We start from the raw sequence: 45,477 nt of genomic DNA on the forward strand, positions 1-45,477 counted from the left end.
ACCCCGTGGTCGCCTCCCGCGCCGCCGAGCGGCTGGCCCACCGGCCGGCGACCGCCGGCCTGGTGCTCGCCGAGGGCTGCGCCGGCGACGTCGAGGCCGCCGCCGCCGTCCCCGGGGCCATCCCCCTGCGGCTCGGCTCCACCGAGGAGATCGGCGGCGTGCTCCGCGCCGCCCACGACAGCGACGAGGCGCTGAGCGCGCCGGTGCTGCTCGAGAACCTGGTCAACAAGGCGACGGCGACGCTCGCGCTCCTCGACCTGCTGCATCGCACCGGCATCGACCCGGGGTCCATCGACTACGTGATCTCCTGCTCGGAGGAGGCGGTGGGCGACCGCTACCAGCGCGGCGGCGGCAACATGGGCAAGGCCGTCGCCGGTGCGGCCGGCCTCCAGCAGGCGTCGGGCGTCGACGTCAAGAACTTCTGCGCCGGCCCGCTCTCGGCGCTGGTCATCGCCGGCAGCCTGGTGTCGGCGGGGGTGTTCCGCCGGGTCGCCGTGGTCGGCGGCGGCTCGCTCCCCAAGCTCGGCATGAAGTTCCAGGGCCACCTGCGCCACGGGCTCCCGGTGCTCGAGGACGTCCTCGGCGCCTGCGCGCTGCTGGTCGAGGCGGATGCCGCCGGCCTGCCGCGGCTGCGCCTCGACGCGGTGGGACGCCACCGGGTCGGCGCCGGCGCCTCCGGGCCGCAGATCATGGAGGCGCTCGCGTTCGAGCCCCTCGACCGGGTCGGGCTGCGCTCGATGGACGTCGACGACTACGCCACCGAGCTCCACGATCCCGACGTCACCGAGCCGCAGGGCTCGGGCAACGTCGCCGACCGCAACTACCGCACCCTCGCCGCGCTCGCGGTGCGCCGCGGCGAGATCGGGCGCGACGGCATCGACGCCTTCGTCACCGGGCGCGGCATGCCCGGCTTCGCGCCCACCCAGGGACACATCGCCTCGGCGCTCTGCTACCTGCCCCACGCGCTCCGGCGCCTGGGTCCGGAGGGATCGGCCGAACGGGTCATGCTGCTGGCCAAGGGCAGCCTCTTCCTTGGCAGGATGTCGCAGCTGTCGGACGGGATGAGCGTGCTGCTCACCCGCGGTGGCTGACAGGAGGGATGCATGTTCGAAGGCAGACAGGTCGTGGTCCTCGGTGAGCGCGACGGCGTCGCCGGGCCCGCCATCATGGCCTGCGTCGAGGCGGCCGGCGGCTCGGTCGTCTTCGCCGCCAGCGAGTGCTTCGTCTGAACCGCGTCGGGAGCCATGGACCTGCACAACCAGGCGACCATCAAGGAGCTGGCCGAGAAGCACGGCCGTGACTCGCTGATGGTCATCCTGGGCTCGCCCGACCCGGAGTCGGCAGGCCTCTCGGCCGCCACCGTGGTCACCGGCGATCCCACCTACGCAGGTCCGCTCTCGGAGGTCCAGTTGGGCCTCGACGTGTATCACATCCTCGAGGACGAGGTGCGCAGCGCTGTTCCCGCCCAGGTCTGGGAGGAGCAGATCGGCGTCATGGCCGAGGTGCTCGACGGCCCCGGGCTCACCGAGATGGTGAGCGGGATCCGCGGGTCGCGAACCGGCGCCTGAGCGCCTCCCGCCGCAGCGCCGCCCGGCGGCGCTGCGGCGCGGCCGTCAGTGCCGGCCGCCGGCGCGTGCGAGCAGGAGGGCGCCGGCGGTCGCCGGGATCAGGGTCAGGCAGCCGCCCGCGACCAGCGCCGCGGCGTCGGCCGGGGCGAGCAGGTGGCTGGAGAGCCCGAGGGTCGCGGCGGCCGCCGGCATCCCCAGCTGCGCCGAGGCGGCCAGCCCGGTGGCGATGCGGTCGCGACCGGCGGCGGCGAGGGCGCCGAGGACGTGGGTGACCACCGCGGCCAGCGCCAGGGCGGCGGCGAGGGCGAGCCGCGACGGCGAGGTGAGCAGCGCCCGGAGGTCGAGCTCGGCTCCCAGGAGCACGAAGAACATCGGCACGAAGAAGCCGTTGCCCAGGCCGGCGAGCTGGAGGCTGAGCCGGTCCGGCTCGCGAAGCCGGACCAGGACCATCCCGGCCACGAATCCCGCGACCAGGAGGCTCGCCCCGGTGCGCTCGGCGATCGCCGAGAGCCCGAGCAGGAGCACCATCGACAGGCGCAGCTGCAGCGCCCAGTTGCGGGTCCGCGATTGCTCGAAGAGCCGGTGGGAGATGTCGCCGCGGAGGCGGGGGAGGAGCGCCATGAGGGCGGCGCCGGCGACGACGATGGCGGCGTCGCCGGCGAGCGCCTCGCCGAGTCCCGCCGATCCCGAGAGGGTCAGGGGCATGAGCACCACGGTGACCGAGTCGGCGATCGCCACCCAGGCGATGAGGACGGCGACCGCGTCGCCCCCGATCCCGCGCTCCTCGATGATCGGGAATGCCACCGCCGCCGAGCTGCCGGCGATGAGGACGGCGAGGAGCGTGGCGTGACCGAGGCCGACGCCGCGGTCGACGAGGAGGCCCGCCGGCACCGCGGTGGCGGCGACCACCGCGAAGGCGGCGAGGCCGCGGACGAACCCGCGGCGGATCGCCGGCGAGCCGATGTCGACGTGGGCCCCGGCGTTGAGCATCAGCATCGCGAAGCCGAGGGCGCGGAAGACCGGCAGCGGCGCCGCGCCGGGGTCGACGAGGCGCAGGCCGGTGTGCCCGAGGAATGCGCCGGCGGCGAGCTCGCCGACCACGACGGGGATGAGCCCGCTCCGGCCCGCGGCGAGCAGGGGGCCGGCCAGCCCGGCGATGACGAGGATGGCGAGCTGGACGAACATGGGTCGGGATCATGGCGCCCCCACCATTCGCGATGCACGTGTGGATCGTGCCCGCGGCGCGCCGGCCGGCCCGCCATGGCTGCGGCGGTGCGGTGCCGCCGCCGACAATGGGCGCTGTCATGGGAGACGAGACCGCGGAGGGCCTCGACCCGATCCAGCGCCGGGTGGGCGCGGCGATCGCGTCGGCGCGTGCGTCGGCCCGGCTGAGCCAGGAGCGGCTGGCGGCGGAGGCGGGACTCGGACAGCCGGTGATCTCCCGCATCGAGTCGGGGCGTCGCCGGGTCGGCGTCGACGAGCTGCTGCGGATCGCCACCGCGCTCGGGATCGACGCCGGCGAGCTGCTCGCCACCGGGGGGGCCGCCGACGGTGACGAGACCGTGCTCGAGCAGCTGCGCGACCCCGCGGTGGCGGTGCCGCTGGGCTGGGTGCCCGGCTTCCTCGACGACCTCGAGCGGCTGGAGCGGCTGGGCTCCGGAACATGACCGACCGGCGGCCGATCCGCGAGGGTGTGGAGCGGGCCGCCGCGCTGCGCATCGAGCAGCGCCTGGGTGCGGCTCCGATCCGCGACGTCTTCGCGGTGATCGAGGACCTGCGTCCGGATGCGATGGTGATCCGCCGCCCCATGACCGGCGGCCCCGGCGGAGCCCTGGTCGGGATCCGCGACCGCTGGCTGGTGATCGTCAACACCCACGAGCGCGTCCTGCGTGAGCAGCGCGACATGGCCGCGCACCTGCTCGGCCATCTGCTGCTCGACCCCGGGTCGCGGCGCCTCCACGTCGAGGTCGACATGCTCGACGGCAGCACCCCCGCGAGGGTGCGGGCGAGCGCGTTCGCGACCAACTGGCTGGTCCCGGTCTCGGCGATCGCCGGATGCGCCGCCGCCTGGGGGCTGGAGAGCTGGGGCGCCGAGCACCTCACCGCGGTGTCGATGGAGTACGGGATCAGCGTCCGGGCGCTGGTCTGGCAGCTGCTCACCACCTCGACCCTCGGGGAGGCCGACCGCCGCCGGGTGGTGGGCGCCGGCGAGGCGTCGCCGGAGGACACCCTCCGCCTCGCCAGCAGGATGGGGATGTCGGAGTACGTACGCAGCGGCCTCGCCGCCCGGGGGGCGGTGGCCTGGCCGCGGCGGTACGTCGCGCTGGTGGCCCGGGCGTACGACCGCGGTGACCTGGCGCGCGCCGAGGTCGAGAGGCTGCTCGAGGACGACGCGCTGGTGCGCCAGGTCACCGACCTCAGGGGTCGGGACCGGGACGCCGCCGGCTCCTGAACCGCTGGGGCCCGGCCACCGCGCTGCTGCGTGCGGATGACCGGGCCCGTGCGTGTGTGAGATCCCCGCCAGCGTAGGCGGCACCGCGCCTCCAGGTCACCGGACGCCGCGCCCGAGCCGGCGCGGCCACGCCCGTCCACGCGATCGCATCGGAGCGGGCCCGTGGCGTTGCGATCTCATGCGGCGAGCGCATCGTCGTGGCGCCCTGCCAACCGTGTCCGGTACGCATCCGCCGGTGATATTCGGATATCGCATGACCCACCGCCGCATCGTGCGCACGCTCATTCACCTGCGGGCGCCGGCGCGGGGCGGCCGGGTTGGGCGAACTGCAACGGGGATCGCCGGGGCTGGTGGGTCTGTGGGACATCGGCGCCGCCGGGTTCACCGCTCTGTCCGGTGACACCGTGCCGGCGGCGCCATACCTTCAGCGCATGTGCCACGCACGAGCAGTGCAGCCCTCTCGCGTGGTTCCACGTCTCGGCTTCCTCGTCGGGTGGCGGCGGAATTCGGGGATCCGCAAGGAGGGAAATGTGATCTCAGCCTAGACCAGGCACTCGGTTGCACGTCACTCGACAACACCGGTCACATGACATGTGCCTGCACATGCGCGAGGTAGTACGTCCCATGGTTGCAACACGATTCAGACGGGCACGGAGAGCGCGGCGCGTGCTCCCCCTGCTGTTGGTTCCGGCGCTGCTCGGAGCCGTCGCCCTCGGTGGGACCCGCATCTCGTCGAGCAAGCCCGTCTCCGCGGCGGGTGAGCTCCCGATGGTCCCGCCGATCTTCCACCTCAACGACGGGCCGACGTGGTTCGACACCGGCGTGGACGTCTCCGGCACCCACTCCCTGGCGGTGGCGACGCCGGGCACCACGGTGAAGTTCATCGTGGGACCGCCCGACACCCTCAGCGACCACGATCCCGACAGCGTGATCTGGCCGACCGGCGCACCCGGCATGCCCTTCCACAATGACGGCGGCTTCATCGGGGAGAAGTCGGTCACGCTGACCACCCCCGGTCTGTATGCGTTCCAATGCACCATTCATCCCTACATGCTCGGCGCGGTGCTGATCGTCGACCCCGCCGCGGCGGCCGGCGGCACCCTGGTGCCCGACTTCGGGAAGATGCTGAGCGTCCGCGGCGTCGACAAGCCGCTGCCCTCGGCGTCCGACTACATCTACCGGCTGGTCCGGGTGTTCTTCGTCATCACCAACTCCGAGAACTGGAGGCGGTACTACCCGGACAAGGCGGGGTCGTGGATGCCGCGATACGCGCCGTCCCCGATCATCGTCCACGACGCCAGCGGGACGCCGAACCTGATTCCCAACCTCGAGACCTTCTTCCATCAGTACTTCCATGAGCCGGTCGCGATTCCCGCGATCACCGATGCGCAGCACCCCAAGGTCCCGGGGGTGGGCGAGGTCATGCAGTCCACCCAGATGGAGGAGCTCAACGAGAAGGCCTATCCGGGCACGGTCTCCTTCATCGACACCAACAGCTGGAAGGTGGTCCGGAAGTTCGGGCTCCCGAGCATCAACAACGGTGGTGGCCTCGACAACCCCCACAACCAGTGGGTGAGCCGGGACGAGAACACCGTCTACTCGGACGAGTGGTTCTCCAACAAGACCACCGCGTTCGACCGCTTCACCGGCCAGTTCCTCCGCCAGACGGTGGTGGGACTCTCGCCGGCCCACGTGGTCACCCGCAGCGCCACCGACGAGCTGATCGTCGGCATCAACGGCGGCAACAGCCTCGCCGAGGTCGCGCCCGGCGACAACGGCGTCATGAAGAACTTCTCGGCGGTCCTCCCCGGAGAGGGCATCGCCCATCCGCACGCCCACTGGCTGAGCCCCGACGGCAACACCGCGGTCGCCCCGAATGCCAACTTCGACAGCGCTTCGCTGTTCAACCTCAACGCCAACGATCCCAACCTGTCGATCACCAAGCGGACCTTCGTGGGCAGCATCCCGATCGCCACGGCGATGAGCTCGACCGCCGACCGCGCCTACTCCGCCGGCCTGATGAGCAACAACATCGTCTGCATCTCGATGGCCGGCCCCGCCTGCCACGACGGCGGCAGGCTGGTCGACAGCAAGAACATCTCGCTCACCAAGGGCTACGACTACGTCAGCGGGCTGATGAGTGGCACCTCGGGCATCCCGATCGAGCTCCCCCCGCTCAGCGCGGACTCCGGCAGCAGCGCGATGGGTCCCGGCTTCCTGCCGATCCAGAACGCGGTCAGCCCGGACAACCGGGTGATGCTGGTCGCCAACGCCGTCTCCGGCACCATCAGCGTCATCGACATCGCCAGGGACGAGGTCGTCAAGGTCCTGCCCTGCGATCCCGGATGCCACGGCGTCAACTGGGGCGCGAAGAAGGGTGGCGGCTACTACGGCTACGTCACCAGCAAGTTCGCGAACATCACCTCGGTCGTCGACTCCGACCCGGCCGGTGACGGCGACATCTCCAAGGTCGCGGTGGTCGGCAGGTTCCTGACCGACACCGACTCCGGCACCAAGACCGACGTCAGCCCCAAGAAGCTGCAGGGCCTCCGCGGCCAGTACACCACCGACGGGATGGGTGGCCAGGGCGTCCTCGGCCTTCCGATCGCCTACAACGGCTGGGTCCAGAGGCTCCCCGACGGGCTGAAGGCCGGCCTCACCTGCCAGCAGCGGGATCCGATGAATCCCCGGGCCTGCGGCTGACGACGACGATCACCTGACCCTCGGGTGCCCGTCCCAGGTGGGGCGGGCACCTCTCGGGGTCACGCCCGATGATCGCACGTCCGGAGCGAGTCGACGAGCCTCACCAGACAGCCGGCGAGCGCCGGCGCGCCGGCGCCGCCGTCGCCGCGTGAACTCCGATCGAGCTCGGCGTCGAGCTCGGCGAGGAGCCGGTGGGCGCGCTGCACCCGCGCCTCGGGCCCGTCGATGACCAGGCGGGGGACGGTCGCGCTGCGCTCGCCCTCGGGCGGCAGGCTCCGCGCCAGCGCGGTGGTGACGGCCGTCGCGCCGTCGAGCAGCCGGGCGGCGGCGGGGACGCGCTCCCGCCGGAGGGCGTCGGCGAGGCGTCCGAGCAGCTCGTCCAGGTCCTCGCAGAGGGTGCGCTGGTGGCGGCGCACGATCTGCAGCTCCAGCTCGTCGTGGGACAGCTCGCGCCAGTGGCGCTGGGCGCCGATCAGCCGCTGCAGGCGCCCGGCGCCGCCGTCACGCTCCGCGGCGGGAGCATCGGCGTGTCCGCGCCGCAGCTCATGGGTGGCGACGGCCGAGCGGGCTGACGCTCCGCACCTCGAAGCCCAGCCGGCGCAGGGCCGCCCGGGCCTGGGTCGTGTTGAAGTCGAGGACGTCGATGCCGGTCGCCCGGGCGAAGACCTCCTTGACCGGGTACAGCGTCCTCTCGATCTCGACGGCGTGCTGCCGGACCATCCCGAAGTCGCCGTCGCGCACCGCGCGGAGCACGTCCGCCCTGCGGAGGCGCAGCCGCACACCGCGAACCACCAGCTCCACGGCGTCCACCTTGGCCTCGGGCATCCGGCACTCCTGGGGTGGTCGGCGCTACACCAACCATAACAACAACCATACTCCTACCAGAGCAGGCGAGATCGGCGGGAGGTGACACCCGGGCAGGGGGATCCGCCTCGGCTGAGCGGGCACCTTAACCGGCTTGGCGGCGGATATACTCATAATCACAATAATCCTACAAGCGCTCGGCACGCGACACGCTGCCCGCCCTGGGCATCCCGGAGAGCTGCAGGGCAGAGGTGACCCCGACGTTGAAGAAGCGCGTTCTGATCCCGGCAGCCGAGCTGGTGCTCGCCCCGTTGATCTTCAGCTGGATGGTGATCGTGGGCCTGACCAAGGGCATCATCACGATCACGCCGGACATCGGCCGCTATCGCAAGATGCGCGACATGTGACCTGCGGCCTGACTCGTGCAGGTCACGAGTCCGACCGATCGCGGGCTTGTCGGGTACACTGATCTCATCACCCACTCGGGTGATGTTCGCTCGTGGTCGTCCCCCTTCTCGACCTGGACACGCGCGGCACCCCTTCCAGGTTCGGGAAATGGAGATACCGATGCAGACAGGCAACGTCAAGCGCATCGTCTTCGAGCGCGGCTTCGGTTTCATCACCGGTGACGATGGCCACGAGTACTTCTTCCATCGCAGCGGTCTGGACAGCTCGATCGACTTCGACCGGCTCGCCGGCGGCGAGCAGGTGAGCTTCGACCTGGAGCAGAGCGACAAGGGCCCCCGCGCCCGCGCGGTGCGGATGGCCTAGGCACTCGCCTCGCCGCGGGTGCGCTGGTCGCATCCGCGGTGGCGACGTGCGAGGCGGTGGAACCGAGAACGAGGATCACCACGGCCCGAGCACAGGGCTGAGGAGAGGCCAGTGAACGTCCGGCATTATCACGTCACCGAGCGGCTCGGGCAGACCGAGCGCGTGGTCGTCGCCACCTTCTCGTCGGCATTCCAGGCGGGACGCGACATGGCGCTCCGCGAGCGCGCGTCGCACGCCGTCGTGCCGGAGCGGCGCGACGAGCCGATGGTCGAGTTCGGCCCCGGGGAGGACGCCCGGCGGGAGCCGCAGCAGCGAGCGGTCATCAGCTACGAGGCGTGCTGCTGCACCGTCGACACGGGGATCGCACCCGCCTGATCCGGGCCCGGCGCCCCGCGGCCGGTGCCGATGTGCGCGCAGGTCTCCCTGTCGAGACCCGCGCCCCGCCCCGGGCCCACGGTGACCCGCAGGGCCTGGTAGGGCCCATGTCCGGTCCCGGGGGTGGATTTCCGGCGCCGATCGGCGTATGGTCGTGCCCGCCCGGGGGGCACAGGAAGGGAGGATCCAGTGGACGAGCACCGTGTGTGTGGCGAGCCCCCGAGAGGGCGGTGGGGAGTTCGGTCCGCGAGGCGGGCGGCGGTGGCCGCGGCGCTGGGCGCCGGCGGCCTCGCCGTGTCCGCGCTCGGCGGCGCCGGCGCCGGTCTGCGCGCGCAGGCTGCGGAGGTCATCCCCAACGATGTCTGGGTGGACAACGCCGGGGGCCATCTCGGACCCTTCCACGACGACGACAGGCGGCTGAGCTGCGCCCCCATCACCGTGACCGGGGCGCGCTTCGCGCACACCGCCGGCAGCTTCGAGATCGTGCTGGTGAGGCCCAGCGCCGGCCGGGACCACCCCGTCCTCGAGGCCGGCTGGCAGTTCGACCGCAGCCAGGGCGGCCACCAGCTCCTCCGCACCCTCAGCGGCGCCGAGCTGGTGTCGAAGGCGCGCGCGCTGGGCGCGACCGAGAGGTCCGGCGGGTTCCACTTCGAGTTCCGCTTCCTCCAGCAGCCCCACCAGCACAAGCCGTTCTGGGTATCGGCGGACTGCCCGGTCAGGGCGGCCGAGATCGCCCCCCGGCCGGCGGCGGCGGCACCGGCGCCGGTGGCCCCGATGCCCTCGACGCCGGTCGCGAAGGCGGCCGCGGTGACCCCGCCGAAGACCGGCGCGGACGTGCGCTGGGGCGGCGCCGCGCTGCTGGTCCTCGCGGGTGCCGGCCTCCTGGGCGGGGCGCGGCGGCTGCGGTGGCGGTGGTGGGTCAGCCGGGGCTGATCCCGATCGCCTCGTAGGAGGTCGCCTCGGTCACCCCGCCGGAGGCGCAGTCCGACGGGTGCGCGGGGTCGATCTCGCCGCTGATGCCGAACCTGTCGCCGGTGAACTCGCCCTGGGTGACCGTGCCGCTGCCGAGCAGGTGCCAGCCGGTGCTGCCGAACGAGAACATGCCCGCGGAGGTCCGGCCGTTGTCCCAGCGCACGGTGAAGTGGGCGGTGCCCTGCCCGGCGGCGCAGCTGAGCGAGCCCGTGCCCGCGCCGGTCAGCGTGCCCGACAGGATGGCGCCGTCGGCGAGCCGGCAGGGGCCGAGGTTCTGGGCCAGGGTGAAGCCGCCGTCCTGCGGGCTCGCGGTCACCCCCGGGGTGAACGCCACCCGTCCGAATCCGTAGCAGCCCTCAGGGCCCTGGCCCGCGGCGTGGGCCGCTCCCGGCAGCGCCACCCCCAGTCCGGTGCAGGCGACCACCACGGTCGCGGCCGCGGTGACAGCGGGCATCCGTCGCATCAGCTCATCCCTCCTTGGCGCCGGTGGCGCACGGGTCCTGTCTGGTGCCGCCGCACGGTGGCGACGGTGACCACGGTGTGGGCGAGGTCGCGGGCGCCCCGCTGGGCGCGCACCTCGAAGCCCGACGACGCCACCTCGGCGCGAAGCTCGCCGCGGGTCGGCCAGGAGCCGGCGCCGAGCAGGCGGGTGCCCGCCCCGCTCATCAGCCGGCTCATCGCCGGCGTGCGCGGGTTGATCATGGCGATCACCAGCAGGCCGCCGGGGCGGAGCACCCGGTGGAACTCGGCGAGCGCGGCGCGGCGATCGGGCAGGAAGTGGAAGGCCTGGGTGGTCACCACCGCGTCGAGGGCGCCGTCGCGCAGCGGCAGGCGGAGCGCGTCGCCCTGCACCCAGGCGCCGCGGACGCGTGCGGCGGCGCGCCGCAGCATCCCCATCGACAGGTCGCAGCCCACCACCCGCGGACCCCGGGCATCCGCACCGATCCGCGCGGCGAGGATGCCGGTGCCGCAGCCGACGTCGAGCACCCGGCGCGACCCCTCGGCCCGCAGCTCGGCGACGACCGCGTCGTGGGCGGCGCGGTACACCACCCGCTGCAGCGCCCCGGTGTCGTACAGGTGCGCGGCGCGGTCGAAGAAGCGCCGGACCCGCGGCGAGCCGGCGGTCACGGCGCGCCGCCGGGGGCGTCGGGGCGCGTCCGCCCGGAGAGGATCGCCTCGGCGAGGCGGATCACCACCGGCGCCTGCTCGGGGAGGTGCTCGATGCGGTCGAGGCGGGCGGCCTCGCGCACCAGCTCGGCGATACCGCCGACCAGCATCGTCAGCTCGGTGCCGTCGGCCTCGGGGATGGCGGGGTCCTGGCTGCGCGCGATCGCGTTGAGGGTGCGCATCTGCGCGACCGACCACTCCAGCGCCTGGGCGCGCAGCTCCAGCGCGCGGCCGCCCACGGTGGTCACCGCCGCCTCCGCGGCGCGCACCAGCCGAGGCTCGGCGGCGAGGGTGTCGAAGTAGGTCTGCAGGCTGACCCGCAGCCGGGTCCGCCAGTCCCGCCCGGGGACGGCGGCGAGCTCGGCGGCGATCCGGCCGGCGACGAAGCGCTGTCCCAGCCGGCCGGCGGCGAGGATGCAGTCCTCCTTGTCGGCGAAGTGCTCGTAGAAGGTGCGCCGGGAGACCCGGGCGCGCTCGACGATGTCGCCGACGGTCATCGCGGCGCAGCCCGTGGTGCCCATCAGCTGGCCGGCCGCGGCGATGAGTCGCCCCCGATGCGAGGCAAGGACGGCCTCCCTGGCGGTGCGGTGGCGCTCCAGGAAGGGAGAGCCGGTACCTTCCTGTACCAAAGTGGTATCGGAGTGTACCCAGGGGCGCGGGCGGGGTCAACCGTAACCACGACCGGTACTCCCAGGTGGCGATCCATCCACCCCCTGAGGAGCTCTCCATGGACGCATCCACCCCGCGCGCCGGCACCCGCGGCGCGCTCGCGCGCACCACCGCCCTCGGTGTCACCGCCGCGGCCACCCTCGGCCTCGCCGCCTGCGGCGGCTCGTCGGGCTACGGCTCCGCCGCCGGCTCGTCCGCGTCCTCGACGTCCGGGCAGGCCCCGGCGGCCGCCGGGGCCGCCAACCCCGCGATCACCGTCGCGGCCGCCAGCGTACCCGGGGTGGGGACGGTGCTGGTCAACGGCAGCGGCCGCACCCTCTACCTGCTCACCTCCGAGAAGAGCGGCACCCTGACCTGCACCGACGACAACGGCTGCACCAAGGTCTGGCCCGACACCGAGCTGCCCTCCGGCACCATCGCCCCGATCGCGGGCAGTGGCATCCAGGCGTCGATGCTGAGCACCGTCAAGGGGCCGAGCGGCGCGCTGTACATCACCTACGCGGGCTGGCCGCTGTACACGTTCTCGGGCGACTCCGGACCCGGGCAGGCGCACGGCCAGGGCATCGTGAGCTTCGGCGGCACCTGGCAGACGCTGAGCCCCGCGGGCACCCCGGTCACCGGTACCTCGTCGAGCAGCTCGAGCACCGGCGGCTCCGGCTACTGAACGGGGGAGGCCCACCGGCTCCGGAGCCGGGCGGTCAGCCCGCCTCGCGCTCGGCGGCGGCGAGCTCCCGGACCCGGCGGGAGCGCTCCTCCTCGGCCGACGCCTCGGCGAGCCCGGCGGGGCGCAGGCGCACCCGCACGTTCTTGTGGTGCGGGGTGCCGGCGATGGGGTCGCGGTCGTCGCCGGCGGTGAGCACGTTGATGCGCGGTCCGTCGACGATCCGGCCGCCGCGGCCGTCGGGGTACGCCTGCCCGTAGCCGTGGGGGAGGGTGACCACGCCCGGACGCAGGCTGGGATCGGCCTCGATGCGCGCCAGCAGCCGCCCGGTCGGCGTCGCCACCTCCATCCAACCGCCGGCCTCGCCACCGAGCCGCTCGATGTCGGCGGGATGGATGCGCAGCGCGCCGTCGGGGTCGCTCCTCCGCCACGCCGGGGTGCGGAAGATCTGGTTGGCGTTGTGCATGCGTCGCTGCCCGGCGACCAGGGTGAACGGGTGCTCGGGGTCGTCGCCCTCGGCCGCGGGTTCGAGGGCGGCGAGCCACTCGAGGAGCGGGGCGACGGCGAGGTGCACCCGTCGGTCGGGGTGGCGCAGCATCGACCACACGTCGTCGTGGCGGTGGACCGAGAACACGGTCCCCGAGGGCGACGAGACCACCCGGGCGAAGAGCGCCTCGCCGAGCTGCGCGCCCTCACCGACGATGCCCGCGGCGCGCACCGCCTCGGGCTCGCGCGCCGCCAGGGTGTGGCACGCCGGCCACAGCGGCGCCGCCGCTCCGGCGCCCCCGGGCAGGGTGCGGCCCAGGGTCTCGTAGAGCACCGCCGGCGCCACCGCGGCCCAGCCCGGCTCGGAGCCGAGCAGCAGGCGCACCCGCTCGGCGAACCCCGCACGGTCGGTGGCGGCGAGGCCGCGCAGCTCGGCGAGCGTGCTCTCCGGGGGGAGCGCCCCCATGGTGCGGAGCAGGCGGGTGTAGATCTCCGGCTCGGCGAGCGTGCCCGGCAGCGGTTCGAGCACCGGCGGGCGCACGTGGATGGTGTTCGCGGGGAAGTCGAAGGTGAAGAGCGTGTACTCCCACTTCTCGTACTGCGAGGAGGCGGGCAGCACGTAGTCGGCGAGGGCCGCGGTCTCGGTCATGGCGACGTCGACGACCACCAGCAGGTCGAGCGCGTCCACCGCCCGCGCGAAGCGTGCGCTGTCGGCCGCGGTGCTGGCCGGGTTCGCGCTGTCGACCCAGAGGGCGCGGACCCGCCGGGGGTGGTCGGTGAGGATCTCCTCGGGCAGGCGGTTGGGGGGATAGAGACCGGCGATCTGCTCCTGGCCGGTCACCGCGCTCCGCTGGCCGCGCGAGTTCCCCCACAGCGGCTGGAGCACGCCGTGGAGGACGTTGGTGCCGGTGCGGCCGAAGTTGCCGGTGAGCAGGAAGAGCAGCTTCTCCAGGTAGGAGTTGAGCGTGGAGTGGCGGGACTGCTGCAGCCCCAGCTCCACCCGGACGCACATCGACGGGGCGGCGAGGATGAGGTCGACGGCGCGCTCGACGGCATCGATGGGCACCCCGGCGTGGGCGATCCATGCCTCGACGTCGACGGTGCGGAGCACCGCCGCCACCGCCTCGAAGCCCTCGGTGCGGGCGTCGAGGAACTCGCGGTCCTCGCCGCCGCGGCCGAGGATCATCGCCAGGATGGCGCCGAGCAGGAAGGCGTCGGTGCCGGGACGGAGCTGGAGGTGGAGGTCGGCCATGTCCGCCGCCTCGGTGCGGCGGGGGTCGATGACCAGCATCCGCCGCGCCGGGTCGTTGCGGATCTCCTTCAGCGCCAGGCGGGCGTTGGCAAAGCCGTGGGCCAGCCAGGGGTTGCAGCCGATCACGACCAGGAGGTCGGTGTTCTCGACGTCCTCGCCGGTGTGGCAGGTCTGGGCGCCGAAGAGGTGGCCGTTGACCCAGAAGTCCCCGGTCTTCTCCTGGGCGAGGGCGTTGTAGTAGTTCGTCGAGCCCATCGCCCGCATCAGCGACACGCCGTAGGCGCCGCCGAGGTGGTTGCCCTGACCGCCGCCGCCGTAGAAGGCGAAGGCGTCGCCGCCGTGGGCCGCGCGCAACCCGCTCAGCCGCTCGGCGAGGTCGTCGACCGCCTGCTCCCATGACACCGGCTCGAACCCGCCCGCGGCGGTCCGCCGCAGCGGGGTCTGCAGCCGGTCGGCGTGCTCGCCGTAGAAGTGGAGCCGCTGCGCCTTCTGGCACAGGTAGCCGCGCGACCGGGGATGGGCCCGGTCGCCCCGCACCCGCGCGATGCGCCCGTCCTCGACGCCCAGCTCCACCCCGCAGTTGACGTAGCAGAGGATGCAGGCGGTCTGCCGCCACTCGACACCGGTGGGTTCACTCATAGGACGCACTGTAGTCCAGTGAGTTCTGTTACGCAACCCTATATGATGACCCCATGCAGCGGACCAGCTTCAAGGACATGAACTGCTCGCTCGCCCAGTGTTTGGAGGTGGTGGGGGAGTGGTGGTCGATGCTGATCCTGCGCGACGCGTTCCTCGGGGTCAGCCGGTTCGACGACTTCCAGGCCCGCCTCGGCATCTCCCGCAACGTGCTCAACCAGCGGCTCGCCCACCTCGTCGACGAGGGCGTGCTCGAGCGGGTGCCGTACCAGCAGCGGCCCGTCCGCAACGACTACCGCCTCACCGACAAGGGGCGCGACCTCTGGCACGTGCTCACCGCGATGCGCCAGTGGGGCGACCGGTGGGCCGCGCCCGGCGGGCCGCCCCTCGAGCTGCTGCACAGGGAGTGCGGCCATGTCACCGAGGCGGTGCCGACCTGCTCCGAGTGCGGCGGGGCCCTGCATGCCCGGGCGGTGCGCGCCGTGGCGGGCCCGGGTCACCGTGGTGAGACGGTGATCCCGGAGCGCCGCCCGCGCAGCTGAGGCGCCGAGAGCCTACGGAATCGTGTGCCCGGTGGCGAGGATCCAGGCCGGCACCCAGAAGGTGTAGATCGCGGTGGCGACGAGGATGACCCCGAGCGCCTTCGGCTGGAACTTGCCGTAGGTGGTCGCGGTCACCGCGAGGAAGGTCACCATCCAGAAGACCAGGATCGACTGGAACATCCAGCTGCCGGTGAAGAAGTGCCAGTAGAGGAGCGGGGCGAGGCCGACCGCGGCGGAGACGTTGCCCAGGGGCCGCAGGTCGAGGCCGAAGATCTCGGTGGCGCCGAGGAGGGTGAAGAACGCCGCGTAGAAGATCACCAGTCCGGCGAGCAGCACTGCGGCGTCGCCGAGCGGCGCGGGACGGGCCTGGATCAGGTAGAAGGCCTGGATGAAGTCGACGATGCCGGCGACCAGGGTGATCACCCCGACCGCCCTCAGCGGGTTGGACCCGTCCTTGGAGTCGGCCCCCGCTCCGAGGAAGAACAGACCGTTCGCCCACACGGCGATCCCGGTCAGGAAGAAGACGATCGTGATGGGAAGTGGTGCAGCCATGACGGTGCCCTCGTGGGGGCTGATGAGGTTCCGGATAGTAGACGCACGCCGATAAGATAGTAAACGTCACCGGACAGAGGAACGAACCCCAGGGCGACCGTCCGGGTCAGACGACGACCTGCAGCCGCTCGGAGCTCGACGCCGACCGCTCGTACTCGCGCCACGCCCGGGCGAGGCGGCCGACGCCGTCGCGGAGGGTGGCGGCGTCGCGGGTGAGCGGCAACCGCACGTGATCGTCGAAGGCGCCGCGGGCGGACATCACCGGCCCGGGGACGATCGCCACCCCGTGGCCGCCGGCCAGCGCCGCCAGCTCGCTCGCGCTGCCGAAGGGCAGGCGGACCCAGAGGCTGCTACCGCCCTCCGGCCGGCGCCAGGTCCAGCCGGGGAGCTGCCGGGTGAGCAGGCCGGTGAGCAGGTCGAGGGCCTCGCCCAGCTCGCGGCGCCGCAGCTCGCGGATCTCGGGCGCCCGGTCGAGCAGGCCGACGGCGACCGCCTGGCCGATGATCGACGTGCCCAGGTCGGCCACCGCCTTCACCCGGCCGAGGTGGGCGATCAGCGGGCGGGGCCCGCGGATCCATCCGATCCGCAGCCCGCCCCAGAAGAGCTTGCTCAGCGAGCCGACGGTGAGCACCGGGCCGCCGCCGGCATGGACCGCCACCGGGGGCGGGGGGTCGCCGCCGAGGCTCAGCTCGGCGAGGGCGTCGTCCTCGATCACGGGCACGTCGTAGGCGCGTGCCAGCGCGGCGAGGCGGCGGCGCCCGGGCTCGGGCAGGGTCGCGCCGGTGGGATTGTGGGAGGTCGGCATCAGGTACACGGCGCGCACCGGGTGGTCGGCCATCGTCGCCGCCAGGGCGTCGAGGTCGACCCCGGAGGCGTGGACGGGCACGGTGAGGATGCGCGCCCCGGCGGTGCGGAAGGCGTCGATGGCGCCGGGGAACGTCGGGTCCTCGACGACCACCACGGCTCCCGGCTCGAGCAGGCAGGTGGCGAGAACGCTGATCGCCTGCTGGGCGCCGCCGGTGATCAGCACCTCCTCGGCCGTGGTGGGGAGCCCCAGGGAGGTGAGGTGGGCGGCGACGGCGCGCCGCAGCGGCGGATGGCCGAGCGGCTGGACGCCGTGGTGCGCACCCAGCCCGTCGAGGTCGATCGCCGCGGTGGCGGCGCGCAGCGCCTCGCGTACCGCCGGCCCCGCCGGGGCGCAGGTGCCGATGAGGTCGACCCCGAGGTCGCCCGCGGCATTGAGCCCGCGGAAGAGCAGGTTGCGCTGCAGCGCGGTGGCCAGCTCCGCGGCCCGTCCCGAGGTGAGGGAGGTGGTCTCGGAGCGCACCACGGTGCCGCTGCCCTGGCGTCGCTCGACCAGCCCCAGGTCGCCCAGGGTGGCGAGGGCCGCGACCACGGTGCCGCGACCGACGCCGAGCTGGGCGGCGAGCGACCGCTCCGGGGGAAGCCGAAGCCCGGGCACCAGCTCGCCGGCCTCGATGCCGAGGCGGAGGGTGGCTGCGAGGCGGTCGCGCAGCGCGCCCTCCCGGTTCCGCCAGCCGGCGAGCACGCTGCGCAGCTCCGGGGGCAGGACCGGTCCAATGGGCGGTTGATTGGCTCTCATGATTGGCTCTATTGTGCCACTGAGCCGCCACCTGGAGGGGTCACCGGGATCCCGTGCGGCGCCACCGTGGAGGGCCGTGATGGGCGCCGTCGTCCTGCTCGTGGTGCTGCTCGCCGTCTGCCTGGTGGCGCCCTTCGCGGGCGCCGACTCGCGTCCCGCGCCGGAGGACCGGAGGCCGTGGTGGCCGGGCCGCGCCCCGGAGCGACCGGTCGCGCCGCGGGCCCGCATCCTCCGCCTGCCCCTGCCGGCGCCGGAGGGTGACCTCGCCACCCCCTTGAACTGAGCGCGGCCGCGGGCTAGGCTCGGTGCCGGCCCACCTCGTGTCCCTGGAGGTGGCGGAAGGGTGGGAGGGGTGATGCGACGGCGACTCTGGGCGGCAGGGCTGGGTGTCCTCGCCCTCCTCCTCCAGGCGGCCGGCGTGCAGGCCGGGCCGCCCCTCCCCGAGCCTGGCGCACTGGCGCCGCTGGGTGGCGACGCCTGCACCCCCGACAACCCCTACCAGGCGCAGCTCTGGCAGCGGCTCGAGCCCTACGGCGACCGCTGCCGGCGGCTCCACTTCTCGGTCGGCCCGCTGCAGATCAAGGCGGGGCAGATGGACGCCACGCTGCAGCCGGTGACCGTCGAGAAGCCCGCCTACCCCGGCTACGTGGTCCGCTTCAAGCCCGGGCTGGTGAACGCCGACGGCAGCGTCCCGGACATCGCCCAGGTGCACCTCCACCACGCCGCCTGGCTGCAGCCCTCCGCCTACCACTCTCCCTTCTTCGCCGCCGGCGAGGAGAAGACGATCATCGACCTCCCCGCCGGGTACGGGATGCACGTCGGCGCCACCGACGTCTGGCTGCTGCTCCACATGATCCACAACCAGACCCCGGAGCCGCGGGTGGTGTTCCTCACCTACGACGTCGACTACGTCGCCGACGCCGACGCGGCCGCGCTCGGGATCGTGCCGGTGCGGCCGATCTGGCTCGACGTCCAGCACCGGCCCGTCGCCCCGGGCGCACCCGACCGCTTCGCCTATCCTGTCTTCAACGTGCAGCGCGGCTTCGGCCACGTCGACCCGGAGCTGGGCCGCCGGGTCTGCACCTGGCCTCGCGAGAACTGCGCCCGCTTCGACTCGTTCGGCTACGCCACCCCCCAGCAGGGCGCGCCGGTGGCCCTGGCCGGCGCCGACCACGAGGTGACCGCGGACATCGCCGGCACCCTGGTCGCCATGGGCGGCCACCTCCACCCCGGTGGGGTCCGCGACGAGGTGAGCCTGGTCCGCGGCGGGGTGGAGCGTCCCATCTACGTCTCCGACGCGGTGCCCTGGAGCCACACCCGGCCGGACCGGGCGGGCGGCCCCCGCACGTCCTGGGATTTCGCCATGGCCGTCACCAACGCGGCGCTGGGCTGGAAGGTGCGGATCCGCCCGGGCGACCTGCTGCGGCTCAACGCCACCTACGACACCGAGGCCGCGTCGTGGTACGAGAACATGGGCATCGTGGTCGCCTGGGTGGCTCCGGACGACCCTCACGGCGAGCCCGGTGTGGACGTCTTCCGCGACCCGGTGACCCTCGACCCCGGGGTGCCGGTGACCGCCCTCGTCCCGGCGGGATCGGCGCCGCCGAGCTGCGCTCCCCGGCTCACCGGTGCCGGCCGGCGCCTCTGCCTGCGCGGCGAGGTGACCCACCCCCACCTCGCCGAGGCCTCGAACTTCGGCGGCTGCCCGCCCGGCGGCTGCGGGCCCATCCCTGGCAAGGCCGGGCCGCTGGTCAGCGACCTCGTGGCCGCCGGCTTCAACTACGGCGCCGCCGACATCCTCGCGGTCGGCGTCGCCGGCATCCCGCGGCTCCGGCTGGGGCAGCCGGCGCGCTTCTGGAACAGCGACTCCGCGGTGGACATCTGGCACACCTTCACCCTCTGCACCGAGGCGGTGGGAGTGGGGTGCACCGGCAGGACGGGCATCGCCTATCCCCTCGCCGACGGTGGCCGGGGCACCCGTGACGACCAGATGGACTTCGACTCCACCGAGCTCGGCTTCGGGATGTCCTTCTCGTCGGCGCGGGCGCAGATCCCGGGGGTCGGCTTCCCCGATCAGACCCTGCAGCAGGCCACCTGGTACGCGTTCACCCCGACGCGCACGGGCACGTTCCAGTTCTTCTGCCGGGTCCATCCGGCGATGCGGGGGGTGTTCCAGGTCGTCCCCTGACCCGCGACCGGTCAGGCGCCCCTGGGATCGTCCCGTCAGCGAGCGGCCGCGTCGCTGATCTCGCCGAAGCGGGGCCGGGGCTCGCGCGGCTGCCGCCGCGACGCCAGGTCGACGAGCTTGCGCACGGTGCGGTCGTCGACCGCGTAGTAGACCATCCTGCCGGCGCGCCGCCAGCTCACCATGTCCAGGTTGCGCAGGATGCGAAGGTGCTGCGACACCGCCGGCTCCGAGAGCCGCAGGGTGGCGGCGAGGTCGCACGTGCACATCTCCTGGGCGAGCAGGATCTGGACGATGGCCAGGCGGGTGGGGTCGCCGAGGGCCCCGAAGAGCTCGGCGAGACCGTCGTGGTCGGTGCGGGCGATCAGCGCGCGCGCCCGGGCCACGTCCTCGACGTGGATCGACCGGATATCGCCGGAGTTGGAGGTTCGGGGACTGCGTCCCGCAGAATTGGGCACCATCGTCATCGTACCCGTCTCACCGGGTGACTGGAGGACCTGGGTGCGCGGCTTCGCCGCCGTCGACGCCGCCGGCTCGGCCGTGGTCGACCCCGCCCACCTGGGCGACATCCAGGGCGCCTGGGGCCGGCTGCCCGTCCGCGAGCTGGCGCCGCGCCGCTCCCGGCGGGGGCGGCTCGCCGCGCTGGCGGTGGTGGCGGGCCCGGGCCTGCTCGCCATGGTCGCCGACAACGACGCCGGCGGCGTCGCGATCTACGCCGAGGCCGGGCAGGACCACGGCACCCGGCTGCTCTGGATGCTGCTGCTGCTGCTCCCCGTCGCCATCGTCAACCAGGAGATGGCCGCCCGCGTGGGGGCGGTGAGCGGCGTCGGCCACGCCCGCCTCATCCTCGCCCGCTTCGGCCGCTTCTGGACCGGGCTCGCCCTCGGCGACCTGGTGCTCCTCAGCGGGCTCACCCTGATCACCGAGTTCATCGGCGTCCGGATCGCGGCCGGCGCGCTCGGCGTGCCCGCCCGACCGGCGGTGGCGCTGTCCGCCGCCGCCCTGCTCGCCGCCACCCTGACCGGCAGCTTCCGCCGCTGGGAGCGGATGATGTACGTGCTCATCGCCGTCGACCTCGTCATCGTCCCGCTCGGCATCCTGGGCGGTGGCGGGGATGCCCGCCCGAGCGACCTCCTGCTCCCCGGCATCGGCGGTCCCGACAGCGACGCGGCGGTCCTGCTGGTTGCGCTCGCCGGCACCACCATCGCTCCCTGGCAGCTCTTCTTCCAGCAGTCGAGCGTGGTCGACAAGCGGATCACCCCGCGCTGGCTGGGCTACGAGCGGTTCGAGACGGTGGTGGGGGCGGTGCTGATGGTCGCCGGAGCGGCGGTGGTGATGACGGTCACGGCCGCCGCCTTCCGCGGCACCCCTCTGGCCGGCCACTTCACCGACACCGCGGGAGTGATGCAGGGGATCGGCGCCCGCCTGGGCGGCGCCGCCCGGACGCTCTTCGCGGTGGTGCTCCTCGACGGCTCGCTGCTCGGCGGCATGGCGGTGACCCTCGCCGCCTCCTACGCCTGCTCCGAGGTGACCGGTGCCCGCCACTCGCTCCACCGCGCCCCGCGCCGTGCCCCCGTCTTCTACGGCCTCATCGCGGCGATGATCGTGGCCGCGGCGGGGGTGGCGCTCCTCCCCGGGGTGGCGCCGGGGATGCTCACGGTGCTGGTCCAGGCCCTCGCCGGCCTGCTGCTGCCGAGCGCCACCATCTTCCTGCTGCTGCTCAGCAACGACACCCAGGTCCTGGGTCCATGGGTCAACCCGCCCTGGCTGAACTGGGTGGCGTCCACGGTGGTGGCCGCCCTTCTCCTGCTCTCCATGCTCCTCGTGGTCACCTCGGTGGACCCCGACATCCCGCTGCTGCCGCTGGGCGTCGTGCTCGGCAGCCTGGCCGCGGCCGGCCTGCTCGTCGCCGGGGTGCTGACCGGGTGGGGCCGGCGCGCCTGGGCCCGGGCCGAGTTCCTCGACACCGCCCGGCCGGGGATCCGCGTGGTCGGCCCCGGCGACCTGGTGGTGCTCCCCCCGCGCTCCCGGCCGGTGAGCAGGCTGGCGCAGCGCCGCCGCCGCTGGCGCACCCCGCCGCTCGAGGAGCTGGCCCGCCCGCACCTCTCCCGCGGCCGCATGCTCGGGATGGTGGCGCTCCGCGCCTACCTGATCGTGGCGGTGTGCGTGGTCGGGCTCCGGGGTGTGGTGGCGCTGCTGGGGCGCTGAGGGGCCTGTCCGAGGGGTGACGGTGCGCTCGTGTAGCCGGTCCAACTCCGACGCTATTGCGATGCTCTTGCATCTGTGGTAGGGTGCCGCGGATGGCGGTGGTCGCGGAGAGGCGGGCGGAGCGGACCGGTCCGGAGCGGATGAGCCGGCCCGAATGGCGGCGGCTGGGGGGCTTCTACGCCGTCGTGGCGCTGCTCCACGTGGTCGGCTGGGGCACCTTCCTGCTGGTGGTGCTGCCCGCCCACTACCAGGCGCTGGGCCTGGGCACGGCCACGCTCGCGTACACCTTCGGGATGCGCCACGCCTTCGACGCCGACCACATCTCCGCCATCGACAACACCACCCGCAAGCTGATGGCCGACGGCCAGCGGCCGATGGGGGTGGGCTTCTTCTTCTCGCTCGGCCACTCCACCGTGGTGTTCGGGCTCGCGGTGGGCCTGGCCGTCGCCGCCCGGCGGATCGCCGGTGCCGTGACCTCGGGCGGCTCGGCGCTGCACAGCACCGGCGGGCTGATCGGGACCCTGGTGTCAGGAACCTTCCTCTACCTGATCGGCATCGTCAACCTGGTGGTGCTGCTCGGCATCATCCGGGTGTTCCGCGAGATGCGCAGCGGCCGCTACGACGACGACGCCCTGGAGCGGAAGCTCAACGACCGCGGCCTGCTCTTCCGCTTCTTCGGGCCGCTGGCCCGGAGCATCCACTCCAGCTGGCAGCTCTATCCCCTGGGGGTGCTCTTCGGCCTCGGCTTCGACACCGCGACCGAGGTCGGGCTGCTGGCGCTGGCCGCGGGAGCGGCCGGCACCGGGCTGCCCTTCTACGCCATCCTCTGCCTGCCGGTGATCTTCGCCGCGGGGATGTCGCTGCTCGACACCGCCGACGGCGCCTTCATGTGCAAGGCGTACGGGTGGGCGTTCTCCAACCCGGTGCGCAAGGTCTACTACAACATCACCATCACCGGCCTCTCGGTCGGCGTGGCACTGCTGGTGGGCACCATCGAGATCGTCGGCCTCCTCGCCGGCCGCCTGGGCTGGAGCGGCGGCCTCTGGGACCGGGTGACCGGCGTCGACCTCAACACCATCGGCTTCGTCATCGTGGCGATGTTCGTGGTGACCTGGGGGCTTGCGCTCGCCGTCTGGAAGCTCGGCCATGTCGAGGAGCGCTGGTCACGATCGCTGCTCTCCGGCGCGACCGCCGCGCACGAGGCGCAGCTGGTCGGGGTTGCCCAGGGTGATCGCCAGCGGCTGGACGAGGTCGTCGAGCCCGGCGGTGACGGTGGCGAGGTCCGCGTGGGCCGGCCCTGAGAGGACCCCCGCACCGTGCCGATGGCGGTGCGAACTCGCTCTACGGGTCCAGCTCGAAGCGGTGGGGGAGGAGGGCGGAGGCGCTGGTCGCGACCGGTCGGCCCTCGGAGCGGAAGATGACGCGGGCGTCGGGGCCGAACTCGGCGATGACCTGGCGGCAGGCGCCGCAGGGGGGGACGGTGCGGGCGTCGGCGAAGACGGCGACGGCGTCGAGGCGCATCCCCGGGCCCTCGGTGGCGACGGCGGCGAAGACCGCGCTCCGCTCGGCGCAGACGCTGAGCCCGTAGCTGGCGTTCTCCACGTTGCAGCCCTGGAAGACCCCGCCGGCGAGGGTGCGCACCGCCGCCCCGACCCGGAAGCGCGAGTAGGGCGCGTGGGCGCTCGCCGCGGCCTCCCGGGCGACCTCGTAGAGGGCCTGGTCACCAGGGTCCACGCCGCTGGGCAGGCTGTCCAATTCGCGTCCCCCTCAGTTCATCAGATCCGGAAATGCCGCTCCGGCGGCGTGAGGCTACAATTCCCAGCCACCACCCGTGCGTTGGGGTCGGTGGCGAGGGGCACACGGTTCCCGCTGTGGGAACCCCTGTAGAGAACGTGGAGAAAGAGGGCGACGTCAAGGCCCGGCTCCTCGGTTCGGCCGAGGACGCTTTTGCTGCGTTCGAGCGCCTGCTGACCGCCATCCCGCTGGACCGCCGCTCCGGCGGCTGGAGCGTGCGGGAGGTGATCGGGCACCTCGCCTCCTGGACCGAGGCGGCGGCGCGCGGCATCCTCGAGGACATCGCCGGCTTCCCCTGGCACGACGAGGAGCGCGACGCCTTCAACGGCCGGGCCCGGAGGCAGGTCTCGGTGGAGAGCGACGCGCAGCTGGTGCAGCGCTACTCCGCCGCTCGCACCACCTTCCTCGCCACCCTGATGGCGGCGCCGCCGGCGGCTCTGGCGCCGGGGGCGGCCGCCGGCGAGTGGGCCCGGGGCATCGTCGAGCACTACATGGGGCATATCGCCAGGCTCGAGGGCAGGACCGCGGCATAGCCTCGGGGGCTGGACATCGTGGCCGGGGCCGGTCACCATGAGGCCCAACTCGATCGCCGACGGGCCGATGGGCGGGCACCGGCGACAGGAAGGGAAGGATATGACGTTCGTCAGCGTGACGACCATCTGTGCCCGGCGTCCCGGCGTGCTCGCCGGCGCCATCGCCGCCCTGGTGTCAGCCGCCGCCCTCGCCCCCTGCGTGTCCGCGGTGGCGGGCACCTCGCACCACCGCTCGCACGCGGGCTCGGGCGGCAGGGGATCCGCGGCGCCGGCGGCGGCGGGGCCGCGCAACCTGCTGACCAGCGGCGACGGCACCCTCGACACCGCGGTCGGGGTGTACGGCGACTGCAGCGGCGCCACCCCGGTGCCCACCGACATGGCGGCGGTCGACACGTGCATCCGCGGACGCACCTACTTCGTCGGCCACAACCTGGGGGTCTTCACCCCGCTGATGCACATGGGCGTGGGGTCGATCCTCACCTGGTACGACGCCCGTGGCGCGGTCCACCGCTATCGGGTGGTGGGGGTGCGCGACACCCCTGGGAACGGCGCCCATCCGCTGATCACCACGACCCGCCGCGTGGTCGCCCAGTTCCAGACCTGCGCGGTGACCAACGGCTCCGTCGACCGCATCCTGGACGCCGTCGCCGCCTAGCGGAGGTCGGGGTTGGTCGTGCCGCACGAGAGCGGGGGGCTCGCTTTCTCGCGGCGCGTCCAACGTCCCGGAGGGCTGATTGGAGAGATCCTTTGAGCTGACTTTTTCCATCTGCGGAGAGGGGGCCCTAGGGTTCCGCCGGCGGCGTCGCCGGGCTGCGACCGAGAGGGCAAGCGGCATCGTGCCGTGACACGGAGGGATAAAAACCCGGGAGGTTGTCCTTTTCCGTGCCCGTCGAGGTGCGTCGAGGTGCCCGATCTCCTGGTGGGCCAGCCGGTGGTCCTGTCCATCGACGTGCAGCAGGACGGCTCCGCCGTGGACGGTCCGATCCCGCACATGCCCGGATTCGAGCAGCGGCTCGAGCGCTCGGTCGAGATCGTGGAGGCGGCGCGTGAGGTCGGTGTCCCGGTCATCTTCGTACAGGAGCGCCACGCACGCACCTGGGTGGACTTCGGGCGTGAGCTCGACGGCCGCGAGCGGGCGCACTGCCTCGAGGACGACCCCGGCACCGCGCTGCATCCGCGGCTGCGGCCGCAGCCCGACGAGTACCACGTGCCCAAGCGCCGCTACTCGGCGTTCTTCGGCACCGACCTCGACATCCTGCTCCGCGGCCTGAGGGCGCGGACGCTGCTGCTCCTCGGCAGCCTCACCGACGTCTGCGTGCACTACACCTTCGCCGACGCACACCAGCACGACTACGTGGTGCGGGTCGCCGCCGATGCCGTGGGCGGCTCGTCGCTGCCCGCGCACGAGGCCTCGCTGCTCGCGATGGAGTACCTGCAGACCGGGGCGGTGCGCATGACCCGGGAGGTCGTCGCCGCGCTGCACGAGTACGGCGGGCCGCGGCGGCCGTCGGTGCGTCCCCGGCTGGTGGTGGGCGCGATGTGAGCCTTCTCGGCGAGGCGATCTGCACCGACGGCGGGATCGACGAGCCGGGCCCACTGCCGGGCGGCGGGGTCGTCGCCGCGGTCCAGGACCTGCACGTGACCTTCGGCGGCCGCGGCCGGCCGGTGCAGGCGGTTCGCGGCGTCGACCTGGAGCTGCGCGCGGGAGAGGTCGTCGCCCTGGTCGGCGAGTCCGGCTCGGGCAAGACGGTGCTGGGACTCTCGCTGCTGGGTCTGCTTCCTCCCCAGGCGCACGCGCGCGGCGTGGCGCGGGTCGGCGACGTCGACATGCTGACGGCGCCGGAACCGCTGCGCCGGCGCGTGCGCCGCGAGTTCCTCGGCGCCGTCTTCCAGGACCCGCTGAGCTCGCTCAACCCCACGATGCGCATCGGCGACCAGGTGGCCGAGGTGGCGGGGTCGCGCGCCGGCGCGGTGCGGCTGCTCGAGCACGCCGGCATCGCCGGCGCCGAGGACCGCCTCGCCCAGTACCCGCACCAGCTCTCCGGCGGGCTGCGCCAGCGGGTGATGATCGCCATCGCCATCGCCGGCAACCCCCGGCTGCTGATCGCCGACGAGCCCACCACCGCGCTCGACGTCACCGTCCAGGCGCAGGTGCTCCGGCTGCTCCGCCGGCTGTGCGACGAGATCGGCTGCGCGGTGGTGCTGGTCACCCACGACCTCGGGGTCGCCGCCACCGTCGCCGATCGCATCTGCGTCATGTACGCGGGCCGCGTCATGGAGGCGGGCGGGGGTGCCGCGATCCTGGCGCGGCCCGCCCACCCCTACACCGTGGCGCTGCTCTCCTCGCGGCTGCGGCTGACGAGCCGTCGCGGCCGCGCCCTCGCCACCATCGGCGGCGAGCCGCCCGACCCCCGGTCGCCGCTGCCCGGCTGCGCCTTCAGCCCGCGCTGCCCCGCCGCCACCGGCGCCTGCACCGAGGGGAAGCCGCCCCCGCCGGCGACGGCGCCGACCCACGACGGGCTCACCGCCTGCATCGTCCCCGGCGCGGCGGACAGCGCGCGGGCGGGCGAGGCGCAGCGGTCGCGGCCGGAACCCTCCGCGACCCCCACCGGCGGGGTGCGGGTGGAGGACGTGGTCGTCCGCCACCGGCTCCGCCGCGGCCACCTCGACGCCCTGCGCGGCGTCAGCCTCGAGGTCGCCCCCGGCGAGGCGGTGGCGGTGGTCGGCGAGAGCGGCAGTGGCAAGACCAGCCTCCTTCGGGTGATCGCCGGCCTGCAGCGGCCCACCTCGGGCCGGATCACCCTCGCCGAGGGGACCAGCCCGCTCATGGTCTTCCAGGACCCGGGCTCCAGCCTGACCCCGTGGCTGACGGTGGGCGAGCAGGTCGCCGACCGCATCCGCCGCCTGCCCGCGGACGAGCGCGAGGAGCGGGTGCGCCAGGCGCTCGCCTCGGTGGGACTGCCCGCGGAGACCGCCGTGGCGCGTCCCTCCCAGCTCTCCGGCGGCCAGCGCCAGCGCGTCGCCCTCGCCCGGGTGGTGGCCGGCGACTGCCGCCTGCTGCTCTGCGACGAGCCGATCTCCGCGCTCGACGCCTCGCTCGCCGCCGGCGTGCTCAACCTCATCCACCGGCTGCGCCACCAGCTCGGGATGGCGGTGGTCTTCGTCACCCACGACCTCGCCGCGGCCCGCTACGTCGGCGACCGCATGCTGGTGATGCGCCACGGCGAGGTGGTCGAGAGCGGCCCCGCCGAGCGGGTCTGCGGAGCGCCCGAGACCGAGTACACCCGCGAGCTCATCGCCGCGGTGCCGGGGCGGGGCCGGTGGCGGTAGCCGGGCCGTTCCAGGAGACGGCCGCCCCGGCGCCACCGCGGCGCCGGATCGCGCTCGACGTCGCCGGCCGGCTGCGCGCCGTCCCCGGGCTCGACCTCGCCGGCGCCGCGGTGTTCGTGCTGCTGGTGGCGGTGGCGCTGCTCGGCCCGGTGCTGCTGCGCACCGACCCCACCGCCGCCGTGGCCGGCCCGTTCGCGGCGCCGTCCGCGCACCACATCTTCGGCACCGACGACCTCGGCCGCGACATCCTCACCCGCGTTCTCCACGGCCTGCGCGCCAGCCTGGGCAGCTGCGTCGTGGTGATCGGCTCCGGGGTGGTCTTCGGCGGCGCGGTGGGGCTGATCGCCGGCCTCCGCGGCGGTTTCGTCGACGCCGCCCTGATGCGCTTCACCGACATCTTCCTCGCCCTCCCCGGCCCGGTGCTGGCGATCGCCGTGGTCGCCGCCCTCGGCCCCAGCCTGTCGCACACCCTGCTCGCCGTCGCCGTGGTCTGGTGGCCGTGGTACGCGCGCCTGGTGCGTGGCGAGGCGCGGTCGCTGGTCCACCGGCCCTTCGTCGACTCGGCGCGGCTCTGCGGGGTGGGGCGGTGGCGGCTGGTGGCGCGCCACATCCTGCCGGGCACGCTGCGCCCGGTGGTGGTCACCGCCAGCCTCGACGTGCAGAACCTGGTGCTGACGCTCGCCGGCCTCTCGTTCCTCGGGCTGGGGGCGCCGCCACCGGCCCCCGAGCTCGGGTCCATGGTCGCCACCGGCCAGGACTACTTCTTCGGTCACCCCTGGATCCCGCTCATCCCCGCGGCCGCCGTCTTCGTCCTTGCGGTGGCGGCGAACCTCACCGGCGACGCGATCCGCAGCCTCGACACCCGTCGTGGCTGACCAGTCTGGGAGGAGGAAACCGATGAACCGACGCGCTGCCCTCGGCATCCTGGCGGCGGCCACGCTGGCCACGTCCTGCGGAAGCAGCGCGTCGGGAAGCGGCACCACCGCGGCGCCCAGCGACGTCCTCCACCTCGCCTACTACGGCGACCAGACCACGCCCGACCCCGACGTCTTCTACGACATCGAGGGGCTGACCACCATTCTCCCGGTGTACGACAACCTGATCCGCTACAAGCCGGACGGCAGGGAGTTCCAGGGCGACCTGGCCACCAGGTGGACGGGGTCCGACGACGGCCTCACCTACACCTTCACCCTGCATCCCGGTGTGGTGTTCGACGACGGCACCCCCTGCGACAGCAGGGCGGTGGCGGCGGCGTTCCAGCGGCGCACCGACGTCGGCTCCGCGCCCGCCTACATGCTCGCCGACGTCGATCACTACGAGACCCCGGACGCGACCACCTTCATCGTGAAGCTGAAGAAGCCGGTCAGCGCCTTCCTCGATTACATGGCCTCGAGCTGGGGGCCGAAGGCGGTGAACCCGGCGGTGCTCACCGCCCACGCCGGCACCGACCACGCCCAGACCTGGCTGCAGAGCCATGGCGCCGGCAGCGGTCCGTTCGTGCTGTCGTCGTTCCAGCGCGGCCGCCGCTACACGCTGACCCGGAACGCCAGGTACTGGGGCACCAGGCCGTTCTTCCGCGAGATCGACATCGACATCATCGCGGACTTCTCCACCCAGCGTCAGAAGCTCGACAAGGGCGACCTCGACGTCATCCTCCACGCCTACCCGGTCGCCGAGCTCGACTCCGCGAAGTCGAACCCGCAGCTGGTCGAGAAGGACTTCAAGGCGTACCTGATGCCGCTGGTGTACTTCAACCCGGCGAAGCCCGCGGTGGCCACCGCGGCCGCGCGCGAGGCGATCGCGAAATCGCTCGGCATCCCCGACGTCGTCAGCCAGGTGTACGGCCGGCTCGGCACCCTCGCCGGCGGCGCCTATCCCACCGACATCCTCGACCCGGCGGCGGCGCCGGTGAGGTACGTCGACGACCCGGTGGCGGCGAGGGCGGCCATCCCCGGCGGCGCGCTGACCCTCGACTTCGCCTACGTCGCCGACGAGAGCGGCGTGCAGCGGCGCGCCGCCGAGCTCATGCAGCAGAAGGCGGCGCGGGCGGGGATCACCCTCACCCTGCGCGAGGTGCAGAACGCGCAGACCTACGACTTCGTCAAGGACCTGGCCAAGGCGCCGGACATGCTCCTCGCCACCAACACCCCCGACGCCGCCAACCCCGACACCTGGGCACGCATCCTCTGGGGCACCGGCGGCGGGCTCAACTTCTTCGGCTACTCCAACCCGGCGATCGACGCGGCCCTCGACCAGGGCCTGCGCTCCACCGACGCGGCGGTGCAGAAGACCGCGTACGGCCAGGCCGGGACGCTGATGCTCGCCGACTGGGTGCTGCTGCCGATCGCGAACATCAAGGACTGGATGGTGATGCGCGCCGACCTCACCGGCGTGCGGCACGTGCCGAACTACGCCTGGACGCTCGACATGGGCGCGGTGGGCCGCAGGTGAGACGGGTGCTGCTGGGACGGCTGGGCGGCGCCCTGCTCGTCCTGCTCAGCCTCGTGACCATCGTCTTCCTGCTGCGCATGGCGGTGCGCGCCGACCCGGTGAAGGTCCGGCTCGGCGCCAACGCCTCGCAGCAGGCGGTCGAGCGCGAGCGCCACCGCCTCGGGCTCGACCGGCCGATCACGGTGCAGTTCGTCACCTACCTGGGCGGCGCCATCCACGGTGATCTCGGGGAGTCGCTGCACACTCGCCGGGCGGTGCGCGACGACATCGCCGACTTCCTCCCCGCCACCCTCGAGCTCGCCGCGGTCGCCGCTGCGCTGGCGGTCAGCGGCGGCATGCTCCTCGGCGTGGTCGGGGCCACCGCGCGGCGGGGCGCGGGGCTGCTTCGCCTCCTCTTCGTCGCCGGTGCCTCCGCGCCCACCTTCCTCATCGGCCTGCTGCTGATCTACGCGTTCTACCAACGGCTTGGCTGGCTGCCCGCCACCGGGCGGACCTCGCTGCACGACGCCCCGGCGGGGCCCACCGGCCTGCTGCTGGTCGACAGCCTGCTCCGCGGCCGGGTGGACGCGCTGCTCGACGGCGCCGCCCACCTGGTGCTCCCGGCGGTGTGCCTCGCCCTCGCCCCCGCGGCGGCGGTGGGCAGGGTGCTGCGCTCGTCGCTGCTCGACACCTACGGCGCCGACTTCGTGCGCACCGCGCGGGCCAAGGGGCTGCACCCCTGGCGCATCCTCTGGCGCCACGCGCTGCGCGCCTCGCTGAGCGCGCCGCTGACGATGATCGGGCTGCAGACCGGGCTGCTGCTCGCCGGCGTGGTGGTGGTGGAGACCGTCTTCGCCTGGCCGGGGATCGGGCTCTACACGGTGCAGTCGATCCAGGCCGCCGACTTCGCCAGCGTCGCCGGGGTGACCCTGCTGCTCGGCACCGTCTACGTGCTCGTGAACCTCGCCGTCGACCTCGGCCAGACCGCCGCCGACCCGCGCCTGCGAGCGGCGTGAGCGCGCGGCGGGTGGTGCCGCTGCTGATCGGGACCCAGCTGCTCGACCGCTGCGTCGCGCTCGGCGGCCCGCCGACCGGCCTCCGCGACCGCATCCCCATCCCCGGCTTCCTCGTCGAGCTGGAGGACGGGCGCACCCTGCTCTGGGACACCGGCACGGACGAGGCTGCGCTCGAGATCCCGGGCCTGTTCGACGCTGACTTCCCACCGCCGGACATGGGTCCGGACGACCTCCTCGGCGCCCGCCTCGAGGCGGCGGGGTGCGGCCTCGACGGGGTGGACGTGGTCGGGCTGAGCCACCTGATGATCGACCACGCCGGCGGGCTGCGGCACCTGCCCGGGCGCGACGTGATCGTGCACGCCGCCGAGCTCGACTACGCGATGGGCGAGCCGAACCCCGGCTGCTACCGCCGAGACGACTATGCCGGCCCCGACGTCCAGGTGCGCTTCCGCACCGTCGACGGCGACGAGGACGTGCTGCCCGGGGTCACCGCGCTCGCCACCCCCGGCCACTCCCCGGGCCACCTCAGCCTGCTCGTCCGGCTCGCGTCGGGGCGCTCGGTGCTGATCGCCAGCGACGCCGGCGACCTCCGCGAGAACTTCGACCAGGAGCTGCCTCCGGGGATCCTCCTCGCCGGCCGGGAGCCGGCCCTCGCCTCGATCCGGCGGCTGCGCCGGCTCGCCGAGGACACCGGCGCCCTGCTCATCCCCGGCCACGACCCGGTCGCCTGGGCCGAGCTGCCCCCCGAGCTCCTCTAACCGGAGGGATACGGCCCCCACGCCACCCGGTCCAGCCGGGCCGGCCTCCGGCCCAGCCTGCCGGAGCGGACCATGCTGGCGAGGCAGTCGAGCACCACCCGGGCGGCGACGATCGAGGTCTGCTCGGCCCAGTCGTACGGGGGCGAGCACTCGACGATCTCCATCCCCGCCAGGCCCGGGGCCGAGACCAGCCGCACCAGGCCGAGGGCCTCGCGGGGGAGCAGGCCGCCGGGCTCGGGCCAGCCGGTGCCGGGCACGAAGCCGGCGTCGAGCACGTCGATGTCGAAGGACAGGTAGACCGCCTTCGCCCCCTTCCACGCCAGCTCCAGCGCCACCTCCGCGACCTTCTCGATGCCGACCCGCTCGACATCGCCGACGGTGATCACCGTGGTGCCGCGCTCGCGGCCCACCCTCACCCCGGCGCGCGGCGCCTGCCAGCCGCCGATGCCGATCTGGACGAGGTTGACCGCCGGCGCGTTGGGGATGTCGGTGGCGTGGAACCACGGCGTGGTGTGCATGCGCTCGTCGAGGTCGTGCTCCTGGGTGTCGACGTGGCGGTCGAAGTGGATGATGCCGATGTTCCCGTCGACGTACGGGGCGAGCCCGCGCACCGTCGGGTACCCGATGCTGTGGTCGCCCCCGAGGACCACCGGGAAGGCGCCGGACTCGACCACGTGCGCCATCCCCCTGCTGATCTGGTCGAACGACTTCTCGATGTTCGCGGGGATGGTGAAGATGTCGCCGATGTCGACCAGGTTCAGCTGCTCGCGGAGGTCGACGCCCAGCTCGTAGGAATAGGTGCCGAACAGGCCGGTGGCACGGCGGATACCCTGGGGCCCGAAGCGCGTCCCCGGCCGGTAGGTGGTGCCGGCGTCGAGGGGGGCGCCGAGCACCGCCACCTCGGCGTCGCCGACGTCGTGGACGTCCTCGAGGAACGGCGCCTTGAGGAAGGTGCCACGCTCGCCCGCGAAATGGGGCAGCTCGCCGCGCACGAACGTGCTGATGGTGCGGTCGCGGATCGACTCGGCGGCGTCGAGGCCGAGGGCGCGGCAGCGCTCCAGCTCCTCCTCGAGCCTGCGGGTGGGCAGCTCGGCCTCCGCACGCTGCGCCCAGGCGCCCTCGCGGTCGACGGGAGCCCCCCCCTCTCCGATCATGTCCCCATCTCCTCCACGAGTGGACCGAGCAGGTCGTCCAGCTCGGCGAGCGAGCCGCCGAGGGCGCGGGCCAGGACCAGGTCCGGGCCCAGCGCCTCGGCGGCGCCGGCGCCGTCGAGGGCCGCCTCCCAGCGCCGTGCCCGGCTGCGGGCGCCGCGTCCGGCGGCCACCGCGGTGCCCAGGTGGGTGGCGTCGCCCAGCCGCCAGGGCGCCCGGGGGTCGCGGTCGAGCCGCAGCCGCTCCTCGTACCGCACCGCGCCCCCTCGGCGGATCACCATCCGGAGCACCGCGTCCCGGGCTCCGTGCACCGCCACCACCTCCGAGACCGCGCACCGGCCGCGGGGATCGCAGTCGACCACCGTCGTCAGCCGTGCCCGGGCACCCTCGGCGAGGATCACCCCGGCGGACCGCCAGCTCAGCTCCGCCCCGGCGGCGGCACGCAACCGGGTGCGCAGCGCCGAGGTCCCCGGCTGCACCACGGTCGCACCGGCGCCGCGCACCCGGGCTCGCGCCCCGGCCGCGGCGTCGACCTCGATCCGCCAGCGGTCGCCGTCGCAGAGGCCGCCGCGGGCCTGCACCACGGTGACCGCGCAGCTCGCCGCCCGCGGGCCGCGGACGGCGCGCACCGGGCCGGCGGCGCCGCCGCGGGCCAGCCAGGTCATCCCCGCGGCGGCGGCGAACGCGATCCGCGACGCGGCGATCCGCTGCGGCGGCGCGACCGCGATCACGGCGCCACCGCGGCGCCGAGGCGGGCGCGCACCAGGTCGACCACCGCGTCGACGCCGGTGCCGGCGCGGAGGTCGGTGAACACCAGCGGGCGCTCGCCGCGCAGGGCGACGGCGTCGCGGCGCATCACCTCGAGGTCGGCGCCGACGTGGGGGGCGAGGTCGACCTTGTTGATCACCAGCAGGTCGCTGAGGGCGGTGCCGGGGCCGCCCTTGCGCGGCACCTTGTCGCCGCCGGCCACGTCGATCACGAAGATCGTCATGTCGGCGAGGGCGGGGGAGAAGGTGGCGGCGAGGTTGTCGCCCCCGGACTCGACCAGCACCAGCCGGATCCCGGGGTGGCGGCGCCGCAGCTGCGCGATGGCGCGCAGATTGGGGGTGACGTCCTCGCGGACGGCGGTGTGCGGGCAGGCACCGGTCTGCACCGCGACGATGCGCGAGCTCGGCAGCGCGCCGTGGCGACGCAGGAACTCGGCGTCCTCGTCGGTGAACAGGTCGTTGGTGACGACCCCGACCGAAACCTGGTCGCGGAGGCGCTCGCAGAGGCGGCGCACCAGCGCGGTCTTCCCGGAGCCGACCGGCCCGGCGACGCCCACCCGCAGCACGGCGGCGGTCACGAGGCGAAGAGCCTGGACGGCAGCCGGCGCTGGCGCATGCCGTCGATCTCCCAGCGCACCGCGCAGGCGGGGCGGAGCCGGCCGTCGCGGGCCAGCCGCGCCCAGCTCTGGATCCCGGGGCGGAGCCCGCGGAGCATCGCGATGGCGTCGTCGCCGGAGCTCACCCCCAGCCGCACCGCCACCTGCGCCTGGCCGAGCAGGGCCGCCTGGGCGTAGGCGGCGGCCGCCTCGGCGGCGCCGGCGCCGGCCCGGCCGGCGAGCCAGCCGAAGGCGGCGGCGCGGTGGCAGGGGCGCTCACGCTCGCCGCCGAGCCGGAGCAGCCGCGCCCCCACCCCCAGCGACGCCTCCCGCCACGCCGCCACCGCGATCCGGGCGTCGAGGGCGCGGGAGGGCGCCTCCGGGGTGGGGGCGCGCGCCGCGCGGGCGACGGTTGGCAGCTCCAGCGGGCCGATCGCGTCCTCCAGCGCCCCCTCCAGCCACCGGGCGGCGTCGGCGGGGCCGGCGATGCGTCCCTCCCGCACCGCGGTCTCCCATCCCGCCGAGGCGGTGAAGGCGCCCGTGGGCAGGCCGCTGTCGGCGAGCAGCAGCAGCTCGAGCAGCGCGTCCCCCATCAGAAGAGCTGGTACAGGCGGCCGAGCGGCACCTCGGCCTGGGGCTCGGAGCGGAGCAGCTCGCCGTCGGCGGTGACCCGGTAGCGGCGTGGGTCGACCTGGATGTCGGGAAGGGCGTGGTTGCGCACCATGTCCCCCTTGCCCACGGTGCGGCAGCCGCGCACCGCCTCGACCGCGCGGCGGAGGCCGAGCCGCTCCGGCACCCCGCCGTCGACCGCGGCGGCCGAGACGAAGGTGACGCACGAGACCTCGGGGGCGAGCGCGGCGAACATCGGACGCCCCCACACCGGTTGCGGGGTGGGGATGGAGGCGTTGGGGTCGCCGGTCGACGCCCAGGCGATCCATCCCGACTTGAGCACCAGCGAGGGTCGCACCCCGAAGAACGCGGGACGCCACACCACCAGGTCGGCGAGCAGGCCGGGGGCGACACTCCCGACGATGTGGGAGATGCCGTGCGCCCGGGCGGGGTTGACGGTCACCTTGGCGAGGTAGCGCAGCACCCGGGAGGTGTCGTGGTCGCCGTCGTCACCCTCGAGCGGGCCCCGCTGGCGCAGCATCGAGTGCGCGGTCTGGAAGGTGCGGCGCCAGGTCTCGCCGATGCGTCCCATCGCCTGGGAGTCGCTCGACACCATGCTGATCGCGCCGAGGTCGTGGAGCACGTCCTCGGCGGCGATGGTCTCGCCCCGGATGCGCGACTCGGCGAAGGCGAGGTCCTCGGCGAGCCTGGGGTCGAGGTGGTGGCAGACCACCAGCATGTCGAGGTGCTCGACCAGGGTGTTGACCCCGTACGGACGGGTGGGATTGGTCGAGCTCGGCAGCACGTTGGCCAGCCCGGCCATGCGGATGATGTCCGGGGCGTGGCCGCCGCCGGCGCCCTCGACGTGGTACGCGTGGATGGCCCGCCCGGCGATCGCAGCGATGGTCTCCTCGACGAAGCCGCTCTCGTTGAGGGTGTCGGTGTGGATGGCGACCTGGACGTCGGTGGCGGCGGCGACCCGCAGCGCGGCGTCGATCGCCGCCGGGGTCGAGCCCCAGTCCTCGTGGAGCTTGAGCCCGCAGGCGCCGGCGGCGACCTGGTCGAGCAGGGGCTGCTCGCGGGCGCAGTTGCCCTTGCCGGTGAGCCCGATGTTCACCGGCAGCCGCTCGGCCGCACGGAGCATGTTGGCGATGTTCCAAGGCCCCGGGGTGCAGGTGGTGGCCCGGGTGCCCTCGGCGGGACCGGTGCCGCCGCCGATGCAGGTGGTGATCCCCGAGGCCAGCGCCTCGGCGGCGAGGTCCGGGCAGATCCAGTGCACGTGGGAGTCGATGCCGCCGGGGGTGACGATGCAGCCCTGGGCGGAGATCACCTCGGTGCGCGCGGTGACCACGAGCGCGGGATCGACGCCGTCCATGATGTCGGGGTTGCCGGCGCGGCCGATGCCGACGATGCGCCCGCCGACGACGCCGATGTCGCAGACCACCGCCCCCTCCACCGGGTCGAGGAGCAGCCCGCCGGCGATCACCAGGTCGAGGCCGCCGTCGCGCGACGACTGTCCCATGCCATCGCGCAGCACCTTGCCGCCGCCGAAGCGCAGCTCGTCGCCCTCGCCGACCAGCGAGCGCTCCACCCGCACCCGTAGCCCGGTGTCGGCGAGCCGCACCCGGTCGCCGGTGGTGGGGCCGTAGCGGTGGAGGCGGTCGTCGGCGCCGCTCATCTCATCAGCGGGGGTGTCCCCCCCCTCGCCGCGGCGGCAGAGCCGCCTTCGCTCACCCCGCCCCCACTGATGCGCGAGCTCATGCCCGTTCCTCCATGCCGCGGCCGGCGAGCCGTTCGAGGGCGCGCTCACGGGCGCCCGGGGCGTCGAGGCGACCCTCGACGAGGCCGAGGAAGCCGTGCACCACCCGCTCACCGCCGAGCGGCACCACCGCCACCTCGCGGCGCTCGCCGGGCTCGAAGCGCACCGCCGACCCGGCGGGGATGGCGAGGCGGCAGCCGTAGGCGGCGGCGCGGTCGAAGAGCAGCGCGGTGTTGGCCTCGAAGAGGTGGTAGTGCGAGCCCACCTGCACCGGGCGGTCGCCGCTGTTGGTGACGGTCAGGCGCGCCGCGCCGGCGGCGGGATCGGAGCCGGCATGGTCGCCGGCGAGCATCTCGCCGGGGATCATGAGATCGGGTCGTGGACGGTGACCAGCTTGGTCCCGTCCTCGAAGGTGGCCTCGACCTGCACGGAGTCGATCATCTCCGCAACTCCGGGGAGGACGTCGTCCCGTCCCAGCAGCGTCGACGCCGACTCCATGAGCTCGGCGACGCTGCGGCCGTCGCGTGCGCCCTCCATCACCGCGCAGGCGATGTAGGCGACCGCTTCCGGGTAGTTGAGCTTGAGCCCCCGCTGGCGGCGGCGGGTCGCCAGGTCACCGGCGACCACGAGGAGCAGCTTCTCCCGTTCGGAAGGGCTCAGATGCATCGCGGCGGCTCCTGGCGTGCGAGGGCGGCCTCCCGGGCTTTTGTCCCTCCGTGCCACGGCCGCTCGACGCCTGGCCGCCGCACCCTCTCGGTCGCTGACCCGGCGGCGGCCGGCGGAACCCTAGGGTGCCTTTCGCCTACCCGCGTGGGTGGACCAACGCAGCATACGCGGCAGCCCCGGGCGGGGCTCACCCGCAGGGCGCACAGAACCCCGCCCCCACCCTTCGTGCAGATGTACCAAGCCGCCCGTGCCGGGGCCTACGGGATCGCCGGCGGCGGGTCGGCGGGGTTCGGGGCCGAGGTGGGCGACGTGGTCGACACCGGCCCGGGGGTGGGCCGTGGCGTCGGCGGGATCGCCGGGACCGCCGCGCCCGCGAGCCGCACGCCCGCCGGCGCCGTGATCGCCGAGCCGCCCCCGGGTGCCAGCAGCGCCACCGCGGCGCCGGCGGACGCCGCCACCGCGAGCACGACCGCTCCCAGCCGGTGTGCGGCCTGGTGGCCGCTCCTGTCCCTGCTCATTCCCTTCCCTCCTCTCACCGTCCTGCACGCGACCGCCGGCGCGTGCGCCGGGTCACCGTGAGGCGCTCCGGCCGCCCCCGGTCTCGATGTCGCCACGGCTGACCGCGCCCCGCAGCACCGCCTCCCGCGCCAGCTCGACCCGGCGGTTGCCGGACGAGGTGGGCGGCAGCGCGAACTTGTCGTAGAGCCGCAGCAGGTGCTGCTTGACCGCGTCCTCGGTGACCACCAGCTCGGCCGCGATGCTCCGGGTCGACGCCGGGACGCCGAGGACGTCGCCGCTGAACACCGGCCGGCAGAGGGCGACCAGCACCTCGCGCTCCCGGGGGGTGAGCGGCGGCGCCGGCTCGCGGGCGAGGGTCACCGCCTGGTCCTCCTCGGTGGGGCGGCTGATCCGGTAGACCAGCCGGGTGGTGCCGATGCGCAGCTCGTCGCCGTGCTGCAGCGCCCGCCCCTCGGCGACGCGCCCGCCGTTGACGTAGGTGCCGTTGCGGCTGCCCAGGTCGCGCAGCCACCAGCCGGGGCCGAGGCGCTCGAGCACGGCGTGGAGCCGCGAGGCGCTGTCGTCGGCGGCGAGCACGATGTCGTTGCCCGCGTGCCGTCCGATGGTCACCCTGTCGCCGTCGAGGGGGCGGAGCTCGACCCCGGTCGAGACCGACACCTCGAGGTACTCATGCATCCGCGGCGATCGCCTCCCGCTCGACGAGCCCCTGAGCGGCAGGATAGTCGGTCCGTCGACGCCGGGGTCGACGAGGCGCAGCGTGCCGGGCACCCCCTCTCGGGACGTGGCCCCTCCCTCTCGGGACGTCACGGCCGGCGCAGCTCCCATGGGCGACGCCGGCCTCCCCGGATCCCGGGAACGCCCATCTGCACCCCTCCTGGCGGGTCGCATGTCTCTCCAGCATTGTCGGGGGGCCGGAGGGGCGGGGAGAAGCCCCGCGGCCGGGACGATTCCGACCGCCGGGGGGGAGGTGGATGTCACCCTCCGGTGAGCATGTAGACGCTCTGGACGCCGCCGGTGTCGGTGCCGCCACCGATCGCGTAGACGTGCCCGTCGGGGGTGCTGGCCACCGCCGTGTAGAGGGGCACGGGCAGGGGGACGCCCTCGGTCCAGCGGCGGGTCCCCGGCGAGTAGACCTCGACGCTCGCGACCGCGTGGGTGGTGTAGCCGCCGATGACCTCGACGCTGCCGTCGGGGCCGATGCCCGCCGCCAGCCCGCTGCGCGGTGAGGGCAGCGGCGTGGCCGTGACCCAGGTGTCGTCCGGTGGGCTGTACACCTCCACGTCGGCGTAGTCGGGCCCGTCGGCCCCGCCGAGCGCGTAGATGCGGCCGTCGGGGGCGCCGACCGCGGCGAGCGCCCCCCGGGCCCGGTGCATCGGGGCGACCACGCTCCAGGTGCCGGTGTCGGGGCTGTACACCTCGACGCCGGCGAGGGCGTGGCGGTCGTCGCGGCCCGCGAAGCCGCCGAGCACGTAGATGCGGCCGTCGCGGCCGGTCACCGCCGCCGCCCCCCAGCGGGGGGTGGCGAGGTGCGCGGCCGGGGCCCAGGCGCCCCCCGGGGTGTACACCTCGACGCTGTCGAGGGGACGGTCGGACATGCCGCCGATCGCGAAGATGCGGCCGTCCGGGGTGGTCGCGGTGGCCACCCCCCAGCGGGCCGTCGCCAGCGGCGGCACCGTCGACCAGCGGTCGGTGTGAGGGTCGTAGGCCTCGACGGTGTCGAGGGGCCGGCCGTTGAGCCCGCCGATCGCGTAGATGCGGCCGTCCGAGGCGGCGGTGACCCCGAGCCAGGAGCGCGCCGTGGGCATCGGCGCCCGCGCCGTCCAGGCGGCGGTGGGGTGGCCGCGCAGGGCGGCGGTCCCGGCGAGCGCGGCCGCGGCGAGCACGGCGACGCCTCCGGCGGACGCGCCCAGCACCAGGGTGCGGCGGCGCGGCCGCCGGCCCGGGCCGGGCAGCTCCCGGGTGCCCCCGGTCACCACCGCGGTGGCCCCGCGCCCGGCCCGCTGCGGCGGGGTGCCGACCAGCTCGACGGTGTCGCCGGTCTCGATGCCCAGCACCAGCGGCTCGGGGAGGGTGGCGCCGCCCGCACGGGCGGCGCCGCGGAGCTCCATCCCCAGGTCGAGGGCGGAGGGCGGCCGCTCCCCCGGGCTCTTCGCCATCGCCCGCTCGAGCACCGAGCAGACCGGACCGGGGACCCCCTGGGCGCGCAGGTCGGGGACCGGGCGGCTGCCGATCCGGGCGATCATCGCCAGGCTGTCGGGACCGGGGTCGCCGTCACCGGCGAACGCCGGACGGCCCCGGATCAGGGTGTGGACCGTGGAGGCGAGGGCATAGACGTCGCTGACCACCGAGGGCCGGCCGCCGGCGAGCAGCTCCGGCGCGGCGTGGGGGATGCTCGCCACCACCGCCTCGCCGCGGGTGGCCACGGCCCCCTGCAGCTGGGCGACACCGAAGTCGGCCAGCTTGGGCTCGCCGAAGGCGGAGAGGAGCACGTTCTCGGGCTTCACGTCGCGGTGGAGCAGCCCGGCGCGGTGGGCGGTCTCGAGGGCGCCCGAGATGCGGATGCCGGCGAGCACCGCCTCCTGCCAGGGCACCGGTCCGCTGGCGCGGAGCCGGTCGGCCAGGGTGCCCCCCGGCTCGAAGCCCATCACCAGGTACGGGTTCCCCGCGTCGGTGAAGCCGGCGGAGTGGACGGTGACGATGTGCGGATGCCCGGAGAGCGCGCCCATGGCGCGGAGCTCGCGCCCCAGCCGCCGCCGAGTCTCGGCCTCCAGCCCGGCCTGGCCGAGCACCTTGACGGCGACGGTCCGGCCGAACTCGGGCTGCCAGGCGCGGTAGACGGCGCCGAAGCCGCCGCGCCCGATCTCGACGGCGTGCTCGCACCCGGGGACGCCGAGGTCGACCCCGGCCGGGGTCGACCCCTGCTGCTCACCACGCTCTCCCGCGCTCTTCACTGTTGAACCATCGTGCAGACTCCGGCGCCGGTTATCAACCTGACGATGGCGCACCGCGGGAATGGGGCCGGAGCCGGCGACCCGCGGACGGGTCGCACAAGCCCGCCGCCCGCACTTCTGTGCGGCCCGCCGTCGATTGCAAAACCCCGGCTCGCCTACTGTCATCCCATGGCACAGCTTGCCGCCTTCCTCCCCGACCCCGACGGCCATCGCCGCCTCGTCGCCTGCCCGCGGTGTGAGTGCCGCCGGCGTGGCATCAGCGAGGTGGCGGGAGACCTCGTCGGTCATTGCCTGCGCTGTGGCGAGATCCTCGAGTCGCCCCTGGAGGTGGAGAGCCTCCTGGTGGCGCGTGCCCGCGACGAGCGGGTCCTGCGGGTCCACGCCGCCTCCTCGACGGCGACCTAGCCTATTTCCTCCTCGCTGGGACCGCGAGAGCCTGTCTCGCGGTCTCCGGCGGGGGCAAACGGCACGGCACGGTCGTCCGACCCCTCGCGCCCGGTACGATCTCCGGCGTGCCGGGCATGTCCGAGGTCTCCGTGACCACCGCCGACCGCCTTCGCGCCGAGGGTCATCGCATCCTCGACGTCCGCGAGGACGACGAGTACGCGGCCGGACACATCGCCGGAGCCGTCCACGTGCCGCTGATGCAGATCCCGGCACGCGCCGCCGAGCTCGACCGCGAGGCCGAGTGGCTGGCCGTCTGCCGGGTCGGCGGGCGCAGCCTCCAGGCCACCGCCTATCTCGCCCGGCTGGGACTGCGGGTCAGCAACGTCGAGGGGGGCATGGAGGCCTGGGCGCATGCCGGCCTGCCCTTCGAGAGCGCCGCGGGCGGCCCCGGCCGGGTGATCTAGCGTCCTCCGGCCGGGGCCGCCTGACCCTCGTGGACTAGCGGTTGTGGGCGGCGGGAACCTCGCCGCGCCAGGCGCCGGTCTCCGAGCCGCGCTTCTCGATGAACTCCTTGAACCGCTCCAGGTCCTTCTCGATGCGGCGGCCGAGCACGCCGAGGGCGTCACCCACGGTCTCCACCACCCCCTGGGGCTCGGTCTCCATCAGCAGCACCACCCGGGTGGTGCCGTCGTCGATGCGGTGGAAGTCGACGGCGCCGCTGTTGGGCTGGCCGGAGGTGCTCCGCCAGGCGATGCGGACGTCGGGGATCTGCTCGGTGATCCGGGCGTCCCACTCCGTCTCCCTGCCGCCGATCCTCGCCTTCCAGTGGAGGGTGGTGTCGCCCTTCTGGACGACGCTCTCGACCCCCTCCATGAACTGGGGGAAGCTCTCGAACTGGGTCCACTGGTTGTAGGCGGTGCTGACCGGGACGCTGACGTCGATCGACTTGCACATGCTGGCCATGGTTCTCGGGTGCCTCCTGGGGAACGTGCGTTGCTAGTGGTCGACGATCAATAAACATGATATCGACGCTGCACCCTATGGCGCCCCCGCGGCGGGCCCGTCCCGATCAGTCGCGACGGCGGAAGCCGTACACCCCGAGGCCGAGCATGACCGCGCCGAAGCCGAGCAGGAGGGCGGCCTCGGCGAGCACCGGGACGGTGTGGCCGGCGATGCTCACGGCGGCGACCTGGTCGAGCATCCCCTGGGGCACGCCGGCGCCGGCGAGCAGCACGTGGCGCACCGGGGCGATCCCGTAGGCGACCGGGTCGAGGCGGGTGAGAACGGTCATCCAGCCGGGCAGCCCGTTGAGCGGGAACAGCGCGCCGCTGAGGAAGAACATCGGCATCAGCAGCAGGTTCATCACCATCTGGAAGCCCTGCATCGAGCGCATCCGCGCCGCCAGCGCCACCCCGAGCGCGCTCAGCGAGAACGCGAGGATGAAGAGCAGCGGGATCGCCTCGAGGACGCTGACCAGGCTGAGGTGCACCCCGGCGACGGGGGCGAAGGCGAGCATCACCATCCCCTGGATCATCGACTGGGTGGCGCCGCCGAGCGCCTTGCCGATGGCCACCGCGGAGCGGTTGATCGGCGCCACGAGGATCTCGCGGAGGAAGCCGAACTCGCGGTCCCAGACGATCGACATGGCGCTGAAGATCGCGGTGAAGAGGATCGCCATGCCCACCACCCCGGGGAACATGAAGCGCACGTAGCCGACCGCGCCGGGGGCGGCGGCGGCGCCGAGCATGCCCCGGCCCCCGCCGCCGAGCGACGAGGAGAGACCCACGCCGAACACCAGCAGATAGAGCAGCGGCTGGGCCAGCGAGATCACCAGGCGCACCCGGTCGCGGGTGTAGCGCACCAGGTCGCGGTACCAGATCACGTAGATCGCCCGTGCCGTTCCCGCCCACACGCCGCTGCCGCGGGTGACCCGCGCGCCCTGGAGCACGCTCATCGCCGGCGTCCTCCCCACATCTGCCCCATCCGGCGCAGCTGGCTCTGGGCGTCGGCCGAGACGTCGCGGATCGCCCGCCCGGTGAGCTTGAGGAAGACGTCGTCGAGGCTGGGACGGCGCACCGTCACCGAGCGCACCGGCACCCCGAGCGCGCCGATCAGCCGGGGCACGAAGCCGGCGCCGTCGCTGACCTCGATGTGCAGCCCGCTGCCGTCCAGGGTCGGGGTCACGTCCAGCCGCTCGGCGATCTCGACGGCGGCGCGGGCGTCGTCGTCGGTGCTCAGCGTCACCACGTCACCGCCGACCCGGGCCTTCAGCTCCTCGGGAGTGCCCAGGGCGACGATGCTGCCGTGGTCGATGATCGCGATCCGGTCGCACCACTCCGCCTCGTCCATGTAGTGCGTGGTCATGAACATGGTGAGGTCGCGGTCGCGGCGCAGCCGCTGCAGGTGCTCCCAGATGTTGGCGCGGGTCTGCGGATCGAGGCCCTGGGTGGGCTCGTCGAGAAAGAGCACCTCGGGGGTGTGGAGGATGCCGCGGGCGATCTCGAGCCGGCGCCGCATCCCGCCGGAGAAGGTGCGCACCGGCGACTCCGCGCGCTCGGACAGCTCGACGGTGCGCAGCGAGTCGTCGATGCGCCGGCGCCGCTCGGCGCGCGGCACACCGTAGACCAGCGCGTGGAACTGCAGGTTCTCGCGCGCGGTGAGCTGGTCGTCGAGAGACGGGTCCTGGAAGATGAGGCCGATGCTCTGGCGCACCGCGTGCGGGTCGCGGGCGACGTCGTGGCCGGCGACGGTGGCGGTGCCCGCGCTCGCCTTCAGCAGGGTGCAGAGGATGGAGATGGTGGTCGACTTCCCGGCGCCGTTGGGTCCGAGGAACCCGAAGATCTCGCCACGCCGCACCTCGAGGTCGATGCCCCGAACCGCCTCGATGGCGCCGTAGCGCTTGGCCAGTCCGCGGACCTGGATGATCGGATCGCCCGCGGCGGCGTGACGCTCCTCGACGGGGTCGCGCGTGAGCACCTGCATGGGCGCAGTATCACCCCGCACGCGGGTTTCAACCCCCCGCCGGGCGACCTCGTCACGATCCCGTTGCGACCGCCGTCGACGGACCGGTCAGAAGGCTCCGGTGCCGTTGGGGGTGCCCAGCCCGGTGGGTCCGTTGTATCCGGGGGCCGGCCCCGCCTGGCACAGGTAGCTGTCGCAGAAGAAGTCGTTGCTGCCCTGCACCACCGGGTTGAGGGCGGTGCTGTGCGCGTACGGGTACGAGCCGGCGACCACCGACCCGGCATTGCCGGCGAGCGCGTAGATGCCGGCGATCAGCGGCGAGCCGATGCTGGTGCCACCCGCCTTGATCCATCCCGACGCCCCGTAGCTGTCGTACATCGCCACCCCGCTGGCGGGGTCGGCGACCGCGGAGACGTCGGCGATGGCGCGGTGCGCACAGCCGGGGTCGTGCTGCCACGACGGCTTCGGCTCGATGGTGCTGCAGCCGCTGCCCGAGCCGCTCCACGCGGTCTCGTCCCAGCCGCGCGCGTTCGAGCTTCGGGTCAGCGTGGTGCCGCCCACTGCGGTGACGAACGGCGACGCCGCCGGATACACGGGCTGGTAGCCGAGGTCGCCGGACGCGACCACCACGGCGATGCCGGGATGGTTGAAGAAGTGGTCCCAGCCGGTCTCCTTGTCACTCTCGACCACGCCCCAGCTGTTGGTGATCGCGACCACGCCGGGCGTCGCCGCGGCGACGTTCTCCGCCGCGCCCAGCGAGGGGATGTCCTGTCCGCCGGACTCGACGAGGAGGATCTTGCAGAGCGGGCACCCCGCCGACACCATGTCGAGGTCGAGCGAGATCTCCTTCGCCCAGTCGGCGTCGGCCGCGGGCAGCCGCCCGGTGCCGGTGGCGTCGACCTTCCGGAAGCAGCCGTTCGCGGTGGTGCACGCGGGCAGCCCGTAGGTGGTGCGGTAGACGGCGAGGTCGGCCTCGGCATTGGGATCGTCGTACGCGTCGACGACCGCGACGGTGCGTCCCTGACCGCCGGTGGCGGGGAGGTTGTACGCGGAGCGGAGGTCGGCCGGTCCGAGGCCGCGCGCGTGCGACGACGCGGTACCGCCGCGACCGCGCGGCGATGACGTCACCACCCGCGCGAAGCAGCGCGCCTGGTCGGGAGCGGCGGGGTGACACGCCGGTGAGGAGCTGATCGCGGCGACGGTCGTGGCGGTCTGCGGACGTGATCCGCCGGTGCTGCCGAGGGTGACCAGAACCCCCGCGACCAGGACCGCACAGCCCGTCCGGCGCAGCCTCCGCCCGGTCACCGGCAACCCTCCGATCCCTTCCTGACGACGGTGCTGTGTCGCACTGCAGGATACCGGGCTCGCGCCCGGCGTCAAGCCCCGGTGTACAGAGGCGTCAGGATGCGCAGCCGTCGCGGGGAATGAGCAGCGCCGGCACCTCGGGGATGTTCAGGAGGTTCACACCCCAGAGCTGGCCGAGCCATTCGAGGCTGTCCTGCGCCTCCACCTGCCACGCCTCCCAGCCGTGCGGGCCGGGCACCACCTCGGTCTTCAGCGGGGCCCAGCCCAGCGACTGCACGGTGCTGACGAACTGCTCGGTGTCGGGGAGGAACTCGGAGTCGTCGGTGCCGCCGCCGAGGT

At 73.9% G+C, this 45,477-nt stretch carries 52 protein-coding genes (1 of these 52 cut by a window edge); 26 read left to right on the top strand and 26 right to left on the bottom strand.

Going from position 1 to position 45,477, the window contains the following annotated elements:
• Together grdC and grdA are read left to right on the top strand one after the other, a co-directional pair.
• On the top strand, positions 1–1,091 hold the 3' portion of the coding sequence (gene grdC, locus VGL20_19945; GenBank protein HEY2705961.1) for a glycine/sarcosine/betaine reductase complex component C subunit beta. 337 nt of this gene lie to the left of the window's left edge; only the last 1,091 of its 1,428 coding nucleotides appear in the window; the start codon falls outside the window, past its left edge; it ends in the stop codon at positions 1,089–1,091.
• Positions 1,092–1,103: 12 nt separating this feature from the next.
• The gene (gene grdA / locus VGL20_19950) at positions 1,104–1,568 is read left to right on the top strand and encodes a glycine/sarcosine/betaine reductase complex selenoprotein A (GenBank protein HEY2705962.1); all 465 of its coding nucleotides are present in this window, start codon (positions 1,104–1,106) and stop codon (positions 1,566–1,568) included.
• Positions 1,569–1,613: 45 nt separating this feature from the next.
• On the opposite strand, the gene VGL20_19955 is transcribed toward grdA, so the two are convergent.
• Positions 1,614–2,753 carry a cation:proton antiporter gene (locus VGL20_19955; protein ID HEY2705963.1) on the bottom strand — a complete coding sequence of 380 codons (1,140 nt, stop codon included), beginning with the start codon at positions 2,751–2,753 and terminating at the stop codon, positions 1,614–1,616.
• 119 nt (positions 2,754–2,872) lie between these two features.
• On the opposite strand from VGL20_19955, the gene VGL20_19960 reads away from it, so the two are divergent.
• The 3 genes from VGL20_19960 (at position 2,873) to VGL20_19970 (ending at position 6,723) form a co-directional block, all read left to right on the top strand.
• Positions 2,873–3,235, top strand: coding sequence for a helix-turn-helix domain-containing protein (locus VGL20_19960; GenBank protein HEY2705964.1), 363 nt, complete (start codon positions 2,873–2,875; stop codon positions 3,233–3,235).
• Positions 3,232–4,020 (top strand): hypothetical protein, encoded by a 789-nt coding sequence (locus VGL20_19965; GenBank protein HEY2705965.1) that lies wholly within the window; start codon positions 3,232–3,234, stop codon positions 4,018–4,020. The genes VGL20_19960 and VGL20_19965 overlap by 4 nt, the downstream gene beginning before the upstream one ends.
• 666 nt (positions 4,021–4,686) lie before the next feature.
• Positions 4,687–6,723, top strand: coding sequence for a copper oxidase (locus VGL20_19970; protein HEY2705966.1), 2,037 nt, complete (start codon positions 4,687–4,689; stop codon positions 6,721–6,723).
• 59 nt (positions 6,724–6,782) lie between these two features.
• Here VGL20_19970 and VGL20_19975 read toward each other — a convergent pair whose 3' ends face one another.
• The gene (locus tag VGL20_19975; GenBank protein ID HEY2705967.1) at positions 6,783–7,139 is read right to left on the bottom strand and encodes a hypothetical protein; all 357 of its coding nucleotides are present in this window, start codon (positions 7,137–7,139) and stop codon (positions 6,783–6,785) included.
• Between VGL20_19975 and VGL20_19980 the strand changes: the two genes are divergently transcribed.
• Entirely contained in the window at positions 7,128–7,295 is a 168-nt protein-coding gene (locus tag VGL20_19980; GenBank protein ID HEY2705968.1) for a hypothetical protein, read from the top strand. The genes VGL20_19975 and VGL20_19980 overlap by 12 nt on opposite strands.
• Here VGL20_19980 and VGL20_19985 read toward each other — a convergent pair.
• Positions 7,267–7,548, bottom strand: coding sequence for a hypothetical protein (locus VGL20_19985; GenBank protein HEY2705969.1), 282 nt, complete (start codon positions 7,546–7,548; stop codon positions 7,267–7,269). The genes VGL20_19980 and VGL20_19985 overlap by 29 nt on opposite strands.
• Positions 7,549–7,778: 230 nt before the next feature.
• On the opposite strand from VGL20_19985, the gene VGL20_19990 reads away from it, so the two are divergent.
• The 4 genes from VGL20_19990 to VGL20_20005 all read left to right on the top strand — a co-directional run bounded on the left by VGL20_19990 (position 7,779) and on the right by VGL20_20005 (position 9,606).
• Positions 7,779–7,934: a hypothetical protein gene (locus VGL20_19990; GenBank protein HEY2705970.1), complete on the top strand. Its 156-nt coding sequence runs from the start codon at positions 7,779–7,781 to the stop codon at positions 7,932–7,934.
• Positions 7,935–8,094: 160 nt separating this feature from the next.
• Positions 8,095–8,298 (top strand): cold shock domain-containing protein, encoded by a 204-nt coding sequence (locus tag VGL20_19995; protein ID HEY2705971.1) that lies wholly within the window; start codon positions 8,095–8,097, stop codon positions 8,296–8,298.
• 111 nt (positions 8,299–8,409) lie between these two features.
• Positions 8,410–8,673 carry a hypothetical protein gene (locus VGL20_20000; protein ID HEY2705972.1) on the top strand — a complete coding sequence of 88 codons (264 nt, stop codon included), beginning with the start codon at positions 8,410–8,412 and terminating at the stop codon, positions 8,671–8,673.
• A 261-nt stretch (positions 8,674–8,934) separates the two neighbouring features.
• Positions 8,935–9,606 carry a hypothetical protein gene (locus tag VGL20_20005; GenBank protein HEY2705973.1) on the top strand — a complete coding sequence of 224 codons (672 nt, stop codon included), beginning with the start codon at positions 8,935–8,937 and terminating at the stop codon, positions 9,604–9,606.
• Here VGL20_20005 and VGL20_20010 read toward each other — a convergent pair.
• The 3 genes from VGL20_20010 to VGL20_20020 are packed head-to-tail and all read right to left on the bottom strand — an operon-like array spanning position 9,593 to position 11,441.
• Positions 9,593–10,108 carry a hypothetical protein gene (locus VGL20_20010; protein ID HEY2705974.1) on the bottom strand — a complete coding sequence of 172 codons (516 nt, stop codon included), beginning with the start codon at positions 10,106–10,108 and terminating at the stop codon, positions 9,593–9,595. The genes VGL20_20005 and VGL20_20010 overlap by 14 nt on opposite strands.
• A complete protein-coding gene (locus VGL20_20015; protein HEY2705975.1) occupies positions 10,108–10,773 on the bottom strand; it encodes a class I SAM-dependent methyltransferase in 666 nt (221 codons plus the stop codon). The genes VGL20_20010 and VGL20_20015 overlap by 1 nt, the downstream gene beginning before the upstream one ends.
• Entirely contained in the window at positions 10,770–11,441 is a 672-nt protein-coding gene (locus VGL20_20020) for a helix-turn-helix domain-containing protein (protein HEY2705976.1), read from the bottom strand. Before VGL20_20020 ends, VGL20_20015 begins: the two co-directional genes overlap by 4 nt.
• Positions 11,442–11,539: 98 nt before the next feature.
• Here VGL20_20020 and VGL20_20025 point away from each other — a divergent pair, with 98 nt between their 5' ends.
• Entirely contained in the window at positions 11,540–12,145 is a 606-nt protein-coding gene (locus tag VGL20_20025; GenBank protein ID HEY2705977.1) for a hypothetical protein, read from the top strand.
• Positions 12,146–12,179: 34 nt separating this feature from the next.
• On the opposite strand, the gene VGL20_20030 is transcribed toward VGL20_20025, so the two are convergent.
• Entirely contained in the window at positions 12,180–14,519 is a 2,340-nt protein-coding gene (locus tag VGL20_20030; protein ID HEY2705978.1) for a molybdopterin-dependent oxidoreductase, read from the bottom strand.
• A gap of 53 nt (positions 14,520–14,572) precedes the next feature.
• On the opposite strand from VGL20_20030, the gene VGL20_20035 reads away from it, so the two are divergent.
• The gene (locus VGL20_20035; GenBank protein HEY2705979.1) at positions 14,573–15,058 is read left to right on the top strand and encodes a helix-turn-helix domain-containing protein; all 486 of its coding nucleotides are present in this window, start codon (positions 14,573–14,575) and stop codon (positions 15,056–15,058) included.
• A 12-nt stretch (positions 15,059–15,070) separates the two neighbouring features.
• On the opposite strand, the gene VGL20_20040 is transcribed toward VGL20_20035, so the two are convergent.
• Both VGL20_20040 and VGL20_20045 read right to left on the bottom strand, forming a co-directional pair.
• A complete protein-coding gene (locus VGL20_20040; protein HEY2705980.1) occupies positions 15,071–15,610 on the bottom strand; it encodes an AmiS/UreI family transporter in 540 nt (179 codons plus the stop codon).
• A 106-nt stretch (positions 15,611–15,716) separates the two neighbouring features.
• Positions 15,717–17,213, bottom strand: a complete 1,497-nt coding sequence (locus VGL20_20045; protein ID HEY2705981.1) for a PLP-dependent aminotransferase family protein — start codon at positions 17,211–17,213, stop codon at positions 15,717–15,719.
• A gap of 79 nt (positions 17,214–17,292) precedes the next feature.
• On the opposite strand from VGL20_20045, the gene VGL20_20050 reads away from it, so the two are divergent.
• Together VGL20_20050 and VGL20_20055 are read left to right on the top strand one after the other, a co-directional pair.
• Positions 17,293–17,496 (top strand): hypothetical protein, encoded by a 204-nt coding sequence (locus VGL20_20050; GenBank protein HEY2705982.1) that lies wholly within the window; start codon positions 17,293–17,295, stop codon positions 17,494–17,496.
• Between the two features lie 72 nt (positions 17,497–17,568).
• Complete coding sequence (locus VGL20_20055) at positions 17,569–19,401, top strand: hypothetical protein (protein HEY2705983.1); 1,833 nt, start codon at positions 17,569–17,571, stop codon at positions 19,399–19,401.
• 35 nt (positions 19,402–19,436) lie between these two features.
• Here VGL20_20055 and VGL20_20060 read toward each other — a convergent pair whose 3' ends face one another.
• Entirely contained in the window at positions 19,437–19,856 is a 420-nt protein-coding gene (locus VGL20_20060) for a metalloregulator ArsR/SmtB family transcription factor (protein HEY2705984.1), read from the bottom strand.
• Positions 19,857–19,899: 43 nt separating this feature from the next.
• Here VGL20_20060 and VGL20_20065 point away from each other — a divergent pair, with 43 nt between their 5' ends.
• Together VGL20_20065 and VGL20_20070 are read left to right on the top strand one after the other, a co-directional pair.
• A complete protein-coding gene (locus tag VGL20_20065; GenBank protein HEY2705985.1) occupies positions 19,900–21,606 on the top strand; it encodes an NRAMP family divalent metal transporter in 1,707 nt (568 codons plus the stop codon).
• 92 nt (positions 21,607–21,698) lie between these two features.
• Positions 21,699–22,907: a HoxN/HupN/NixA family nickel/cobalt transporter gene (locus VGL20_20070; GenBank protein ID HEY2705986.1), complete on the top strand. Its 1,209-nt coding sequence runs from the start codon at positions 21,699–21,701 to the stop codon at positions 22,905–22,907.
• 40 nt (positions 22,908–22,947) lie between these two features.
• On the opposite strand, the gene cdd is transcribed toward VGL20_20070, so the two are convergent.
• On the bottom strand, positions 22,948–23,361 hold the full coding sequence (gene cdd / locus VGL20_20075) for a cytidine deaminase (GenBank protein HEY2705987.1): 414 nt from the start codon (positions 23,359–23,361) through the stop codon (positions 22,948–22,950).
• Positions 23,362–23,498: 137 nt separating this feature from the next.
• Between cdd and VGL20_20080 the strand changes: the two genes are divergently transcribed.
• The 8 genes from VGL20_20080 (at position 23,499) to VGL20_20115 (ending at position 31,467) form a co-directional block, all read left to right on the top strand.
• Entirely contained in the window at positions 23,499–23,933 is a 435-nt protein-coding gene (locus tag VGL20_20080) for a DinB family protein (protein ID HEY2705988.1), read from the top strand.
• Between the two features lie 100 nt (positions 23,934–24,033).
• The gene (locus tag VGL20_20085) at positions 24,034–24,588 is read left to right on the top strand and encodes a hypothetical protein (protein ID HEY2705989.1); all 555 of its coding nucleotides are present in this window, start codon (positions 24,034–24,036) and stop codon (positions 24,586–24,588) included.
• A 249-nt stretch (positions 24,589–24,837) separates the two neighbouring features.
• Entirely contained in the window at positions 24,838–25,476 is a 639-nt protein-coding gene (locus VGL20_20090) for a cysteine hydrolase (GenBank protein HEY2705990.1), read from the top strand.
• Positions 25,473–27,263: an ABC transporter ATP-binding protein gene (locus tag VGL20_20095; GenBank protein HEY2705991.1), complete on the top strand. Its 1,791-nt coding sequence runs from the start codon at positions 25,473–25,475 to the stop codon at positions 27,261–27,263. The genes VGL20_20090 and VGL20_20095 overlap by 4 nt, the downstream gene beginning before the upstream one ends.
• Positions 27,254–28,138, top strand: a complete 885-nt coding sequence (locus tag VGL20_20100) for an ABC transporter permease (GenBank protein ID HEY2705992.1) — start codon at positions 27,254–27,256, stop codon at positions 28,136–28,138. Before VGL20_20095 ends, VGL20_20100 begins: the two co-directional genes overlap by 10 nt.
• A 22-nt stretch (positions 28,139–28,160) precedes the next feature.
• Entirely contained in the window at positions 28,161–29,714 is a 1,554-nt protein-coding gene (locus VGL20_20105; protein HEY2705993.1) for an ABC transporter substrate-binding protein, read from the top strand.
• Positions 29,711–30,709, top strand: a complete 999-nt coding sequence (locus VGL20_20110; protein HEY2705994.1) for an ABC transporter permease — start codon at positions 29,711–29,713, stop codon at positions 30,707–30,709. The genes VGL20_20105 and VGL20_20110 overlap by 4 nt, the downstream gene beginning before the upstream one ends.
• Positions 30,706–31,467 (top strand): N-acyl homoserine lactonase family protein, encoded by a 762-nt coding sequence (locus VGL20_20115; GenBank protein HEY2705995.1) that lies wholly within the window; start codon positions 30,706–30,708, stop codon positions 31,465–31,467. The genes VGL20_20110 and VGL20_20115 overlap by 4 nt, the downstream gene beginning before the upstream one ends.
• Here the strand turns inward: VGL20_20115 and VGL20_20120 are convergent.
• The 10 genes from VGL20_20120 to VGL20_20165 form a co-directional block, all read right to left on the bottom strand.
• Positions 31,464–32,621 carry an agmatinase family protein gene (locus tag VGL20_20120; protein HEY2705996.1) on the bottom strand — a complete coding sequence of 386 codons (1,158 nt, stop codon included), beginning with the start codon at positions 32,619–32,621 and terminating at the stop codon, positions 31,464–31,466. The two genes, VGL20_20115 and VGL20_20120, sit on opposite strands and share 4 nt — an antisense overlap.
• Positions 32,618–33,349, bottom strand: coding sequence for an urease accessory protein UreD (locus VGL20_20125; GenBank protein HEY2705997.1), 732 nt, complete (start codon positions 33,347–33,349; stop codon positions 32,618–32,620). Before VGL20_20125 ends, VGL20_20120 begins: the two co-directional genes overlap by 4 nt.
• Positions 33,346–33,963 (bottom strand): urease accessory protein UreG, encoded by a 618-nt coding sequence (gene ureG / locus VGL20_20130; GenBank protein HEY2705998.1) that lies wholly within the window; start codon positions 33,961–33,963, stop codon positions 33,346–33,348. The genes VGL20_20125 and ureG overlap by 4 nt, the downstream gene beginning before the upstream one ends.
• Positions 33,960–34,574: an urease accessory UreF family protein gene (locus VGL20_20135; GenBank protein HEY2705999.1), complete on the bottom strand. Its 615-nt coding sequence runs from the start codon at positions 34,572–34,574 to the stop codon at positions 33,960–33,962. Before VGL20_20135 ends, ureG begins: the two co-directional genes overlap by 4 nt.
• A complete protein-coding gene (gene ureC / locus VGL20_20140) occupies positions 34,574–36,268 on the bottom strand; it encodes an urease subunit alpha (protein ID HEY2706000.1) in 1,695 nt (564 codons plus the stop codon). Before ureC ends, VGL20_20135 begins: the two co-directional genes overlap by 1 nt.
• Positions 36,269–36,347: 79 nt before the next feature.
• Entirely contained in the window at positions 36,348–36,716 is a 369-nt protein-coding gene (locus VGL20_20145) for an urease subunit beta (protein HEY2706001.1), read from the bottom strand.
• Positions 36,713–37,015: an urease subunit gamma gene (locus VGL20_20150; protein HEY2706002.1), complete on the bottom strand. Its 303-nt coding sequence runs from the start codon at positions 37,013–37,015 to the stop codon at positions 36,713–36,715. Before VGL20_20150 ends, VGL20_20145 begins: the two co-directional genes overlap by 4 nt.
• A gap of 257 nt (positions 37,016–37,272) precedes the next feature.
• On the bottom strand, positions 37,273–37,533 hold the full coding sequence (locus tag VGL20_20155; GenBank protein ID HEY2706003.1) for a hypothetical protein: 261 nt from the start codon (positions 37,531–37,533) through the stop codon (positions 37,273–37,275).
• 52 nt (positions 37,534–37,585) lie between these two features.
• On the bottom strand, positions 37,586–38,209 hold the full coding sequence (locus tag VGL20_20160; protein HEY2706004.1) for an FHA domain-containing protein: 624 nt from the start codon (positions 38,207–38,209) through the stop codon (positions 37,586–37,588).
• 299 nt (positions 38,210–38,508) lie between these two features.
• Positions 38,509–40,485 carry a kelch repeat-containing protein gene (locus VGL20_20165; GenBank protein HEY2706005.1) on the bottom strand — a complete coding sequence of 659 codons (1,977 nt, stop codon included), beginning with the start codon at positions 40,483–40,485 and terminating at the stop codon, positions 38,509–38,511.
• A gap of 168 nt (positions 40,486–40,653) precedes the next feature.
• On the opposite strand from VGL20_20165, the gene VGL20_20170 reads away from it, so the two are divergent.
• Positions 40,654–40,890: a hypothetical protein gene (locus VGL20_20170; GenBank protein HEY2706006.1), complete on the top strand. Its 237-nt coding sequence runs from the start codon at positions 40,654–40,656 to the stop codon at positions 40,888–40,890.
• A 116-nt stretch (positions 40,891–41,006) separates the two neighbouring features.
• The gene (locus tag VGL20_20175) at positions 41,007–41,336 is read left to right on the top strand and encodes a rhodanese-like domain-containing protein (GenBank protein HEY2706007.1); all 330 of its coding nucleotides are present in this window, start codon (positions 41,007–41,009) and stop codon (positions 41,334–41,336) included.
• Between the two features lie 34 nt (positions 41,337–41,370).
• Here the strand turns inward: VGL20_20175 and VGL20_20180 are convergent, their stop codons facing one another.
• From VGL20_20180 to VGL20_20200, 5 genes are all read right to left on the bottom strand, one after another.
• Positions 41,371–41,835, bottom strand: a complete 465-nt coding sequence (locus VGL20_20180) for an SRPBCC family protein (protein ID HEY2706008.1) — start codon at positions 41,833–41,835, stop codon at positions 41,371–41,373.
• 106 nt (positions 41,836–41,941) lie between these two features.
• Entirely contained in the window at positions 41,942–42,826 is an 885-nt protein-coding gene (locus VGL20_20185) for an ABC transporter permease (GenBank protein HEY2706009.1), read from the bottom strand.
• Positions 42,823–43,854 carry an ATP-binding cassette domain-containing protein gene (locus VGL20_20190; protein HEY2706010.1) on the bottom strand — a complete coding sequence of 344 codons (1,032 nt, stop codon included), beginning with the start codon at positions 43,852–43,854 and terminating at the stop codon, positions 42,823–42,825. Before VGL20_20190 ends, VGL20_20185 begins: the two co-directional genes overlap by 4 nt.
• Before the next feature lie 87 nt (positions 43,855–43,941).
• Complete coding sequence (locus VGL20_20195) at positions 43,942–45,138, bottom strand: S53 family peptidase (GenBank protein HEY2706011.1); 1,197 nt, start codon at positions 45,136–45,138, stop codon at positions 43,942–43,944.
• 94 nt (positions 45,139–45,232) lie between these two features.
• Positions 45,233–45,477: hypothetical protein (locus tag VGL20_20200; GenBank protein HEY2706012.1), on the bottom strand; the 245-nt coding region annotated here is incomplete at its 5' end.

Source organism: Candidatus Dormiibacterota bacterium (assembly GCA_036495095.1).
Classification (GTDB): domain Bacteria; phylum Chloroflexota; class Dormibacteria; order Aeolococcales; family Aeolococcaceae; genus CF-96.

Coding starts and splice junctions, on each gene's coding strand:
- VGL20_20180 (HEY2706008.1), bottom strand. CDS start 41,835: ATGGCCAGCATGTGCAAGTCGATCGACGTCAGCGTCCCGGTCAGCACC.
- VGL20_20170 (HEY2706006.1), top strand. CDS start 40,654: ATGGCACAGCTTGCCGCCTTCCTCCCCGACCCCGACGGCCATCGCCGC.
- VGL20_20030 (HEY2705978.1), bottom strand. CDS start 14,519: ATGAGTGAACCCACCGGTGTCGAGTGGCGGCAGACCGCCTGCATCCTC.
- VGL20_19960 (HEY2705964.1), top strand. CDS start 2,873: ATGGGAGACGAGACCGCGGAGGGCCTCGACCCGATCCAGCGCCGGGTG.
- VGL20_20135 (HEY2705999.1), bottom strand. CDS start 34,574: ATGGGGGACGCGCTGCTCGAGCTGCTGCTGCTCGCCGACAGCGGCCTG.
- VGL20_20150 (HEY2706002.1), bottom strand. CDS start 37,015: ATGCATCTGAGCCCTTCCGAACGGGAGAAGCTGCTCCTCGTGGTCGCC.
- VGL20_20190 (HEY2706010.1), bottom strand. CDS start 43,854: ATGCAGGTGCTCACGCGCGACCCCGTCGAGGAGCGTCACGCCGCCGCG.
- VGL20_20105 (HEY2705993.1), top strand. CDS start 28,161: ATGAACCGACGCGCTGCCCTCGGCATCCTGGCGGCGGCCACGCTGGCC.
- VGL20_20155 (HEY2706003.1), bottom strand. CDS start 37,533: ATGAGCAGGGACAGGAGCGGCCACCAGGCCGCACACCGGCTGGGAGCG.
- ureC (HEY2706000.1), bottom strand. CDS start 36,268: ATGAGCGGCGCCGACGACCGCCTCCACCGCTACGGCCCCACCACCGGC.
- VGL20_20050 (HEY2705982.1), top strand. CDS start 17,293: ATGGGCGCCGTCGTCCTGCTCGTGGTGCTGCTCGCCGTCTGCCTGGTG.
- VGL20_20040 (HEY2705980.1), bottom strand. CDS start 15,610: ATGGCTGCACCACTTCCCATCACGATCGTCTTCTTCCTGACCGGGATC.
- VGL20_20145 (HEY2706001.1), bottom strand. CDS start 36,716: ATGATCCCCGGCGAGATGCTCGCCGGCGACCATGCCGGCTCCGATCCC.
- VGL20_20010 (HEY2705974.1), bottom strand. CDS start 10,108: ATGCGACGGATGCCCGCTGTCACCGCGGCCGCGACCGTGGTGGTCGCC.
- VGL20_20035 (HEY2705979.1), top strand. CDS start 14,573: ATGCAGCGGACCAGCTTCAAGGACATGAACTGCTCGCTCGCCCAGTGT.
- VGL20_20025 (HEY2705977.1), top strand. CDS start 11,540: ATGGACGCATCCACCCCGCGCGCCGGCACCCGCGGCGCGCTCGCGCGC.
- VGL20_19965 (HEY2705965.1), top strand. CDS start 3,232: ATGACCGACCGGCGGCCGATCCGCGAGGGTGTGGAGCGGGCCGCCGCG.
- VGL20_20085 (HEY2705989.1), top strand. CDS start 24,034: ATGACGTTCGTCAGCGTGACGACCATCTGTGCCCGGCGTCCCGGCGTG.
- VGL20_20070 (HEY2705986.1), top strand. CDS start 21,699: ATGGCGGTGGTCGCGGAGAGGCGGGCGGAGCGGACCGGTCCGGAGCGG.
- VGL20_20055 (HEY2705983.1), top strand. CDS start 17,569: ATGCGACGGCGACTCTGGGCGGCAGGGCTGGGTGTCCTCGCCCTCCTC.
- VGL20_19955 (HEY2705963.1), bottom strand. CDS start 2,753: ATGTTCGTCCAGCTCGCCATCCTCGTCATCGCCGGGCTGGCCGGCCCC.
- VGL20_20175 (HEY2706007.1), top strand. CDS start 41,007: ATGTCCGAGGTCTCCGTGACCACCGCCGACCGCCTTCGCGCCGAGGGT.
- VGL20_19995 (HEY2705971.1), top strand. CDS start 8,095: ATGCAGACAGGCAACGTCAAGCGCATCGTCTTCGAGCGCGGCTTCGGT.
- VGL20_20120 (HEY2705996.1), bottom strand. CDS start 32,621: ATGATCGGAGAGGGGGGGGCTCCCGTCGACCGCGAGGGCGCCTGGGCG.
- VGL20_20185 (HEY2706009.1), bottom strand. CDS start 42,826: ATGAGCGTGCTCCAGGGCGCGCGGGTCACCCGCGGCAGCGGCGTGTGG.
- VGL20_20160 (HEY2706004.1), bottom strand. CDS start 38,209: ATGCATGAGTACCTCGAGGTGTCGGTCTCGACCGGGGTCGAGCTCCGC.
- VGL20_19985 (HEY2705969.1), bottom strand. CDS start 7,548: ATGCCCGAGGCCAAGGTGGACGCCGTGGAGCTGGTGGTTCGCGGTGTG.
- VGL20_20045 (HEY2705981.1), bottom strand. CDS start 17,213: ATGAGAGCCAATCAACCGCCCATTGGACCGGTCCTGCCCCCGGAGCTG.